Origin of the sequence: Parageobacillus caldoxylosilyticus NBRC 107762, from assembly GCF_000632715.1 — a bacterium.
Taxonomy (GTDB): Bacteria; Bacillota; Bacilli; order Bacillales; family Anoxybacillaceae; genus Saccharococcus; species Saccharococcus caldoxylosilyticus.
On record NZ_BAWO01000010.1, the window covers coordinates 1 to 57,671 of the forward strand.

A 57,671-nucleotide genomic window follows, 5' to 3' on the forward strand; every position below is an offset into this window, starting at 1 on the left:
ATATAGCTGGTCGTCCGGAAAGGACACTTCGGACATCTCGTATGGCTACTCCTCTCGTTGAACGGAGGGGGTTCTTGGGACCTTTGAGCAACAACAGCCAAAGGAAACAAGAATCCCCACTTACCGGCTAAAGCCGGTAAGTGGGGATAGTTCAATGCACCATAATTTGCTCTACTTGATGTTCATGAAGTTGTTCCGTTTCCACATGAATTTTTACAGAATATGTCCCTTTTTCTCGAAGCGACGTTACTGCTTCGTATTGGCCCGCTTGTTTTTCGCTTGCCTCGATAAACTCGTGCTTTCCGTCCCCCTTCCAAATTTCGAAGCAAACCGTCGCTTTCGTTAGCGGCTGGCCGTCATGAGTAATATGCACTGTTAAGTGCGCCTCTTTATTGACGGAAAATTGTTTTTCATGAAGCATCATCATGACGTCGGCATGATGGTGTTCATCGCCGTGATGTTCCTCTGCATGATTTTGCGGCTGATCGCTAGCTGTGCCAACAATGATATCTTTTTTCGGCATATTATGCATATTGCGCGCTGTCACGTGGCTAACGACGGAATACGTCCCAGGCTCGGTAAACGTTTTTTTCACAGAATATTTGCCATTTCCATCATTTTTGGCGGTTAACATCTCATGCTGTTCACTGCCATGTTTCCACACTTCAAACTTCACTTCATCTGCGTCATCGACTTTCTTCCCGCCGTATGTCACAATACAAGAAAGTGTCGTTTCCTTATTTAATTCAATATGATCCGGTGTTTGAAGTTGAACTTCAAGTATTGCCGGTTTGTCCTCTTGCTTTTCTTGGCTGCAGGCGGCAAATAAAAACAACATTAATATCAATGCCAAAAACAGCGAAAGCTTTTTCATTTTCTATTTCCCCTTTTCCCTATTTTTCTAGACTTAACTATACCATAGCTTTACCTTGTCCATCACATTATTCACCATTCCGTGAACCTCCCCGACTAAATCGAAGATTCTAGTCGGGGCATCCGTTGTCTTAAATACAGCTATGCTCACGCTAATGTCACACCTTCAGTGTTCATCGCCTGATGCAAGCTAATCAATGAAGACAACGTTTGCCGAGTTCTAGCTGCAAGGGAAGGAACTTTTGCCTCCCATTGCAACCTTTTCTTTTCAGAAAAGGATTTAAGGAATTCTCGTATAAAATATCGTGCTCCTATATTGTAAGAAGCATTTAAATCCGCGTGATAGACTTTGCCATTCGGAAAAGTGGCCAAGTCTCTTTTATTGTTGCGTTTCACTTCTCCTGATCCGTCAAATGTAAGTGCAGAAGTGTTTTTCGCATTCACACGGCGAATACGCATCCCACGGTAATGAGCCATTTGCTCTACTTTATTTTGAATCCCGATTTTGCACCAATGGTGCAATTTATGCCGTAATTTTTTTGCACCATCATAGTCTTTTGGCATTTTCATTTTCCCTAAGTATTCGAATACGATCACATCTGCATGGTGTTTTTCAGCGAATTTAATGATTTCACTTGCTGTGTTAAAAATAATATGTTTTTGTAAACCATTAATTCTACGCCAATAGTTAGATGCAGAAATCCATCCAGATTGTCGCTGCGCCTTTTTCAGTTTGTTGATTTTGCTTTTCATCCGGTCTTTTTCTATCGGCTGGTTGATAAACTTCCGGCCGATGACAGTTCCATCCGAAAGCATCACCGAACAAACGGCGGAATTCGTTAATCCCAGGTCAACAGCAACAATCACTTGATTCTCTAACTTTGTATTCTTAAGTTTTATTTTTTTCGAGTAAGAAAAGTGAATGAAATATTTTTTCCCCTTCTTTACAATAATGGGATTACTTTCTCTCCAATCTGTAATTCCCCGGTTTTTCAAGTTTTTCGTTTGAAACGTAATCGTCTCCCAAACCCAATCCCCATTTTTGTAAACTTTGATCTGTGCCTGGTTTTCGGACAAACGCTTAAACATATTCCCTTTATAAAAAACAGGGAACGCTTCGTGATCAATTCTTAAAACCGGAGGTTTTTTCTTAAACTTCTTGCCTTCGTCTAGTGCTTGGCCACGCTCTTTTTCCCAATTTTTGAGGTTAGAACGATGGCTTTTTACGATTCCTAAAGCTTTAGAAATAGCTGAACGTCTAAAGTAAGACGGGAATTTATAAAACTTGGAACTAAAATCATACTTCGGATGAGGGTTCGTTTTAGTCCGATGGATCAATCTCTCCACGGCAGGAACTGCTTCTTTTGTAGAAAGATGCTCCAAAGCATCGAACTCTCGATCTACGACATCAACAATAAAAGTTAACGCATCTCGAAAAATAATAAGCGTATCCTCGAATGTCTTTTTTCCGTGAGAGATGATTTTATTTTGAATGGTTTTTACTTTTTCTGCTTTCGAAGCTTTTTCCATCGGACGAACCCTCCCTTCCGAACATATGTTAGCATTCTTCTTTATTTTATATGAATCACTCATTCGAGACAACAGATATAGAGGAAAAATTTCATTTTTTTCGCGACTAACCCTTCCTAAATATTTCGCATTCTAGAAGGGGAATGCGTTGCGTTTTTTTGTTCAAAAACATTTCACGGTTACAACAATTTTTTATAAAAAACACTTGAAAGTCAAAAAAGGTCAAAGTATAATAAAATCAGAAAGTCAAAGTTAGTCAAAGTCAATTGACAAAAAGGAGGTTATGCCTCATGCTTTGTCAAGTATGCCATCAAAACAAAGCGACGGTATTTGTCAACTTGCAATTTAATCATGAGAAAAAACAATTGCATCTTTGCCACGAATGTTATGAAAGACAAAAACAAGAGCTTTCCATCCCAATAAACTTTGGGTTTGGAGGCTTTTCGCCATTCCCATTTGATGATTTCTTTATGGATGGATTTTCGCCAATTTCGGAAATGGACACGCCATCAACAAATATGGCACAACCATCCAAACCATCCAAATGGGATCGGAACGGTAAAAGAGGCGGCGGTTTCTTAGATCAATTCGGCCGCAACTTAACACAGCTTGCCAAAGCCGGTCTCATCGACCCGGTCATCGGCCGTGATAAAGAAATAGAACGCGTCATCGAAATTTTAAACCGCCGCAATAAAAACAACCCGGTATTAATCGGGGAACCTGGTGTCGGGAAAACAGCGATTGTCGAAGGGCTTGCCTTAAAAATTGCGGAAGGGCAAGTTCCAGAAAAACTATTAAATAAAGAAGTATATTTGCTTGATGTCGCCTCGCTTGTCGCCAATACAGGCATTCGCGGTCAATTTGAACAAAGAATGAAACGGCTCATTTCTGAATTGCAGCGCCGGAAAAACATCATTTTGTTTATCGACGAAATTCACTTGCTCGTCGGCGCTGGTGCGGCAGAAGGCTCGATGGACGCCGGCAACATTTTAAAACCAGCGCTTGCGCGTGGGGAATTGCAAGTTGTCGGTGCTACAACATTAAAAGAATATCGTCAAATTGAAAAAGACGCCGCGCTTGAACGCCGTTTCCAACCTGTCATCGTTCATGAACCAACGGTCGAAGAAGCGATTACGATTTTAAAAGGTATTCAACCGAAATATGAACAATTCCATCACGTCCAATATACGGACGAAGCGATTGAAGCGTGCGTTAAATTATCGCATCGTTACATTCAAGACCGCTTCTTGCCGGACAAAGCGATCGACTTGTTAGACGAAGCCGGCTCAAAAGCGAACTTGCGCATCGGTCCGACAGATGAAAAACAAATTCAAGAACGCCTTGCGCAAATCGCCAAAGAAAAAGCAAAAGCAGCGCAAGAAGAAAATTACGAACTGGCGGCAAAATTGCGTGACGAAGAGTTGAAATTGGAAAAACAATTGCAAAACGGAGTGAACCAAGAACGCCCAGTCGTCGATGTTGCTGACATTCAACGCATCATCGAAGAGAAAACAGGCATTCCTGTCGGCAAACTGCAAGCTGATGAAAAAGAGAAAATGAAACATTTAGAAGAAAACCTGGCGAAAAAAGTGATTGGCCAAGAAGAAGCAGTCAAAAAAGTCGCAAAAGCAATCCGCCGCAGCCGCGCAGGCTTAAAAGCAAAACACCGCCCGATCGGTTCGTTCTTATTCGTCGGTCCGACTGGCGTCGGGAAAACGGAGCTGGCGAAAACGTTGGCGGAAGAATTGTTTGGCTCGAAAGACGCAATGATTCGTCTCGACATGAGCGAATACATGGAAAAACATTCGGTATCGAAATTAATCGGTTCGCCTCCTGGCTATGTCGGTCACGAGGAAGCGGGTCAGCTTACAGAAAAAGTGCGCCGCAATCCATACAGCATTATCTTGCTTGACGAGATTGAAAAAGCGCACCCGGATGTCCAACACATTTTCCTGCAAATTTTAGAAGATGGCCGTCTCACTGACAGCCAAGGCCGTACCGTAAGCTTTAAAGATACAGTGATTATCGCAACAAGCAACGCTGGTGTTACAGACAAAAAAATTACGGTCGGATTTGAAAAACAAGGGACAACGCACACAAGCATTCTTGATTCGTTAAACGCCTACTTCAAGCCAGAGTTTTTAAACCGTTTCGATGCGATTATCGAATTCAAATCGCTGAAAAAAGAACATATGCTGCAAATTGTTGACCTCATGCTCAACGACGTAAAAGCAGCAATGCGCGAACAACATATCGACCTTGACGTTTCGCAGGCAGCGAAAGAAAAATTGGCGGAACTCGGCTACCATCCAGCGTTCGGCGCTCGTCCGCTCCGCCGCGTCATCCAAGAGCACGTCGAAGACAAGATCGCCGATGTGTTGCTTGATGAAAACGACCAAGTCAAAGCGATTCGCATCGATGTCGAAAACGATGCGATCGTCGCAAAACCTTTGCACAAACAAACCGCCTAATCCCTTAATGGGAAAGGCGGTTTTTTTTCGGCGCAAAGCGAAAGAAATTTTTCAGATGTTCAGTCCAGTTCCTGCGGCTCAGCCGCTCTCCGCAAACCGGTCGGCGTTATGCAGCGTCCCTTCGCTTACCAGCTTTTTCTTATAAACCATGCCGGACAGTGTTACGCTCACTTCATAAAGCACCAGCAAAGGAATGATCACAAGAATATCCGAAAGCAAATCCGGAGGCGTGATAAGGACGGAGATGACAACCAGAAAAAAATAGGAGAGTTTCCTCGCCTTTGCCAGCCTCTTCGGATTTAGGATTCCGAGTCTCGTTAGAAACATGACCGCAAGCGGCATTTCAAAGAGAAAGCCAAATGGAAGTGTCAGATGGATCATGAACCGAAAATATTTTTCCGCCGTGAATATTGTTTCGAATTGCCCTGCTGACAGGTTTGTTAAAAAACTGAGCACGGCCGGGAAAAGCACAAAGAAACCAAATGAAATCCCCGCCATAAATAATAGAAACAACCATGGGATAAACCGCAAAGAAACTTTCCGTTCTTCGGGATTCAGCGCAGGAGAGACAAACCGCCACGTCTGGAAAGCGGCGACAGGTATCGTTGCTGCGATCGCAAACACGGCTGCGATCATCATGTATACCCAAAGGATGTCACTCGGGCCGAGAATCGCAAGTTTCCCGTCGAAGTCCTTGACAAGCCATTTATAAATATCCTGTACAAAAACGAAACTTCCAACGAAGGACACAATAAACGCCAATAACGTAATAATCACCCGTTTCCGAAGCTCTTCCAAATGATCTATCAGACGCAAATCTTTGTTTTTCATGCTGGCTGCCTCCTTTTTTGGAAACAAATGCTGTTAGTTTGTAGTTACTAAACTCCTAAACTTTTGGGAAATTGGACAGAAGCTATATTTAACAAATCAACTTTTTCACGAAAAAATTTTTCGATATCACATCATTCCAAACGGTCATCTGCTAACCAAGGCGGGACTTTTTCTTTCCGAGCCATGTCGCCCATCAGTGAAGATTTTTTGTCCATGAATGGAAAGTTGAATCTTTTTGCCAAAAAAAAGAATCCAGAAAATCCTTATGCTATGCCAGAACAACTGTTAAAAAGCATAAAAAGAGGTTTCCGACCCACTTGAAGCAAAAAACTTTATGAATTCCCCTCTGAAAAAACTCGTTGATCAGCGGGTCCATAAAGCCGATAAGAAGAAGCAGACAGGCTGCCCCGTCTGCTCTCTTTTTTACTAAACCGCCAATTCAGCTGTCTTTTTTCACAGCCGATAATGCAGGCTTTTTCGTTTCCTCGTTATGATCATCGGACACCAGTTCCTTCGCGGCACTTTTGAATTCAGACAGCGTGCGGCCAAATGCGCGGCCGATTTCCGGCAGCTTGGAAGGCCCAAAGATGACCAGAGCAATGACGAGTATTAAAATTAAACCTGGTATACCGATATTGTTTAACATTGTAGGTTCATCTCCTTTGTGGAAAATTTGGCATCCAGACCGGTAAAGATGCCCGGATGCCAAATGCGGCATTGATATCGTTCAGCAGGCGCGGATGGAATTAATTCGTAATCTTTCCTCTCTTTTTCTCCATTTGTTTTTCACGGGCGCGTCTGTGGGCGCGGTGGCGGTCTTCTTCCACTTCCCTTGACATTTGGACACCCATCGGCACCATAGTGGATGATACTTCTTTCAGTCCTTTCTGATCTTTTTCATAAACCAATGATGCTCTCGTCCAAATATCCGCTCCCGGCTGAGTCACATACGGAACGACACGGTAATCCGCACGCCACTGTTCCGGAGTAACTTGACAGCGGACATAGCCGCGGTAATTGTTAAAAAATTTGATGTGCGGGTTTTGCGCTAAAATTTTCTCCGTGTCTGCACGCCAATCAGAACCATTTCCCCCGGAAGTAATCGAAGTGCCGACAAACTCAGCGCCAAAAATCGGGGCATCAGGATCGTTATAATCAGTCGTCAAGTTAGAGGCCCAGTTTGCATGGACATCCCCGGTTAGAACAATCAAGTTGTTAATATTCTTGGCTGCAACAAAATCCATAATGCGTTGGCGCGCTGCCGGATATCCGTCCCAGGCATCCATGCTGTATTTTGGCGCTTGGCTTGTCCCAAAGTTCCGCTGGGAAAAGAAAATCTGCTGTACAAGCACGTTCCATTGCGTTTTGGAGCTTCCAAGACTGTCAAGAAGCCATTTCTCCTGTTCTGCACCGAGAAGAGTGCGCTTAGGATCCAAAGATGCCGGGGAATGCGGCTTGATTCCATCACCGTTCGCCTGGTCATCGCGGTACTGGCGCGTATCAAGAACAAAGAAAGAGGCTAAATCTCCATAAGCGAAAGCCCGGTATAATTGCATGCCGCCTTCGTGCGGAAGCGACGATCTGCGGAGCGGCATATGCTCGTAGTAAGCCTGGTACGCGGCGGCACGGCGCTTGATAAACGCTTCGACCGATTGGCCGTTTTCTGGAATAGTGCCCGCATAATTGTTTTCCACTTCATGGTCATCCCATGTGACAACCCACGGGAAGGCAGCATGAGCTGCTCTCAGATCTGCGTCAGAGCGGTATTGGGCATAACGGTTTCGGTAATCCTCAAGTGTGACAGTTTCCGGACCGCTATGGGTGCGGACATTACCAGTGAATGAAACATATTCGTTCGGTCCGTATTCATATATGTAATCGCCAAGGTGGAAAACTAGATCAAGATCCTCTTTCGCCATGTGCTTATACGCCGTGTAGTAGCCGTGCTCAAACTGCTGACAGGAGGCGAAAGCGAACGCCATTCCAGATACCTTTGAGCCTGCTGTCGGAATGGTTTTTGTTTTTCCAACAGGGCTTAATTCATTTCCGCATTTAAACCGATAAAAATAAACGGTGTTCGGTTTCAGGCCATTCACTTCCACATGGACCGAATGCGCGAGGTCAGGTGAAGCCATTTCGGTACCGCGCCGAATCACATTGCGGAAATGTTCATCTGTTGCAAGCTCCCAATGGACAGGAACGATATGGGGAGGCATTCCGCCGCCATTTAGCGGATCCGGAGCCAATCTTGTCCATAATACAACACTGTTTGCTAAAGGATCTCCGGAAGCAACGCCGAGTTTAAATGGATAATCGCTGAATTTTGGGGCGGCATCCACTTTAAATCCTCCTAGGGATTGGGCGATGGCTAGACCGAGCGAGAGCCCCGCAATCTTGCCGGCTCCATGAAGAAGGCTACGGCGGTCTATATTCTTTTTCAAGATTTCCTCATTAAAATTCTTGATTAATTCGTCTAAAAGTCTCTCATTTCTCATGATTTTTTCCCTCCCTGAATAAAATCTTTCACTGAGCATGATTATAAATGGAAATTTTTAATCGACTGTAAAGTTATGTAAAGAGGAAAAATAGCATAAACGTAGAGTATAGGCATTTGTTAATAGGTCTAAAGAAATAGTTAAGAGAGAATTTTCGGAATATTCCTGATTATTTTTTAAACACTCGATAAATTACCCGTATGATCATAGTTCTTTTTTCCTTCGTTTTGTTACATTTTCTTCATGCAAATTTTACAAACAAAAACTTGAGGGGAATTTTTTCTATCGTATAAACGCAGCTGTTTTTAGAGAAAAAATGGTATTCGTTTGAAAAAGGCATATAGATTTGCGATAAAAGCCGGCCTTAGGCCTTCTTCCAAATAACTGATCGATGAACTTCACTCGATTTTGGATAGACTGGTCCCGTTTATATTGAAGGTTGGACTTTTTCCATGATAAAATGGTTGCTTCCGTAAGCGCCTAAATTTCGGACCACGGACGGATTACATCGACACATATACTAGGCGTGTGCGTCACAAAAAAACCGCCTAATCCGTCAATGGATAGGCGGTGCTTTTTTATTTTTTTGCTAATCCGTGCATTAAACATTGAACCGTCCGCTCCATTTCCGCTTCATCATCCCATTCATAATCCGGCAGCACGATAAACCGTGCCACCAAAAATCCGGCAATCGCTATAATCGTCATACGGATGACCGAATCAGCGGGAATCGCGGCAAGTTCCCCGTTTTTTTGAAAATACTCCACGATTTGCTTAAATTTTTGATATACGTGTGCTGTGAAAATGCGCTGAAGTTGCTCCTTAATTTCCACATGAAACGCGATCTCCTGCCAGAAAACGCGAATTGCCGGCAGGTATTTTTTCACAAATTCATAACGGTTTTTCAAAAGAGCGCGAATGAAATCTTCATAGCTTTCATATTGGCTTTCGAACACTTCTTTGACAAACTCTTTCGCTAAAAATGGGGCGACGGACTTCAATAGCGTCGGAGTGACAATCGCTAGCAGCAAATCTTTTTTCGTTTTATAATGGCGGAAAATCGTCCCTTCGGCCACGCCAGCCTTCTTGGCGATTTCGCTTGTCGAAGTGGCGGCATATCCTTTTTCCGCAAACATTTCAATCGCCGCTTCTAAAATTTTGATTTGTTTTTCACTAAGCTTCACATCTTCCCCATTTAGTTGTAACAGTTCTTTCAGCCACTGTTCCTCATTCATCATGTGACAACTCCTTACTCACTGCTAAATTTTCCGGTATTTTTTCAAGGCAAACACGTTTAAGGTAATGAAAAGAAGGGCAAATCCGAACAAGACGAACAAATCCATGCGTATGTCGCCAAGCCCCACTCCTTTATACATTACGCTTTTAAGGGCATCTCCACCATAATACATTGGCATCGCTTTGGCAATCATCTGCAGCCAATTGGCCATTCCTTCGACTGGAAGGATGCCTGCAAAAAACACTTGCGGGATGATGACAATCGGAATAAACTGCATCATTTGGAACTCTGAATTTGCAAATGCGGATAACAAAATTCCTAAAGATAACGCAACAAGCGCCAGCAGCAAATTAATGATAATCACGTGCCATAAAGACCCTACCAGCATAATATCTAATACTTTCACGGCAAAAAAGACAACAATCACTGTTTGAATCACGGCAAACAATCCATACCCTAACAAATATCCAAAAACAATGTCGCTTCGGCGTATAGGCGTTGCCATTAACCGTTCGAGCGTGCCTGTGGTGCGTTCGCGCAATAAAGCAATTCCAGAAATAAGAAAGACGAAGAAAAAGACAAAAAATCCGACTAACACAGGGCTCAATACATCAAAAAAGGAAGTGTCTTTATTACCGTATACATAAGCGATGTGCATTTTTGGTGATGATACTTGTTCCATTTTTATTTTCGGAGCATTCAACGTCTTTTGCAAATGTTGAATCCACTCTTTCATGATGGATGCTTGCTTTTTTGCTGATTGTGCTGCGATCACTTGCTGTATTTTAATTTGTAATGCTTTTGTTTTGGATGGATCCGAGTTTTCAAACGTTAATTGGATGCCTTCACCTTTGATTTGCATAAATCCATCCAGTTGATCATCCACAATCGTTTTTTTGGCATTTCCCACTCGTTCATATGTTATAACTGTAATATCTTTGTCTTTTAATTGCTTCACTAAGGCGTCGTCGGCATTGGCAACGCCTAGTTTCGGATTCTCGGCTGTGTTGCTAGTAAATAAAAAATGAAACAACGTTAAGATCAATAACGGAGCAACGAACATCAATGCAAGTGTCCGCTTGTCGCGCAGCATTTGCTGAAAAATTCGTCTGACAACAGCGATCGTTCTCATATATTTTTCCCTCCCGCCTTGACAAATACTTCTTCTAAATGGTTAACAGCATATTGATTTTTCAGTTCAGATGGCGATCCGCCTGTAATTATTTTTCCATCCCTCACCATAGCCAGACGGTCGCATTTTTCCGCTTCATCCATCACATGGGTTGTTACGACAATCGTTTTTCCCTCGTTTTTTAATCGGGATAATTCGTGCCAAATCGATAATCGTAATTCTGGGTCGATCCCTACTGTCGGCTCGTCTAATACGAGTATTTGCGGATTGTGAATGAGAGCGATCGCAAGGGATAAACGGCGCTTCATTCCTCCTGAATAAGCCATCACTTTTTTCGAAAGATGAGGAGTAAGCTTCACTAAGTCTGCCGCATAAGCGATGCGCTGTTTCCGTTCTTCTTTTTTTAACTTATAGAGTGAGGCGAAAAATTGTAAATTTTCTTCTCCCGTTAATTCTGGATATAAAGCATCCGATTGTGCCATATATCCAATTTTTGACAAAACATTCATATTTGGCATCGCAGCGCCCAACACTTCCACTTCTCCTTGAAAATCGCTGTCCATTCCTACTAAGATTTTCACTAACGTTGTTTTTCCCGAACCAGAAGGACCTATTAAACCGTATATTTCTCCTTCCTTCACCGTTAGATTGATGTTGCTCAATACTTCTTTCTTCCCGAACGATTTACTTACTCGCTTAGCGACAATGATGGAACCCATGGGAACCCCCCTCTATCAATGTTGATTTTTATAAAAAATCTAACCCCCAAGGACTAAGTTGCATAAATTTCCCAGAGGGTGTTTCCATTAGCTTCCCTGAACCTTCTATTCTTGCAGGCTGCCTATTTCTTGTTTCGCATTGTTTTTAACACGGAAATCAATCATAGAACCATGAGACGGTTCATGTGGCGACAGGAGAATTTCAACTGATCCCTTTCCCTTTATCAAAATCAAAGAAAAAGAGTTCTCGAAGCCCAGCAACCATGAAACGCCGCGGCAGCCAAGAGTCAATTCAATCGCGGCAAAATGGCGGCATAAGCTCCGGCACCATTGTGAATAATGGTGCTCCAAAGAAAACGAGAAGAACAAAAATCGCCATCTATAAATATGAGTGATTACTCACATCAATTATATATGGAAATAACCTTCCGTTTCAAGTGAGTAATCACTCATTTTACAATTTTTTTAGCCGTCCCCCTTTGCACTGCGGACAGCCGGAATTTCTTTTTCCTATATTTCATCTATACATAGTTGAAAGCCATAGCACCATTCCGTCAGCTTTTTCCCGCCGATGTCAATGATCCCCTCGGCAATTTTCTCGCCCCCTAGCCGCTCGTAAAACAGGCGTGACGGATTATCGGCAAGCACCCAGACGACCATCGAACGAATTCCATCACGTTGAAAATCATCAACCAGCGCTTTGACGAGCTTTGTTCCGTATCCTTTTCCTTGTGCTTCTTTTAATAAATAGATGGCGTATATTTCCCCTTCATACTTCGCTTCTTTTCCATGTGTGGCGCGGTTTTTCCCCCCGGAAATAAACCCGCATACCTTTCCATCTTCTTCAACGACAAAAATCGAATGTTTTGGTTGATTTAATCCGCGTTGCCAGAGCTGTTCTTTTTCGCTTACGCTTAATTGTGCCAAATACTCTGCAGGCACAATGCCTTGATACGTTGTCTTCCAGCTTTCCACATGAACGGTCGCAATGGCTTTTTCATCCTCCATCGTTGCTTTCCGAATATTCATCATTTCACCCCTCATTCGTACGATAATGTATGTTCCTCGATTAAGTTGAATGGGCGGCGATGGTTCGCGTACTCAATAATATGCTGGGTAATATTTGGATACAAAATAATCCGAGAGAGATGAGAAAAGGGAATCCATTTTACCCCTGTTTGATTTTCGTCCGCCGAAGTCGGACAAAGTTGGAAGGAATCGTTAATCCTTTTACATTCAAATATGATGCTTACTTGATGCGGCGATGTTAAAGAAATATTCTTTTGCAAGTGAGGAGCTATCTCGTGTACAAATGCAATCGGACCGACCTCTACTTCTACGCCCGCCTCCTCTAATGCCTCCCGTTTTACCGCTTCAACCAATGACTCCCCTCGTTCTACGCCGCCTGCTGGAAGATTGTAATGCAGTCCATTTTCGTCTTGAAACTCAACAAGAAGCACAGCATCATTTTCAATAATTAAGGCACCAGCACGGACACGAATATGATACATATCATTGTTCTCCCTTCTTTGAAAAACTAAAGCTATTGCATTCAACAAAAAAGGAAGAAATCCTTCGTTGATTTCTTCCTTTTTTTGTTGTTAAAGTTGTTTGTCATCGACGCTATTCAGCCACCGCTCAATCTCGCCGACTACCGATCGGACGCAGCCGTCTTCAAACGGCGAAATAAGGTTGGCGGCACGGACTAATTCGGTAAACGGCTTGCTTCCGCCTTGACGGCATAATGTCAAATAATCGTTCCACGCCTCTTCATAGTTTTCACGCGAACGTTTCCAAAATTGGAAGGCGCAAATTTGTGCTAATGTGTAGTCAATATAATAAAACGCCGTCGTGTAAATATGGCTTTGCCGCTGCCAAAATCCGCCGCGTTCTAAATAAGCGTTGCCATCATAGTCTCTTGTCGGCATATATTTCCGTTCGATTGACCGCCATGCTTGCTTCCGTTCCGCCGGCGTCGCGTTCGGATTTTCGTATACGAAGTGCTGAAATTCATCCACTGCTACGCCATACGGCAAAAATAACAGTGCATCGCTTAAATGATAAAATTTATATTTTTCCGCATCTTCTTGGAAGAATAACTTCATCCACGGCCATGTGAAAAACTCCATGCTCATCGAATGAATTTCGCACGCCTCCAAGGTCGGCCAGTTATATTCCGGAATTTCGTAATGGCGGCTTTCGTAAACTTGAAACGCGTGTCCCGCTTCATGGGTAAGCACATCGATGTCTCCGGATGTGCCGGTAAAGTTCGAGAAAATAAACGGCGCTTTATAATTTTCGATATATGTACAATAGCCCCCGCTTGCTTTTCCTTTTTTCGCGATAAGGTCCATTAGTTCATGCTCGATCATATATCGGAAAAACTCGCCCGTTTCCGGCGACAGTTCTTCATACATCTTTTTCCCGTTTTCAATAATCCAGCTTGCGTCCCCTTTTGGCGTTGGATTCCCTGTTGGAAAAACAAATGCTTCATCATAATATTTCAATTTCTCGACGCCAATGCGCTCCCGTTGCCGCTCGCGGAGCTTGACAGCAATCGGAACGATATGCTTTTCGACTTGCTTGCGGAATTTCGCAACCATCTCGGCGTTATAATCCGTTCTACCTAAACGGGCATAGCCAAGTTCCACGAAGTTTCTAAATCCGAGCTTTTGCGCAATGGCGGTGCGCACTTTCACAAGCTGATCGTAAATCTCGTCAAACTTTTCTTCATGCTCTTGGAAAAACGCAAAGCGCGCTTCGCTTGCCCGCTTGCGCATCTCGCGGTTCGGCGATTCGACAAACGGCTGCAGCTGCGCTAACGTCCGTTCTTCTCCTTCAAAGAAAATTTTCGCCGACGCGACCAATTTCGTATATTCGCTCGTCAGCTTATTTTCCAGCTGCAGATCTTCCACCACGTCCGGAGAATATGTTTTTAATTCCGTCTCGGCGAGCGCAAACAACTGTCTCCCCCATTTTTCCTCGAGCTGCGAGCGGAACGGAGACGAAACAAGCGCCCGGTAATAATCGTTCACAAGCCCTTTGACAATCGGCTCGACTTCATCGAAAAAGTCTTGTTCCTGTTTATAAAATTCATCGTTCGTATCAATCGTATGGCGGATATAACAAATGTTTGCCATCGTGCTGAAATGGTTGCGAAGCCGATTGATTTCCTGCATCGCCTCATTCTGTTCTTCCGCGCTGCTCGCCTTCTGAAACGATTGCAACGCTTGTTGAAACGATGCTTTTAACTTCTCCACATCTGGCCGTTCATAGCGAAACTCGGAAAATTTCAATGAAATCCCTTCCTTTTCTTTCAATTTCCTTATCTTAGTTTGTATTCCATCTTAGCACGGAAAATCCTTTTTTTCTATCGAGAAAGGCTGTTGACGGTTTTTGTCGAAAAACGTATAATAATAACGTCAATTGAATATTTTTTCTTCTCATCTACATCGATGAGATAGAGGTTGCAATGAACAAGAGTAGTAGAAACGAGACACATAGAATCGACGAGTTTCCACGTCAGGGCTCATGGCCAAAGTTTGCGGCGAACTCTGACGCCATAAACCGGGCCTGTATCCGAACAAGGACAGGACTGTCATCGTTGTAACAAACGATGAGAAGTTGGATACGATGTCTCATGCACCCGTTAAAACTTTTGGGTGTATTTTTTTTGAGGAAAAACAAACTAAAGCAAATCAGCATCAGGAAGGAGCTATCAACTGTGCAACAGCAAAAACTCGGACTATGGTTATTAACGGCGCTTGTCGTTGGCAATATGGTTGGTTCAGGCATTTTCATGCTGCCGCGCTCGCTTGCGGAAGCGGCAAGCCCGCTTGGCGTTATTTTCGCATGGCTGTTAACGGGCGCAGGCGTCTTAATGACGGCGCTTGTCTTTGGCAACTTAGCGATCCGCAAGCCGGAATTAAACGGCGGGCCGCAAATTTATGCAAAAGAATTGTTTCCAAAAGGATCGAACATCTCGATTCTATCTGGCTTTATGTCCTCATGGGGATATTGGATCGGCAACTTCGCCGGCAACGTGGCGATTATTACGACATTCGCCAGCTATTTATCGACGTTTTTCCCCATTTTAACAAGCAAACAAACGCTATTTGCCATCGGTTCGCTTGACGTAAAACTAGGAAACTTGCTCACCTTTGCCGTTTGCACGGCGCTGCTTTGGGGCATGCATTTCATCATTTTGCGCGGCATTGAAGATGCAGGAAAACTGAACTTTCTTGCTACGGCGGCAAAAGTGCTTGGATTTTTCCTATTTATCGTCATTGCTTTATTTGCGTTTGAAAAAAGCAACATCGGCTCGCTTGTTGCTCCGCGTTATGATGAAGCTGGCCATTCCATTGGTTTGTTAGGGCAAATTAATAATGCGGCGGTATCGACATTATGGGCGTTTATCGGCGTCGAATCGGCGATTGTTTTTGCATCGCGTGCGCGCAAACAAGCCGATGTCAAACGTGCGACAATCCTTGGCTTGTTGATTGCCCTTGCGATTTATATCGGCATTAGTGTGCTTGTCATGGGAGTATTGCCGCAAAAAGAACTCATTCAGTCGGAAAAACCGCTTGTTGACGCGATTGTTGCGATTTTAGGCCCAAGCGGCGGCTACATTCTTGCGGGGCTCGGTTTAATCAGCTTGCTCGGCTCCACGCTTGGCTGGGTGCTGCTAAGCGCCGAAGTGCCATACCAGGCGGCAAAGCAGGGTTTGTTTATTCCAGCGTTTTTAAAGGAAAATAAAAAGAGAGTGCCAAGCTTTTCTTTAGTTCTTTCGAATGGATTGGCGCAAATCTTTATTTTTTCAACAGTTTCCAACTCGATGTCAGCGGCGTTTGATTTTGTCATTTACATCGCGACATTAGCGTATCTCGTCCCGTATTTTATCGCCTCTGTCTTCCAATTAAAGCTGACGCTGACCGGCGAAACGTACAAGGGTGCGGCACGGGGCCGCATGATCGATGGGATCGTTGCCGTTCTGGCAACCATTTATTCCATCTGGGTCATCATCGCCGGCACCGCCGATATCAAAACGTTTATGCTTGGAGTTGTCCTGCTTTTAAGCGGCATCTTCTTCTACCCGCAAGTGAAAAAAGCGGCGCAGCAAACAGAAGAAAAACAAAAAATGTCGGCATAACAAAAGCGAACGTCCGAAAGCCGCGGGCGTTCGCTTTTATATTTTTCTCTTTTCTTCTCCATCAATCACTATTGCCTCCGAATCTATCAGCCTTGTCACGCGGCATGAAATTTGTGCTTCAAACGTTTGCAGCCGCTCTTCTATGGAGCAATCGCCCAGAAACACATCCTCCCGGCCTAATGCGGAAAGATTATTCGTCCGTTAGGTGGTTACCTTATCATACCGTTATTTTACCATGTTTTAGAAGGAAAAGTAATTCGTTTATCGAAATACTATAGAGAAAATTTTTAAAAAAGGAAGTGTCTTCGATGACTGTACGGGACGCAAAGAAAAAACATCGCGGCATCACCTCAGAAGATTTGTTTCGCATCCGCTTTGTGAGAGACCCACAATTCTCCCCAGATGGCGAGAAAGTCATCTTTGTGCAAAAAACGATTGATGACGAACGGGAATATCGCTCCCACCTTTTTCTCCTGGCATTAGCGGATGGCAAAGTGAGACAATGGACGTTTGGAAAAGTAAAAGACTCTTTTCCGCGTTGGTCCCCAAATGGAAAAATAATCGCGTTTCTTTCCAACCGCTCCGGCAAAACACAAATTTGGATTCTTCCGACAGACGGCGGGGAAGCGCGCCAGTTAACCGCATTAAAAAACGGAGTGCGCCACTACTGCTGGTCGCCGGATGGGCGGTTTCTCGTAGCACTCATTTCGCTTGGCAAGGAAGAAACGCTGGAAGAGCGCGAGGAGCAAAACAAAAAAGAGAAAGAAAAACGCGAGCTGACACCGCTTGTCGTAGAGCGGCTGCAATATAAATCCGATGCAGCAGGATTTCGCGATGATAAACAGGATTTGCTTGTCCGCATCGATGTAGAAGCAGGCAAGATTCAAGCTCTGACAGACGGCGATGACGAAATCAGTTCATTCGCCATCTCTCCTGACGGCAAAACAGTCGCATTTGTCGCCAATCGGAGCGATGAGCCTGATTTTACGTTTGCGCGCGATATATTTCTTCTTGACATCGACAGCGGAAAAACGACAAAAATCACAGATGGAAACGGGTTTTTCACTTCGCTGTCCTGGTCTCCGGACGGAAAAGCGCTCGCGGCGATTGGACATGAACTCGAATATTTAGGCGCTACGCTAAATCGAGTGTGGATTTTCGATCTCGCTGGTGGAAAAAAACGGTCGCTTACCGCCAATTGGGATGTCCATGTCGGTGATGCGATGGTAGGTGACATGCATTCCGACGCGCCAGGTCCTGGACTCATTTGGGATAAAGAAGGAAACGGTATGTATTTTCTTGCTTCCGAACGAGGGCGCGTTAACCTTTATCATGTAGCGTTGGACGGAACCATTACACCATCTGTAGTCGGCGATTTCCATCTGTATGGATTAACGATTCACCCGCATCAACATATAGCGATTGCGGCAATTAGCGATCCAACACATATTGGTGACTTACATACCATTTCTCTTCATGATGGGAAACGAAACAAGCTGACAAATGTGAATAAGGAGTTGGAAGAAGAGATTATCCTTTCCAAACCGGAGACATTCACCTATCCATCCCGTGATGGCTGGACCATTCAGGGCTGGCTGATGAAGCCCCCTCATCTCGAACAAGGGCAAAAAGTGCCGCTCATCGTCGAAATTCACGGCGGTCCGCACGCAATGTACGGTTTTACTTTTTTCCATGAAATGCAGGTGCTTGCGGACAAAGGATATGCGGTGCTGTTTACGAATCCGCGCGGCAGCCATGGCTATGGGCAAACGTTTGTCAACGCGGTGCGCGGCGATTACGGCGGGATGGACTATGCAGACATTATGAGCGGCGTCGATTATGTGCTTGAGCATTTTGATTTTATCGATGAAACGCGCCTTGGCGTCACTGGCGGAAGCTACGGAGGATTTATGACCAACTGGATCGTCGGACATACGGACCGCTTTAAAGCAGCGGTAACGCAGCGCTCGATTTCAAACTGGCTCAGCTTCTATGGTGTGAGCGACATCGGTTATTTCTTCACAGAATGGGAAGTCGGCTGCAATGTGTGGGACGATCCGGAACGGCTTTGGCATCATTCTCCGCTGAAATATGTAAAGAACATTCAAACTCCGTTATTGATTCTCCATAGCGAAAAAGATTACCGCTGCCCGATCGAACAAGCCGAGCAGCTGTTTATCGCGCTGAAACATTTAAAGCGGGAAACGAAGCTCGTCCGCTTCCCGGAAGCAAACCATGATCTTTCCCGCAGCGGCCCTCCGGCGCTTCGCCTTGAGCGGCTCAATCATATTGTCGGGTGGTTTGAACAACATTTGACATAAAACAAGAGTCCCGTAACTGGGACTCTTTATGGCGATGAATATTTATGGAATTAACTCGACATAATCCCCTGTCTTCAGCCCTGCCGCATTCGCTTCATCTGTATCAATATGCATATCGAGCGCGAAGTTTCCACTGACGCGGACGATGACTTCATCAAAAATTAAGGCTCGCTCCCCTTGTGTTTTTACTTTTACGACTTGTTTATCTTTTACTCCGATTTTTGAAAATAAGTGGCTGCTTATGGCAGCCACTTATGTTAAACAATCGCAAATTATTCCCTTTTTGCTCCGTATCCCAACTTTTTCAATAACGAAATCGCCTGTTCCTTTTCTTCCGTAGTTAAGCCGGAAACGGTTTCGTGAATCGTCTGCGCATGCTCCGGAAAAACCTTTTCGATAAACGCTCTTCCCTTTTCCGTGATCGAAGCATACGTGACGCGACGGTCTCTCTCGCATGCTCTTCGTACAATCAACCCTTTGCTTTCGAGCTTATCGACCACATAGGTAATGCTTCCGCTCGCGAGCAAAATTTTCTCCCCGATTTGCTGCAGCGGCTGATCCCCTTTATGGTAAAGCAGCTCTAATACGGCAAACTCGGTTGGATTGACGCCGAACGATTGAATCGATTTATTCACTTGGTCATTAACAGACCGATAGGCTCTTGATAAAACGATAAACAATTTTAATGATTGTTTAATGTCCTTCTCCTTCGCCATTTGCAATCAAACCCTTTTGTCGCTAAATATTTATAAAGGCATGTCCCGTTGCTTTCCGCAAAACACCGTTTTCTTACTTGCATTATACTTTAACTATTTGATACGGCGCAAATGTTTTTTAAAGCAACATGGGCGGCATCATACTCGTAACTTGGTGACTTTTGTTTATTATATTAATGTATGAATATGTTCTGTTTATGGTTTGGGCGGTTATCACATTCGAGCGGAAAACGCATATGGTAAAAATACAGGAGGCACGGAAAGGGGGATTCGATGAAACAAGTATTAATCGGCAGTATATTGTCGGCGTTATCGACTGGGCTGGGAGCGGTGCCGATTTTATTTTTGGCGAAATCGATTACCCACCGCTGGCGCGATATATTGCTGGCGTTTTCGGCAGGCATTATGACAGCGGCTTCGATGATGAGTTTAATCCCCGGAGCATTGCAGGCGGGAGGCTTTGCCGCCTTAACGGTTGGACTTTTTCTTGGCGTTCTTATTTTAACGGTTTTAGAAATGACCGTGCCGCATATCGATTTAGAGCATACGCAAAAAGAAATCCAGTTTGATGAAAAGGCGTTGCTGATTATCGCGGCGATTACGCTACATAACCTTCCCGAAGGATTGTCGGTCGGGGTCAGCTACGCCTCCAATGCAGCGGAGACTGGTAATTTAATTGCGCTGGCGATTGGCTTGCAAAACGCGCCAGAAGGATTTTTAGTCGCTCTTTTTTTGATTAACCAGCAAATCGGAAAATGGAAAGCGTTTATTATCGCCACGTTAACCGGTGCAGTGGAAATTGTCACTTCTTTGCTCGGCTTTTATTTAACCTCCATCTTTCGCGGGCTGGTTCCGTATGGCCTTGCCTTTGCCGCGGGAGCGATGCTGTTTATTATTTATAAAGAATTGATTCCGGAAAGCCACGGGGACGGACATGAGCGGACATCCACCTATTCGTTTATCATCGGCATATTATTTATGATTTTTTTAGTCGAATCGTTTTAGTCAACTACCCCGCCACTTAAAGCCTAGAGGCTTTTGAAGAGGGGGCTTGTAACTACCCAGAAGTGCAATGCTTTACTCAAAAGAAAGGAGGAAGGCGCATTCCTCCCCCACTTACTCATTTCATTCATTAAAGTGGGGTCTCCTGCGCTAAAACGATGAAACAACCCCCCTGTCTAAAGAAGACAGGGGGGTATCGCCATTACTGGCCTACCTCTTCTTTTTCTTCATACGGATGGGCGACCCAGCCGGACGGATCGATAAACAGGCGGACGGCGACGACTTGGCGGTCGTCCATTAAGGTGAAATAATGCGGGTTTCCTTCCGGCACGGAAATGACATCACCCGCTTCAAGTTCGACATCAAAATAACCCGTTTCACTGTCCCCTTTGATGATAAAAATGCCATGGCCAGCAGTAATAGCGCGCACTTCGTCTTCCGTATGAATGTGCACTTGTTCAAACTTTTTCAACAGTTCATCCAAATTCGGCGTCGCATCCGATAAGGTGACGATATCCCACGTTTTGTAGCCTCTTCTCGCCGCCAAATCTTCAATTTCTTCTTTAAACGTCGCCAAAATTTCCTCTTTTTCTTCGTCGGTCAATACATATTTGTCGCGCAAATGTTCCGGCAGTTTGTTAATGTCCCAATGCTCATACAACACGCCTTGTTTATTTAAAAAGCTGCGGACATTTTCATCCCCTTCAATCACTTCTCCCGTTTTTTTCACTTTGATTACTGCCATTGGAATTTCCCCCTCTATCAATTTTATGATTTAATCAACCGGCAGCACAGCGGTCTGCTTCAGCAGCAGCCACTTGACGTGCCAGCTGAACAAAAACTCCCACGCTTCTAAAAACTTCTTTGCCTCAAACGCATCCCGCCCCCAGACGGTAATGCCGTGATTGCGGATCAACACCGCGCCGGCATCCCCGTTGACATGCTTGGCGAATTCCTTAGCCAGCGTCGGAATGTGTGCGTAATTTGGAATAATCGGGATGCGGATCATCGCATCTTCTTCCCACAGCCCGAACGCTTTAATGATTTCTTGGCCGGAAAATGCGGCTTCCCCTTTATTTCCGTACAGCTCGGAAATAATATTATTGTCAACTGTATGGACGTGGAGGATGCAGCCGGCATTGGTCCGATTATAAATTTCCACATGCAGCAGCGTTTCTGCGGACGGCTTTAAATTTGTATTCTCGACCGGCTTTCCAAATGCGTCAACAAGCAAAAAATCTTCGTCGGTCTGCTTGCGCTTGTCTTTGCCGCTTGCGGTGACGAGGAAAGTAAGCGGCTCATCCGTCACCTTGATGGACAAGTTGCCGCTTGTGGCGAAAAACCAATCGCGCTCTGCCAGCTCTGCCTTGACTTCGGCCAGCTCCCTCCATTTTTTTACAACGATGCTCATACGTTTACCTCCATCGTCTGCAAAAAATGAATGACATCGAAAAACGTTGTAAACGGCGTGTGCGGAAGATCGAGCTCCTGACACTTGTCTAGCAGGAAATCGCGGGCAAAGACGTGGTCAGCCCGCTTCGCTACTTCCAAATCCGTAATCGAATCGCCGATCACGATATGAAATGCATCCGGCACCGCCAGTTTTCTCAACAAAGACGGCTTGCAGCAGCCGCAGCCGTTTTGACACTGGTCATCGCACGCATGCGGCCAGGTGATGCGGATCGTCTCGCCGCTGAAATCAGAGCCGTTGCAAAAGATGCGCTCTTTGTCGACCAGCCCTTTTAATAGCGGATAGACAAAGAAGTCGATACCGCCGCTGACGACATAAAGCGGAATATCATGCTCCTTCGTAAATGCGACAAATTCGCGAAACCCGTCGCGAAGACGGGCGGTCTGCAAAATGAAATCCGTAATTTCTTCCTTCCGACTCGATGGGAGCAGGGAAAACATTTTCCCCACCCCTTCCTGCACGGAGATGCGCTGCGCCAATATATCGTCTTTTAACGTTTCCCACTCGGGCGGCGCAAACTGCTTCATAATCGCGATAATGTTATCATTGTCCGTAATCGTTCCGTCAAAATCGCAAAAGATCACTCGTTTAGTCATGATGTCACCTCTACTGCACCCCATAAGTCGATCGCTTTTTGCAGCGCCTCATTTTCGCGGGCTGCCTCGTGCAAAGATTTGCCGGCAAGCGCCGCATCGATGGCAGCTCGGAACGCTTTGCCACCGCCTGCCGCTCCGTCTGGATGGCCGTGGATGCCGCCGCCGGCGTTGACGATGCTATTGACGCCGAAATCGCGGAACAGAAGCGGCACCAGCCCTGGGTAAATGCCCGCTGACGGCACCGGAAACGCCTGTTTCAACGGCTCCTTCTCATCCGTTAATTCTTTGGCGATGCCAAGCGCCTCTTCTTTGTCGAGCGCGACGCTTCCGTACGGCGATGGGAAAAGGACAAAGTCGGCCCCGGCAAGACGAAGCAGCTTGCCAAGCAGCAAGGACGCTTTAACACCGTAAAATTCCGACGGGGTAAGCGCGCCGCTGAACGCCGGATGAGCCATAATCGGAATGGCGATCTCTTCATCCTCGCGCAATCCTTGCAATACGTCCAATCCGTAGGTAAAGACGTTAAACAGCAATACATCGGCGCCTAGCTCCACCGCACGCTTTGCTTTTTCTTTCAATTCGAACGTTTTGCCGGTTAAATTGACGGCATATAACGTCCGTTTCCCCGTCTGTTCGTACACTTCGTTGAGCACCGCTTTGCCTGCTGTAATCCGTTTTTCAAACGGCAGCAAATCGCTGTCAAATACAATTTCATCATCCTTGACAAGATCGACACCGCCAAGAGCCTGCTGCTTCAGCTGTTCGGTTAAATACGCTAAATCGCGGCCGATAATGCCTTTAAAAATGCTCATGAGAAGCGGACGGTCATATACATTGACTTTTCGGCGAATCCCGTCGATGCCAAAGCGCGGTCCCGGAAATTGTTTTTTCCAAGCGTCAGGAAGCGTTACATCTAGCAATTTTACTTCACCGTCTAAAGACAGCTTGCCGAACACCGTTGCCAAAAGCGCCGGAATGTCAGCGCTGAAATTGACTGTCGGATAAGCGATTTGCACGATCGCGCGCTTCAGCCGTTTGCCAAAATACTGATTTGCCCGTTCGCTTTCTTCCAGCTCTTGTATATGGACGACTTCCCCTTTATGTTTGCGCAGCTGCTCTTGTTCCAGCAGAGGCAGGTCGGTCCATGTTCCGACCGTTAAGCCAAGAGCGATTCCTTCTGCTTTTTTCTTTATGTCTTTCTCGTCATGAATAACATAGGTGGCAATGAGTTGGCTCATGTTCATCCCTCTTTCTCTATCAAAAAAGCCTCTTCATAAGAAGAGGCATTGAAAATTGACACTCTTCTTATCTCTCAGCGTTTCCGCTGCAAGAATTAGCACCGTGCTTCGCGATCACCGCCAAGCCGGTTGCCGGGCTTCATCGGGCTTGTCCCTCCACCTACTCTTGATAAGAATGCTTGTAATATTGTATTCACTTTTCGAACAATTCGTGCTTACAAATTTTATAGTAAGAATGCTTACAATATTGTATTCGCTTTTCGAACAATTCGTGCTTGCAAATTTAATTTGAATTATGACAGTATTTTTTGACGTTGTCAATCACTTTTTTCGCTTTCGAAAAGACAAAGCTTGCCAATCCGCTCCGCTGCTTCTTGCAAACGGGCTTCGCTCGTCAATAAGCCAACGCGTACATAGCCTTCCCCATGCTCGCCAAATCCGATTCCCGGCGCGACAGCCACATGCGCTTTTTCAAGCAAATAATCGGAAAAACGTTCCGACGTCCACCCATGTGGCACCGGCAGCCACGCGAAAAACGAGCCTTTTGGAGGCGCAACATCCCAGCCGATTTGCCGCAATGCCGCTATAAACGTATTGCGCCGCGATTCATACAAGGAGACAAGCTCTTCAACGCAGCGTTGCGAGGAAAGAAGGGCGGTTGCTGCCGCTTCCTGAATCGCGCCAAACAGGCTGACGTATAAATGATCCTGAAGCAAATTAATCGCCGCAATCACGCTTTCATTGCCGACGGCAAATGCGACGCGCCAGCCCGCCATATTATACGTTTTCGAAAACGTATAAATTTCCACGCCGGTGTCTTTTGCCCCTTCTGCCTGAAGGAAGCTAACCGGTTTTTTTCCATCAAAGCCAATCGCACCGTAAGCAAAATCATGGACGACGCAAATCCCGTGCTTGGCGGCAAACGACACCGTTTCCTCGAAAAATTCCTGCGAAGCAGTCGCTCCGGTTGGATTATTTGGATAATTTAAAAACATAAGTTTAGCTTTTTCTGCAATATGGCGAGGAATGTCACTATAATCAGGCAAAAATTCGTGTTCGGCACGCAATGGCATCATCACCATTTTTGCACGCGCCAGCGCAATCCCCGACCAATAGTCAGGATACCCCGGGTCAGGAACGAGCACGATATCACCAGGATTCACGAGGCATTGCGGAATCTCGACAAGCCCCGCTTTACCGCCAAACAAAATGGCGACTTCTTTTTCGGGGTCAACGGTCACGCCGTATTCCCGTTCGTAAAACTCGGCAACCGCCTGTTTCAAAAAAGAATACCCTTGAAACGGCGAATATTTGTGATATTTCGGGTTTGCCACCGCCTTTTGCATCGCTTCAACGATATGCGGCGGTGTCGGCTGATCCGGATTTCCTTGCCCTAAATTGATGACATCGTATCCTTCCGCGATTTTTTTGGCTACTTTCGCGACTAATGAGGCGAAAAACTGCTTTGGAAGCCCTTCTAACAGGTCGGATAACGGAAATTGTTTTGTCATGCTTAACACCTTCTCAAAAATTTCTTGAAATTCTAGTGCAACATCATATATCGTAAAAATCAAAATGTAAAGTAAATTTTTTCGAGGTGAACACGAATGACATTAAAAATTGCCTGCCTGCAGCTGGATATTGTCTTCGGCAGTCCGCACGAAAACGAACAGGTTGTAGAAAGAGAAATAGAAAAAATTGCAAAAGAACGTCCGGATGTCATCGTTCTTCCTGAACTATGGACGACTGGCTATGACTTAACTCGTCTCGATGAAATCGCCGATGAAAACGGCGAACGCGCGAAAACGTTCATTACAAAACTAGCAAAATCGTACCGCGTCCATCTTGTTGCCGGTTCAGTCGCCAAAAAAACGGCAAAAGGCGTGACAAACACGATGTATGTCGTCGACCGAAACGGCACGGTCGTTGGCGAATACAGCAAACTGCACCTCTTTCAGTTGATGGATGAGCATCTTTACCTCCAGCCTGGGGAGGATACCGGTTTATTTACGCTCGAAAACACCTTATGCGCCGGTGTCATTTGCTATGACATCCGCTTTCCGGAATGGATCCGCGTCCATGCGGTCCAGGGGGCGGAAGTGCTGTTTGTCGTTGCCCAGTGGCCGCTCCCCCGCCTTGCCCATTGGCGCACGCTGCTTGCGGCGCGCGCCATTGAAAATCAATGCTATGTCGTCGCTTGCAACCGCGCCGGCAGCGACCCGAACAACGTGTTTGCCGGCCATTCCATGATCATCGATCCATGGGGGGAAATCATTGCCGAGGCGAGCGAGGAGCCTTGCGCACTCACGGCGCAAATCGATTTGCAAAAAGTGCAGGAAGTGCGGGCGCGCATCCCGATTTTTGCCGACCGCCGTCCTGAATATTATCAGGCGGCAGAAAAAAATTTTACAAAAAGTATTGACAAATAAATTCGTCAGCGTGTATGATTCGAATCAAACGCACAAATATTTTCTAACATAAGCAAAAATTCGAAAAATGAATATACTGAAAATACTCTTATCAAGAGTTGGCTGAGGGAATTGGCCCAATGAAGCCCAGCAACCGACCGTAATACTATCGTGAGATAGGGCGCACGTTTTTTCGGCGCCGGAAGTTCCACCTTCCGCAGGGCACGGTGCTAAGTCCAACAGAAAGACTCGTTCTTTCTGGAAGATAAGAGGTGCGAAGAATTGGAATCTTCAAGCCTCTTTCTACGCAGAAAGAGGCTTTTTAATTTAGTTATGAAGGGGGATTTTATTCCAATGTCGATCTCACATTCATCCGTTTATGAACCGTTAACAGAACAAGGAGCCATTTCTTTAGCCGTGCGCCTCGGCCTCTTCCGCGAAGGAGCGCCGCTTGTCTGCCGGGAAATCGGGGACGGTAACCTTAATCTCGTTTTCCGCATCGTCGATAAAGAAGCGAAAAAAGGAATTATCATCAAACAAGCCCTTCCATATGCGAAAGTCGTTGGGGAAAGCTGGCCGCTCACCTTAAAACGCGCGGTAATCGAAAGCAATGCGCTGCGCACATTTGCCGGCTATGCGCCGCAATATGTACCAAAAGTTTACTATTCCGATGAATCTTTAGCCATTACCGTGATGGAAGACTTGTCGCGTTTGCAAATTGCCCGCAAAGGCTTGATTGAAGGGAAAACATATCCACTTCTATCTCAGCATATCGGCGAATTTATCGCAAAAACGTTATTTTACACGTCGGATTTCGGCATGAATCAGCAAGAAAAAAAACAGCTGGCGCAAAGCTTTGTCAATCCGGAACTGTGCAAAATCACGGAAGATCTTGTATTTACCGATCCGTTTTTTAATCATGAAACGAACAACTTTGAAGAAGAACTGCGCGACGATGTCGAATCGCTTTGGAACGATGACAAGCTTCACTTAGAGGTTGCCAAATTAAAGCGCAAGTTTTTAACCGAAGGGGATGCACTCATTCACGGTGACTTGCACACAGGCAGCATTTTCGCCAGCGACAAAGAAACGAAAATCATTGATCCAGAGTTTGCGTTTTACGGTCCATTTGGATTTGACATCGGTCAGTTTTTCGCAAACTTGCTGTTAAATGCGTTGTCCCGCCCAGAATCGCAGCAAGAGCCGTTATTTGCTCATATTGACAACACATGGAAAGTATTTACAACCGTCTTTTCTGAACTTTGGCATACGCACAATGTCGAACCGTATGCGAAAACGAAAGGACTATTAGAAGAGGTGCTGCATCATACCTTTGTCGATGCGATCGGCTTTGCCGGCTGCGAAGTGATCCGCCGCACAATTGGCTTGGCACATGTCGCCGACCTGGACGGCATCGAAAATAAAGAGGAACGTTTGCAAGCAAAACGCCACGCGCTTCGCCTTGGCAGAAGCCTTATCTTGCGACGTGAAACATTATCTAGCATCAAAGAAATTCGTTCTCTTTTCGCCCAAACAGTGCTAGCACCAACGAATTAACACAATGAAAGGAAGAACCATATGGCAGAACCATTCGCAATCCCGCGCTCTGTAGAATGGAACGACACGCATATTACGATTTTAAATCAACAAAAGCTGCCGTTAGTGACGGAATATTTGCAATTGGAAAATATTGAAGACGTTTGGGAGGCGATTGCGTCGCTGAAAGTGCGCGGCGCCCCGGCAATCGGCATTGCCGCCGCTTACGGCCTCGCGCTTGCCGCCCGGCAATATGAAACAGAATCACTGGAACATTTTAAAAAACAGTTGCAAAAAGACCGTGACTACTTAGCAAGCGCCCGGCCAACAGCAGTCAATCTGTTTTGGGCGCTGGACCGCCTTGTTGCCAGCATCGCCCATGCTTCCTCTGTCAATGAAGCAAAAACAACGCTCGTCCATGAAGCGATTCGCATTCAAATTGAAGATGAGGACGTTTGCCGGCGAATCGGGGAACATGCGCTTTCCTTGTTTCAAAACGGCGACCGCATTTTAACGATTTGCAACGCCGGATCGATCGCCACCGCCCGTTACGGCACGGCGCTTGCCCCGTTTTATTTGGCGAAAGAAAAAGGAATGAATCTGCACGTGTACGCGTCGGAAACACGCCCTGTCCTGCAAGGGGCAAGATTGACGACGTGGGAATTAATGCAGGCTGGCGTAGATGTGACGCTTATTACCGATAATATGGCGGCACAAACGATCAAGGCGAAAAACATTACCGCCGTCATCGTCGGCGCCGACCGCATTGCCGCCAACGGCGATACAGCCAATAAAATTGGCACGTTTGGCCTTGCCTTGCTGGCTAAAGCATTCGGCATTCCGTTTTATGTAGCCGCGCCGCTGTCAACGATCGATTTAGCGACAAAAACAGGAGAAGAAATTCCAATCGAGGAACGCAAACCAGAGGAAGTGACACATATCGCCGGAACGCCGATCGCCCCGGAAGGAGTAAACGTCTATAATCCGGCCTTTGACGTTACGCCGCACCATCTCATTACGGCTATCATTACCGAACAAGGCATCATTCGCGGCAATTATGAAACGGAACTTCCAGCACTATTTGCAAAGGGGGAACAGCATGAAGCGATTTAGACTTAACTATTTATTGGCACTTCTTTTTTCCGCTATCGTCATCCTTAGCGGCTGCATGAACGAACAAGATGCCGTCAGTCCGAAACCGGCCAAACAAGAAAACGGCACGGCTGAGAAAACGGCCGAAACGACGGCGGCGGCAACCGAACAAGCAGAAATCCCTGATAAATTAAAGAAACCGATTAAAATCGCCGCCATTATGCAAATGTCGATTGGCACCTTTTCTTCGCAATATATCGCCGGGGTAAAAGAACAAGTGCAAAAATTTGGCGGCGAAGTGCAAATTTACAATGCGGACAACGATTTAACGAAAATGGCTTCTTATGTCGAAACAGCGATTACGCAAAACGTTGATGCGATTCTATTAGACCATGGCCGGGCGGATGCGCTCGAAGGACCGGTGAAAAAGGCGGTCGCGAAAGGCATTCCTGTCGTCGCGTTTGACAACGATTTAAACATCCCAGGCGTAACGGTCATTGACCAAGACGACTACAGCCTCGCCTGGAAGACGTTAAAAACGTTGGCCGAAGACTTAAACGGCGAAGGAAACATCGTCACGATTTGGGTCGGCGGATTTACACCGATGGAGCGGCGCCATGTGATTTACGATGCGTTTAAAAAACGCTATCCGAACATCAAAGAAGTGGCGAAATTCGGTACAGCCAGCGCCAATACCGCCTTGGACACGCAAACGCAAATGGAAGCGATTTTGAAAAAATATCCGAATAAAGGCGATATTGATGCGGTGTTTGCGACTTGGGACGAATTTGCCAAAGGCGCAACGCGAGCGATCGAGCAAGCAGGACGCAATGAAATTAAAGTATATGGCATCGATTTAAGCGATGAAGATTTGCAAATAATGCAAAAACCAAACAGCCCGTGGGTCGCTACGACCGCAACAGACCCGGCGGAAGTCGGCCGCGTTCAAGTCCGCTTTGCTTATCAAAAAATCGCCGGGGAAAGAACGCCAAACATTTATTCGCTAGAACCGCATTTAGTCAAACGATCCGATTTGCCTAACCAACAAGTGTCGATGAAAGACCTCCACCAATACATCGCCGGATGGGGACAGTCGAATGTGGCGGTTTCCCCTTGGATGAAAACGCTGGAAGCACAGGTGAAGAACAAATGAGCGGTCTTTATATGAATCATATTTATAAATCGTTTGGAACTATCAACGTATTAAACGGCGTGAGCCTCCATGTTCAACCTGGGGAAGTTCACGCCCTTTTAGGGATGAATGGCGCCGGCAAAAGCACATTAATGAAAATTCTGGCAGGCGATCTTTCCCCTGATCAAGGTACGATTACCATTGATGGGAAAGAGCAGCAGTTTTCCTCGCCTGCTGATGCCAAAAAGGCGGGCATTGGTTTAGTGGTTCAGGAAGTCGATACGGCTCTCTTTCCCGCCTTGACTGTCTATGAAAATATTGCCGCCGATGAGATCGCAAAGACAAAACAAAAGCCACTGCTTTCATGGAAACAACAAAAAGAACGGGCTGCAGAGCTGTTGCGCCGAGTCGGCCTGTCGATTTCGCCGGCCAAACTCATTCGCGAATGTTCCCTGCATGAAAAACAGCTGATTGTTCTGGCAAAAGTCCTGTCTTCTTCAGCACGCTACATCATTTTGGATGAGCCGACCGCCGCGCTGAGCGAGACGGAAACAAAGCGGCTGTTTACGATTATCAATGAACTTAAAGCGCAAGGCGTTTCCTTTATCTATATTTCTCACAAATTAAAGGAAATTAAAGAAATTTGCGACCGCGTCACGATTTTGCGCGATGGGAACGTCGTCCACCATGGCGATGTTGCCTCTCTTTCTCTAGAAGAAATGATCCGCTATATGGTAGGACGCTCTTACACAACGGCGCAAAGGGAAACCCGCACATACGGGGATGATCGTCTTTTTGAAGTGAAACAGCTTCATATCGCTAAAACAAATACAACGGTCGACCTCTACGTTCATAAAGGGGAAATTGTTGGCATCGCCGGACTTGTCGGAGCGGGAAAAACGGAGCTGGCGGAAAGTTTAATTGCCAGCAGCAAAACAACCGGCGAATGGTGGATCGACGGAAAACGTTATGCATTTGCTTCCCCAAAAGAGGCGATTGCGGCCGGCATTTGCTTAATTCCGGAAGAACGGAGAAAACAAGGACTTTTTCTTCAGGAACCAGTTCGCACCAATCTTACCGTCCGGCTACTATCTTCATTAACGAAATGGCTGTGGGTGCGGCAAAAAAAAGAAACATCCGTTGCCAAACAGCTTGTCGATTCCTTGCAAATTCATCCGCCTTTCCTGTCGACGAGCGTGCGGCAATTAAGCGGCGGCAACCAGCAAAAAGTCGTGATCGGGAAATGGTTAAAAACCGATGCGCGCATATTCATTTTTGACGAACCGACAAAAGGAATTGACATCAACGCCAAGCAAGAAGTATTTTCAATCATCCGTTCCCTTGCCGACGAAGGGAAAGCGATTTTGTATTTAACAAGCGAATTTCAAGAACTGCTTGATATTGCCGATACGATTTACATCATGGTGGACGGCAAGCTGATCAAACGCGTGCCCGCCCATGACATCACCTATGAACAACTCATTTATTACTGCAGCGGAGGTGAGATGGATGGCACAGCCAGCCGTTTCGGTCGCCAAGAAAAAGCAAGCGCCATCTCTTCTTGAATTTTTATATAAACATGGCACATTGCTTGCCATTCTCGTTGTCATCGCCTATTTTGGCATCACACAAGACCGCTTTTTTACGTACGAAAATTTCAGCGATATTTTGCGCTCGATTTCCATCGTCACGCTCGTTGCGATTGGCATTACGTTTTCCCTTATTGTCGATGGATTTGATTTATCCGTCGGCTCGACCGTCAGCCTGGCAACCATCGCCAGCGCCGCGGCGCTCGTATTATACCGCCAGGAAATTCTCGTTACTTTGCTTGTTCCGCTTTTACTGGGAATTGCCGTCGGCTTGTTAAACTCGTTATTAATTGTGAAATTAAAATTGCCGGATTTATTGGCTACACTGGCAACGATGTACGCGATTAACGGTGTGCAGCTGACATATACGAAAGGATTTTCCATTTACAACGACATGCCGCTTCCAGACGGAGGAACGGCGCCGGGCAAATTTATTCCTTCTTTTTTATTTATCGGTCAAGGGGAAGTGTTCGGCATTCCGTTTTCCGTTTTGCTTATGTTAATCATTGTCATTGCTTCCCATTTGTTTTTGACGTACACCAAACCGGGAAGATTGTTTTATATGACGGGGGAAAATCTTGAAGCAGCACGGCTTTCGGGTATTCCTGTCAACCGCTATCGCACGTATGCATATGTCATCAGCGGGTTTTTCGCGGCGCTTGGCGGCATTGTTCTCGCCTCCCGCATCGGAACCGGGCAAGTATCGGCCGGAGCTTCCTTTTTAATGGACGGCGTAGCGGCCGCATATATCGGCTTTTCCGTATTTGGCGCCGGAAAGCCGAATGTCATCGGCACGCTGTTTGGCTCGATTTTAATGGGGGTTTTGCTCAACGGATTGACGATGATGAACGTTCCATATTATGCTCAGGATATTATTAAAGGGGTTATTTTAGTAGGAGCGCTCGCTTTATCGCATATACAAAAAAAATAGGAATGTTTCATTCATGCGCATAAAAAACTAGAAGCGGACCGCAGCTTCTAGTTTTTTTCTGTCATACTATACCGTTGCTCGAGCTTGAGCAGCTGCGCCTTGACATCGATGCGGCTGCCAGCGTATCCCGTCAGCGCACGGTTTTTTCCAATCACCCGATGGCAAGGAACGACAATGGCCAGCTCGTTGGCCCGGTTTGCTTGTCCTACCGCCCGCACCGCTTTAGGGCGGCCGATTTTACTCGCAATATCACTGTAGCTAACCGTCGTTCCGTACGGAATTTCACAAAGCGCCTGCCATACTTGTTCTTGAAAATCCGTTCCTTTCCATTTCAAAGGCAGGTTAAACGTTTTCCGTCTGCCCCGAAAATATTCATCGAGCTGTGAGACAGCATTTTCTAATAAGGAAGAACGGCTTTTTATCATTTCATATTGCTGGCAAAGCTCGCGCCAATCTTCCTCAAACAGCTGGACACTGACGATCGCTTCACCGTCGGAAACGACATAGATATTTCCGAGCAAATCAGATGGATAGATGCTGAATTCAAATTTCATCATGATCGTCCTCTTTCTCTACTCTTTTGATCGGGAGGGTAATATGGAATGTTGTACCGACGCCAACTTCGCTTTCTACATCAATTTTTCCTTGGTGTTCCTCTATAATTTTATAGCTCACCATCAATCCTAGTCCAGTGCCGCGCTCTTTTGTGGTATAAAACGGCTCGCCGAGCTTTTTAATTTTATCTTTCGGAATGCCGCATCCTTGGTCAGTAATGGAAATGCGAATGTGGTTGTCGTCGCTCTGCCGGATGCGAACGGTAACATCTCCGCCTTTTGGCATCACTTCAATCGCATTTTTTAATATATTGATAAACACTTGCTTTAGTTGGTTTGGCTCGCAATAAATAGGCGGGAGCTGCGGGGCGAAATCCGCGATAATCTGCACGCTGTGCATCATCGCTTGCACGTTGATTAAATCGATCGTATCCTGCATGATTTTGCATATGTCGTTTTGCTGGTATTGAATCGCCTGTGGCTTGGCAAGAACGAGAAATTCGGTAATAATGGATTCAATCCGCTTTAATTCAGACATAATGACGTTAAAATACATCGAATAATCTTCTTTAATGCTTCCTTGCAGCAACTGAATAAATCCTTTCAGCGCCGTCATTGGATTGCGGATTTCATGAGCAATGCCTGCGGCCAGTTCTCCCACTACATTCAAGGTATCTGATTTTCTTAGCTGCAGCTCCATCTCCTTTCTTTCGGTAATATCGCGGAGCATCATCATTCCAACGCCAGGGATGATTTCCTTTTTGAGTGCAAATTCGATAATTTTCTGCTTGCCATCATTGGAAAAGTCGACCTCGGCATACGCTTCGCCAACGCGTTCGCTTTGTTGGATCAACTTACGGAAATGCTTGCGCGCCTTTTCCGGTATAAATTCTGTAATCGGCCGGTGAAGCAGTTGTTCTTTCCCCGCTTGGAATATTTCACAGGCGATCGGGTTTACGTCCAAAATGCGATACCCTTGGCCCCATAACAATATTCCATCCATCGCATGGTCAAAAATGCTGCGGAATTTCTGCTCGCTTTCGCGAAGTTCCCTTTCTATTTTTCTCCGTTCCGTCACGTTGCGGAAAATCGTCAAATGATATCCATCTATTGCCCCTTTTTTCATCGTAAATTCCAGCTGTTTGTCTTCTCCGTTCGGCATATGAAACGTCAGTTCATCGCGGATTTCCCCTTTTTTGCGAAATTCCGCAAAAATGCGCTTTACTTTCTCATCGTTATGGTCAAGGAAATCAAGCAGATTTTTCCGCACAAGCAAATTCAGCGGCAGTTCGAACGTCCGGCTTGCGGCACGGTTGGCATTTAAAATATACCCATAGTCATCCCATATTAAAATCGCCTCGTGCGCCTGCTCGAAAATGGCGCGAAACCTTTCTTCGCTTTTTTGCAGTTTAATCTCCATGTTTTTCCGATCGGTCACATCGCGCATAATTGCCATATAAAAACCGCTATATACATTGGATGTCGTTGTCAGTTCAAACATTTTGACCGTGCCGTCCAAACGAACGAGAGACAGCTCCCCTTTTGCCGTTCCTTTTTCTTTCAGCTCGGCAAGCAGGCGGACAAAATCATCGACATCTTCTTTGGCGATGAACTGCTGAAATGACAGATTCAACAATTTCGCCTTCTCTAGATTTAAACTCATGCAAAAAGCGGGATTCACATCGATAAACCGGCCGAATTCGTCAAAAATAACAATGCTGTCCACCGCCCGGTTAAACACATCTTTAAACAAAAACTCATGCATAATCCGTTCCCGCTCCAATGCTTTATGTGCGGAAATATCGCGCATAATCACCAAATCATATTCGTTAAACGCATCTTTTTTCATGGAAAACTCAATATGCTTCACTTTTCCGTTCGCCAGCTTGATCAACAGCTCGTCGCTGAATGAACCAAACTTATGTAACATCGACTGCTGAAACATTAAAATATCCGGTGGGACTAACTCGAGAAACATCGACAATTTTTTGCCAATAAGCTCGCATTTATCCATTTCAAACAGTTTGCAAGCCGCTTCATTCACATCAACAAACTCACCGTGTTTATTAAAAATGACAATCGCGTCTAATGAACGTTCAAAAATGATTGAATAGCTGTTTAACCGTTCCTTTAACCGTCTATTTTCTTCTTCTAACAATCTTACGTCCACTACTACGTTTTTTTCTTCACGGGGAGAAAGGTTACGGCTCATATTGATCTCTCCTTCTCCATACCATATCAAATTAATATATATTCTCTATGGAAAATTTTACTCCTCCCCTGTTTTTTAAAAATTCCATACAAATAAATTTTTGCAATATTCGACAAGTTTTTTTCCTTTTTCTTTTGTCTAAAATATGATATATTAAAGTGTTGTTTTTTTATGCATTGGCAAAGGGGTTTGTTCCGATGAAAATTATTTGTACAACACTAAACGCGAAATATATTCATATGAACTTAGCGATTCGTTACTTAAAAGCGTATGCCCAGCCGGAATTTGATATAGAGCTTGTCGAATATACCATTAAAGATCCGGCAATGAACATTGTGACCGACCTTTATCGAAGAAAGCCGGATATTATCGGATTTAGCTGTTATATTTGGAACATTGAAGAAACGATTAAAGTGGTGAAAATACTAAAAAAAGTCGCTCCCGACGTTACGATCGTGGTGGGCGGACCGGAAGTATCCTATGATGTGAGCGAATGGATGAAGACGGTGCCGGAGTTTGATTTTATTGTCATCGGCGAAGGAGAAGAGACATTTAAACAGTTTTTGCTGGAGATGCAAGGAAACCGCGATTTCCGTCATATTCATGGACTCGCGTTCCGCGATAATGGAAACATCGTAATTAACCCGCAGCGAAATAAGATTCGCTTAACGGACATGCCTTCGCCGTTTCGCTTTCCGGAGGATATTCCACATTTGCCGAAACGCATCGTCTATGTCGAAACAAGCCGTGGCTGCCCGTTCAGCTGCCAGTTTTGCCTATCTTCCATCGAGGTCGGCGTGCGCTATTTCGACCGCGAAAAAATTAAAGAAGATATCCGCTATTTAATGAAGCATGGCGCGCGCACGATTAAATTCGTCGACCGCACTTTCAACATCAGCCGCAGCTACGCGATGGATATGTTTCAATTTCTTATTGACGAACATGTTCCTGGGACGGTGTTTCAATTTGAAATTACCGCCGATATTATGCGCCCCGAGGTCATTGAGTTTTTAAATAAAGAAGCGCCGCCGGGGCTGTTCCGCTTTGAGATCGGAGTACAATCGACAAACGATGAAGTCAACCGGTTGATTATGCGCAAGCAAAATTTTGCCAAGCTAACGCGCACGGTCACGATGATTAAAGAAGGCGGAAAGATTGCGCAGCACCTCGATTTAATTGCCGGCCTTCCGGAAGAAGACTATACATCATTCCGCAAAACGTTTAACGACGTTTTCGCGCTCCGTCCCGAAGAATTGCAGCTCGGCTTTTTAAAAATGCTTCGCGGCACCGGCCTTCGCCTTCGCGCGAAAGACTACGGCTACGTATTTATGGACCACGCCCCATACGAAGTCTTGCAAAATAATGTGCTTTCTTTTGATGACATCATCCGCATTAAACAAGTGGAAGATGTGTTAGAGAAATATTGGAACGCGCATCGGATGGATGAGACGATCGAATATTTGGTAACAAGCGTATTCCCATCGCCGTTTGATTTCTTCCAAGAATTCGGCACATACTGGGAGGAACGCGGCTGGGCGAAAATCGGACATCAGCTCGAAGACTTATTCCGCCGTCTATATGAATTTTTGCAGACCAAAAAACTGGATGAACTTCCAATCATTGAAGCGTTAATGAAATATGACTATTTACGCAACCAAAAACATAAACCGCGCAAACCATGGTGGGAAGAAAAAACAGACAAATCGCTACGTTCCTCCCTTTATCGCCAGTTGCTTGAACATCCGGAACAGTTGGGGAACGAATTCGTATCACTGGAACTGAATGAAAAAGAATTATTTAAACATACGGTCATGGAAATGATCGAATTTGACATCGGCCATTATAAAAAAACAAAAGAAATACGTCTTATTCCAACGGTGATGATTGCTTATTTTGATCCCGTTCAATTGCAGACGAAAATTTTTTCCGCACCGCTATCTTCCTTTTCGAATGTGGCAATAAAAAAGTAGGGAGGCGCTTCCCTACTTTTTCTTTTGCTTTTTCTGTTGTTTCATTTCTTCCATTAGCTGAAACGGCTGGTGGGCGTTAAAGTCGCCAAATTCAAACGCCATTTCCTCGCGTGCTTCGTTATATAGACGCTCTCGTTTTTCTTCTCCCGACTTCATTGTCCGTCTCCTTGGCGCCCTTTTTTCGAATTGCGGTTCGCCCCGCGGATCATGTCTTCTTCTCCCGCATACTGGGCGGCAAATTCCGTATCCGGCAAGCTTTCTGTCGGCGTCTTATTATTGTTTTTCGCCGCATCAAATTTCACTTTCCGCTTCATTCTTGATCTCCCTCCTGAGAAGTTTTCTCATGTTTATAAGCGATTAAAACGATTTCTTCCCCTGTTTCTTCACGCAACTGTTTTTCCAGCTCTTGCACTTTTTTTAATGTCCGCTCTTGCAGGCGAGCAACTGGAAATGAACTGCTTTTCATGGGCATCCCCCTTTGCCATTTTTCTTATTTTCCCTTAAACACGGCATGGTTTATTCATAAAAAATATATTTTCGTTCACACTACAATAGAGGTGATCAACATGGATAAAGATAAAAAAGCCGAATCGCCAATTCTTGATGAGACCATGCCTCATCAAATCCATGCTCCATCATTCAAAGGAACTGGTATAAACATGCAGGCTCCATTTGTCAATAAATATGGTGTTGTGATTGGCGACAGCAAATATAACTCGCCAAATTCGCCGCTGAATCACTGGAGCGATGATATCGATCCAAGCATGATGGCAGGCGAGGAATGGGTGCACCCAACCAACGACATCGGCTGGAATGCCGAGGAAAATCGCGAGCTTCTCGAAGCAAAACGTCAGTCACAAGGGGTTCCATTTATGCACCCAAGCCTTGATACAAGCTATGGGCAAGATTAGCCTAAAGTCTCGCTTTCCTTTCCTCGTTTCGCGACAAAATTTATTGACGTTTTTCAAAAAGCAAAAAAGGGATATCCTCACTATTGTGATATCCCTTTTTCTATGCTTGTGCTGCTATATTTAATCCGTTTACGGGTTTACATCGCTCTTTTCATCAAAGAGTTCGTATGCATGTTTCGCGTCATCGAAAGGAAGCCGATGAGTAATCATATCAAGTCATTGCTTTGCTTTTACATCTTTGCCCCCTGGAAATATTACTGCTTTCCTGTTGCTTTCTCTCCTTCATTTTCTGGTTGAATCGCTATAAATGTGATGGCACTGGCAAGAAAACATAATGCAACTAACAGAAACAGCAGCGTGGACATCTCCCTTTTCATCAGCAGTGCAGCAAGCGGTGGTCCCGCAGCGACACCGATAAATCTTAGTGAACTATAAAACGAGGTCACCGTTCCCCGTTCTTTTTTTTCAATTCCTTCCGTAATCAGCGCATCCAAACACGGCAGCATTACGCCAATGCCAATGCCGGCAAGCGAAAAAAAAGCAACCATCCACCAAAGAGACGGAAAAAACTTGACGGCCATGATCGCCGCTCCGGCAAGCACACCGCCAGCGGCAATTACCCATTTCATTAACGTTTTATTTTCACCGATTTTCTTTCCCGTAATAAACGATGCCGCACAAAGCGCGCCAAGCGGAATGGCGAGCACCCATCCTTTTTTTATTCCATCGATGCCACAATTTTCAAGACGGCTTGATAAGAAAAACAGAAACGCAAATAAAACGAGCATTAATAGACCTCCAATAGCAAAAATCGCATATAGCCAACGCCCTTCTCTTTGAAAAACCGTTTTTACATTTCGTAAAAATTGCCGAAATGGAGGGGGATGGTCCTGTTTCGAAGGAGATTTTACAAAAAAAAGCATCATCGCAAGCGAAAGAGCACAAAACAGCGGAAAGGAGAAAAACGGCAAAAACCAAACGATGCTTGCAAACATCGCTCCTAAGATCGGGCTTAATACTTTCCCAAACGTATTTGCTGTTTCAATGGTTCCTAGACAGCTGCTTGCCTCACTATCATTGGGAAATAAATCGCCGACAAGCGGCAGTACAACCGGAAATGCTCCCGCTGCTCCAAGTCCTTGCAACATCCTTCCTGCCACAATCATCCCGTACGGCTCATTCATTCTCCATGATGCCCATCCCGAAATAAGACCTCCAATAGCCGCCAGCAATAAACTTGGAATAATCACTTTCTTTCTCCCAATCCGGTCGCTTATATATCCAGCAATCGGTATAAAAACAATTGCGACAACCGAATACATCGTAATGAGCAGACTCGATTGGAATGAAGTAATATGCAGTTGCTTTTCGATGGTCGGCAACACTGGTATTAACATGGAATTTCCAAGCGTCATCACCAGCGGTATCGATGCAAGCGATGCAATCATCCATCCTTTTCCTAACGATTTTCTTGCCTGTTTCGGCACTTGCTGTATCCACTCCATTGTTCTTTCCTGCCTCTTATTTCATTCATGTTGTATGCTTATCATTTCCGTTTTTTCATGAAGCATACAAATAAAAAAGCCTTGCCCGTTATTGGACAAGGATATGAAAAATAAATAGTGCAAAAATCAGCTTTCCGAGCGCTTTTTTTAATTGGTAAAACCTTTCCCTTGTTAAGAACCCTGAAAAATCCATTAAATGATGGCGGATTCATGATTATAAAGATGACAACTACCAACGCAATACAAAATAGCTTATATAAGCCGGTAAATACGCGCCTCATGCGGCCGCATGTGCAACACACTGCCATTTTCTTGGATATCCGGATAATTACCAAGCACTACTTCCCGCTTGTATGCAGCTAGCGATACAGGAAGCTTATAGTCATTTGCATGGTCACAATGGTTAAGAACGATAAGCCAACGAACGTCATCTAGTTCACGTGTGTACGCATAAATATACGGCTCGTTTTCCGTATAGTCGTGGAATGTGCCATAATTTTCGATAACTCCCTGCAAATCGCCAACGCCATCTCCGTTCGAGTCGTAAAAACTGCGCCAATATACCTGATATACAACCGCTTCTTTCCACCATGTCCGCTTCATCGTTTTCCCCTCCGGCACTAGAAACTTTACATTTCAAATATGCTCCCTTGTCTTTGCCATTGAAACAATGGAAAAAGATAAGGGGCAAGCCTATATGAAAGACACCAAACTAACTATGCAGCTTGTCGACTTGGTAGATAGAGCGAAAGCCTTTTCCATTAACGAACAAGACCATATAGATTATTTTCCACCTGTAAATGAAATACCTTTGATAAAGTAACGATTGAAAAACGCATAAATGACTAACACTGGTAATGTAAATACCATTGAAGCTGCCATAATATAGTTCCAATAACTGATGTATTGGCCTTTAAAGCTGTTTAAACCGAGCGGCAAGGTGAAAAGTTGCGGATCCGACAAAATAATCAGCGGCCGCATAAAATCATTCCACGAGCCCATAAAGACAAAAATCGCTTGTGCCGCCAAGGCAGGACGGGCAAGCGGCAAAACAATGCGGAAAAAAATGCCGAGCCGGCTCAGTCCATCTAATGCTGCCGCTTCTTCTAATTCTTTCGGGAAATTAATAAAGAACTGCCGCATCATGAAAATAAAGGTAGCGTTAATCATCGTTGGTACAATCATTCCTTGATATGAATTCAACCAACCAAGCTGTTTTAAAATCAAATAGTTTGGAATCATCGTTACTTGAGCCGGAATCATTAATACCGCCAAAATAATGATAAACAACGACTTCTTCCCAGGAAATTGCAACCGTGCTAATGCATAACCCGCCATCGAGTTGAACAATAAATTCAATATGGTTACGGTCACCGCAATGATGACACTGTTCAAAAGCCAGCGTGGAAACATTGCTTGTTCGATAAAAATTTGTTTGTAATTATCAAGCGTAAAGTGTTTCGGAATAAAGGAAATCGTTCCACTAACGATTTCCTCCAGCGTTTTAAATGAAGAAGATAACGCCCATAAAAATGGAATTAATGTAATAATGGCATATGCAACAAGAACTACGTACAAAAGCGCTTTTCCAATTCCGATTTTCTTTTTCATTCCCCTTCCCCCTCCTCAATAGAGAGACTCTTCTTTCGAAAATTTTCGCTGCAATAACGTCGCGATTAAAATAATAATCGCTAGAACTACTGCTAATGCTGCCGCATATCCCATCGTTCCTAACGTTTTAAAAGCGTATTGATAAATGAGAAGAACGACGGTAAGGGTAGAGTTGTTTGGCCCCCCCGAACCGGCGGAGAAAATATAAGACTGATCGAATAATTGGAACGTACCAATGAGCCCCATGATGACAACAAATGATGTCACTGGCCGCAAATATGGTACCGTTACGTACCAAAATTTTTGCAACACATTGGCTCCATCCAGCTCTGCGGCTTCATAAAGTGAATCTGGAATATCTTGCAATGCAGCCAAGTAAATCACCATGAAGTATGGAGCAGTAGACCAAATGTTCATGATCATAATTGCGTTCAGTGCTACATCTGGATCACCTATCCAGTTATAAGTTGGCAATCCCAACACTTTCAAGACATGATTAATAAGTCCGTTTTGATTATACATCCACATAAAAATAAGGGTTAATACCGCAGAGGAGGTAAGCGTCGGCAAAAAGTATACGATTCGAAAAAACTTTTGTCCTTTCAATCCTGCGTTTAATGTTGCAGCTAACACAAGCGCCAATATGGTCTGACACGGGACTACAATGACAACATACTTAAGTGTATTCCAAAACGCGATTTTTGCCCGTGTATCATGTACAATGCGCTGAAAATTATCCAGGCCGACAAACTCAAATGTTGTTGTTCCAAGCATTTGCACTTTATGAAACGCAAGGAAAATCGCAAAAACAATAGGGCCAACGATGAATAAAAGCAAAACAAATAACGTTGGTGACATTAATAAATAGCCTGCTCCTGTTTCTCTCCACATTTTCTTTGAAAATGTTCGTTTCATCTCTCACATCTCCTTGCAGAGAATCGATTAAGCTATTCCCCTCTTTCTAGCATGGCAAACTTATCGTTACTAGAAAGAAGGGAACAGCCCAATAGGTATATTGGTTCTGGTAGAAGAAATACCTTCTACCAGAACCTTAACTTTGATTACTTACTTTCGATTTCTTTATTTGCGGTTTTTTCTGCTTCTTTTAGCGCCTTATCCAACGGCCGTTCTCCCAAAAAGGCACTGACAAACTGGTTATTAAAGTTGTTTACGATAATTGGCAAGTTCTTTCCTTTTTGCCATACCGTTGCATAAGAAGCCCCCGCTACCAGTGGGGCACGCAATGGATCTTTATCATATCCCAATTCTGCAGCAACGGATTTGCGTGTCGGCAGCGCATATCCTTTGCTGGTCCACGTTTTCATACCTTCTTTTCCCGTCAAATAGGAGATGAGTTCCCAAGCCGCCTTTTTCTTTTTCGAGTCTTTATTCATGACGTACGCCACCGTATAGGCCATCGTCGTCTTTTTGCCGTTAATCATTGGCACTTCAGCCGTTCCAAATTCTAAGTTCGGGAATGTATCTTGTAAAAACGGAATCGCCCAGTTTCCTTCAATCACCATTGCCGCCTTTCCTTGCCCAAACATCTCTCCGCCCCAATTCGCACCGACTTCACTAGGTTGTGCCGCTGATTTATCTTTTAAATGCATATCGATAATTGGCTGTAAAGCCTCTACTACTTTCGGATCAGCAAAGCTTGCTTTGTCATCTGTAACAACTTTTCCGCCTTTTGATTCAGCGATATAGTAAAGACGCGCTAACTCCGGCGCTACGCCAAAACCGTATACTTTTGTTCCTTTTGTTAATTTTTTGGCTACCTCGCGCAATTCATCCCATGTTTTTGGCACATCTATACCTGCTTCTTTAAACATTTTTTTGTTATAAAATAATGCTAATGTGGAATAATCTTTAGGGAATCCGTAAATATGTCCATCTTTTCCTTTAAACGCATCAAGTAACGGTTTTTCGAAATCATTAATGTCAAAATCATCGGTAACATATTTATCAAGCGGTTCTAACGCTCCTGTTTCAATTAAGGCAGGTGCTTCAAAGGCGTCAAGATAGAAAACGTCTGGACCTTCGCCGCCGATTAAACGGGTTTTAATGACATCCATATACTGCTCCGAAATGACTTCCAACTTCACTTTGATGTTCGGATGTTTCTTTTCAAATTCGTCTAGCGTTTGCTGCAATAGTTTTTGTTCACTCGGATTGCCGCCCCATCCGGCAAGCGTAACCTCTACTTTCTTCCCGCTGTTCCCGCTCGCATCTTGATTTGCGGCTTTCTCATTTCCTCCACCACAGCCAGCCAATACGCTTCCCATCAATACGGACGTAATGCCTAGAGCGGTTAACCACTTTTTCCCTTTCATGCCTTCCTACTCCCTTCCTTAAATTATTGATTTTCTATATAGACAGGAACGGCAATCCCACCCCTGCTATCAAACAATCACATCGTATCCTGTTGTGTTTTCATGAATGTCTACCTTTATTTCTTTTCCTTCCCGGGAAACGGTTAATGACAGCCGTCCATTTCCAATCGCCATATTTTCTACTTTGAGAACATTCATAGAGTCAAGCAAGGTTGGAGAAAGATGAATCTCCTTGCGCAGACCATTTGGAAACAGACCTAGCATCGCCTGAATAAAAACAAGTGGCGTTCCTGCCGCCCATGCTTGCGGTGAACAAGCAACTGGATACGGGATCGGTTTTCCAAACGAACGACTATATCCACAAAATAATTCAGGAAGGCGATCATATTCGAAATGGGACGCCGCTTCGATTAGCCCTTCCATTATCGTCAGCGCTTCCTTTGATTTTCCCAGTTTGCTTAGTCCTAATAAAATAATGCTGTTGTCATGTGGCCAGACGCTGCCGTTGTGATAACTCATCGGATTGTATCCTGCTTCCCCTTCCGCCATCGTCCGAATCCCATATCCGGAAAACATGTTCGGTGAGAGAAGCATTTGAATAACAGCATTTTGTCGCTGCGTATCTAACATACCAGCAAACAATACATGACCTGGGTTCGAAGTGATCGTGCCAACTTGTTGTTTTTTTCCGTCTAATGCAATTGCGTAAAATTGCACCTCTTCCATCCAAAATGCCTCATCAAACTTTTCTTTTAATTCCGCTGCCTGTCGGCGAAGCAGAGACGCACGATCCGGCTCACCAAGCTTCTCAAAAATATCAGCCAATCCTATTTTTGCCTGATACACGTATCCTTGGACTTCTACAAGCGCAATCGGAGGTTTTGCATACTCCCCATTTCGATGCACAATCGAATCCCTGGAATCCTTCCATCCTTGGTTAGCAATTCCTTTGCTTGACTCTTGATGATATTCGACAAATCCGTCTCCGTCGCGGTCTCCGTATTTATCAATCCATTGAAGTGCCGCCTCAATATGGGATTTCAACTGGCGAACCATATGATAATCTCCTGTCCATTTGACATATTCCGTAAGTAGAACTAAAAATAACGGAGTCGCATCAATCGTGCCATAATACGGCGTGAACGGAATTTGATTGGTGTTTGCCAGTTCACCAAAACGCAGCTCATGCATAATTTTTCCCGGCTGTTCATCGCGCCAAGGATCCAATTTTTTTCCTTGATACTGTGCCATCGTTATTAATGTTCCTTTTGCCACTTGCGGATAAAATGGCAGCATTTGCAACGCGGCGATGAGACTATCACGACCAAACGGAACGCCAAACCACGGGAGTCCGGCGACAGGAAACGGTCCATATCCCAAATCGGTTAATAATACCCGCAAATCAGCAATACCACGGTCTATCAAGCGTTGAAGCGGTTTATAATCCGTTGTTACTTTCGTAATTTTTTGGTGCCATTCATGGTAGGAAGCCTTAAGCCGGCGCAGCGCATCGTCTTTATCTATCATGATTTTTTGTGCAGTTTGCCCACCGATTTGCGGTTGAATCATGAAAGTAACCACCTGTTCTTCGCCATGGCGAAGTGAAAAAGAAAAGACTACTTCTCCTCTATCATCAACGGATACGGCGGGACGATCCCATGTAATAACCGTTGCCCGATGAATGTTATCCGCCCCTATGTAATGAAACGTCAATGTATTCCCATCAATGGTTTGGCCTGTACGATTGCCGACTTTTCCCGTTTGGAAGCCACGGACAATAAACATATCCGCGAAGTCGACATCGAATGAAACACTCATTTCAAATGCAATTGGTTTCGGAAAATAATTATTCAATTTGATCGTTTCATATAACACACCGTTATAAATAAAGCGTTTTCGTTCAATCTGTACGGATTCCCGCCATAAAACTGTTTGTCCTTCTTTTTCGATAGGCGGGTTGGTTAGCAAAATGGTTGCCATATAATTTTCAGCAGCATCCGAGGAAAGTAATACTGGCTCTTCTCCATTGATACGCAGCGAAAATTCACTTAAAAATCTTGTGTCTTTTGTATATAGACCTAACCCATAAGGATGGGATTTAGGAATATTCCCTTTTTCGTCTGTCAAAAAAAATACGTCGTTTTCTTTAATCACTCGATAGTCCATAGCAATCCCCCATTTAATCCGAAACGTTTTGGATTTTAGGTAAATCCAAAACGTTTTCATTTTTGGCACTCCTCTGCGAAACGAAACAAAGTGGATATATTCTGAATCCAAAACGTTTCCGATTATGCGCGGTGAAAAACCACAATGAAATTAATCGTAGTTTTTCACCGTCGACTCACGTATTTTTAATTCTGTTTCTAAAATCTTCACATGGGATGTCGCTTTCCCCTCAAGCATATGAATAAGCAGCTTCGCCGCTTCATATCCCATGGCAAATTTATTTTGGGCAATCGTTGACAATGGCGGGGTAGCATACGAAGCAAGAATAATATCATCATATCCGATGATTGCAACATCATCCGGAATCCGCTTTCCAAGCCGTTTTGCCGCTTTTATCACGCCCAGAGCCATTAAGTCACTGGCGCAAAAAAACGCGGTAATATGCGGATAGTTTGTTAACAAACGCAACGCTTCCCGTTCTGCATTATCCTCGCGAAATTCCCCATCTGCAATCCATTCTTCATGAATTGGCAATCCTGCTTCCAACAATGCCTCTTTAAATCCTTTTAGCCGCTGTTCGCTAACAAATGCATAACTGTATCCATTGATCATTGCAATGTTCTTATGTCCTAATGATATTAAATGCTCTACCGCCTTTTTTGCACCAAGCACGTTGTCAGTTGTCACGTATCCAACTGTTTCGGACTCAATTGGAATATCAATTAAAACACACGGAATATCACTTTCTACTACTTCTTGCAAATATGGATCGTCGCTGCGAATTCCTTGCAAAATCGCCCCATCTACTCGCCTTTCCCGGCATAGCTGTGTGTATGTTTTTTCCCGCTGTTTCGTTGAAGTGGTGCTGAATAGTACCATATCATAATCAACTTCGCTGACATATTGGTTAACTCCAGCCAGCACTTCAAATGTAAAATTATCCTTCGCGCTTTCCCTTGTTAATCCTGAAACAAGCAAGCCAATCGTTTTGGACTTGTTCATGACAAGACCGCGGGCAAGCGTATTTGGACTATAGTTTAACTGTTTAGCAATTTCAATGATTTTTTGTCTTGTTTTTTCATTAACGTCCGAATATCCGTTTAGTGCACGCGAAACTGTCGTAATGGAAACTCCGGCAACTTTAGCAATATCTTTAATCGTTGTCACAACTCTTCCTCCAAAACGTTTTGGATTGTTTTGCTGATTAAATTATAATCCACATCAGAAAGCGCTTGCAATATATTTTTTTGCCGACTCATGTCAAAAACTCACAGCAACCACTTCAATTCCCATCTATATAGGATTTGCAATCTACATATACTAAACTTGCCAAACAAATTACATTATGTTAGGAGGCTAAAAACAATGGCAAGATCGAGCAATAAACTTCTTGTTCCAGGAATTGAACAGGCATTAGAACAAATTAAATATGAAATTGCTCAGGAATTTGGTGTACAATTAGGAGCAAATACAGTTTCTCGTGCAAACGGATCTGTTGGCGGCGAAATTACAAAACGCTTGGTTGCTCAAGCACAAAGCCAACTTTCTGGATCTGGCTTCCAAAAAACAGAATAACGTGGCACTCAAAGCCGAGTGGATTCACTCGGCTTTATTACATGGATTTGTTATTTCTCTTTTCGTGGTGATCACGTTCGGATGATTTTTGGAAGTTTTTATCATCCTTTCGTTTTCCATAATGTTCGTTCCGGCTATTGTTCTTTTTTTGATAATGTTTCAAGTGATCATCATAGGATCGATGAAAGTGATGATATTGACTGTTTTTTGTGGGTAAATTGCGATTTTTGCTATTTTTTTCAAATTCCTCATCGTTACTTTTTTTTTGTTCATCTTTTTCTTCAAATGGATAATGATGGTTTTGCGTTACTTTTTTTCCATTACTATTATTTTCTTCCCATTTCTGTTCATCTTTCTTTTGTAATGAATGGTTGATCGCCTGTTGTTCATTTTTTTCATGGCCACTATCTTTATTTTTTTTGTCATTCTGTTCATCTAATGAGTGATCGTTCGTCTGCTGTTCATTCTTTTCACGGCCATTATTTTTGTGATCCTGCACATCTTTTTTGTTTAATGAAGAATGGTTCGTCTGCTGTTCATTTTTTTTATCCCCATCTTTTTGTTTCAGCGGTTTTTCTAATTTTTTCGCTTTTGGCGGCTTTGGTGAAACTGCTTTCATTTTTTGTTCCATTTGCAACAGTTTTCCCGTTGTCATTCCCTTTTCTACCGCTTTATTTCGTACTTCCATCGTGCTTTCTTCTGTCTTTACGATAATGTTTTTCTGCTGATACGAATGTTGAATTTTCATTAACTCTGTAGAAAGTTTCCGTGAAGATGCAGCACGGTGTTTTCTCTCCACCGTTGTAATCAATACTTGTCCACCTTTTTGCAAATATCCTTTTTTCATACTTAATTCGATAATTTCCTTGGTAATGACAACAAACGCTTCATTCTTCCAACGAGAAAGCTGTGAAACAATCTTCTCTCCTTCCTCGTTATATGCCTTTAATTTTAGCACCTTTAGCTGTTCATCCACTCCAATCTCAATGCTTGGATTAATGTCAATGGACATATAAGCGTATACTTCATTGGAAGGAAAACGGAACAATGTGGCAATTAAAAGTACCGCTGCTGCAATGAGACTCACCGCAGCATATCGAAATGAACGGTGACGAACATAGGGTTTTTTCACCATCTTCGCTTCGATTTCTTCTCCTATTTCATACTCATCCTCTTTCTTTACTTGAATAAACTCCCCCTCCGGCGTCAATAATGTTACAAATTCTTCGTCTAGTTCTAATACAATCCCTTTTTTCACGATGGAAGCACCCCTTTTATATAATCCTTTAAATAAACGTAATCTCCCGCTAAAATAATGGCCACCGCAATAATGTATTTTCTGTTTCTCTCTATTGTCTTGCGGCTCACTTCGGCCATATTTTCCAATTGCTTAATGGGCAATTGCTTTTTTTGAAAAAGCTGCTTTAACAGCTCCTCATTATCAACCAACAACTTAGCGACGTTGATCGCGTTAATGCGGGCATCTTTATGCTTCGGCGATTGCTCAACAAGGTCGTGAAAATGAATGCCAAATTCCTTGAGCACTTGCTGGTAATGGATAATTTCCTCGCGGCGTTGCTCCTGCTCGATTTGTTTGTAAAATTCGTCTATCGACAATTTTGTATCTAAATATGTTTGCACAGCATTTTCATCTTCCTCATCCGTATGTAATACAACCTCCCTAACCTTGGCTTCTTTGCGGATGTAATCAATTAAACGTCTTTTAATAAGCAGCTCGGCGAAAGAAATGAAAGAGCCGCCTTTATGCGGCGAATATTTTTCAATCGCTTCATTAAACGCGATCAATCCGATACTCAGCTCATCATCCTCCTCACGAATAAACCGCTTGCACACGCTGGAAACGGTTTTTATAATAAATGGTTTATATTGCTGAATAAGCTGATTATGCAGCGTTTGATTGCCTTTTTGAATTTCACATACCTGCTGTTCGATCGTTCTCTCCTTTTTTAACGAAAATAATATGCTAAACATGGATTTCACCCCATTTATCCAAGAGACGAACTAACGCTCCCTAGAATATCATTCGTAAATGTTAACGAAAATCTGATGGTTATTCAATCGGAAATTTGTTACATTTTTAGTCCCGCGTATAAGAAAAAAGACCTTTGCTGTAGGACAAAGGTCTTTGTCGGCCGATCGATTATCCCGCTTTTTCCTCCGACGATTTCTCTATATAGTTGAGCGTGCTGTGTTTGCGACCGTATACAAAGTAAATGACAAGACCGATTGCAAGCCATGATACGAAGCCAATCCATGTCACTCGCGGAAGCTGAAGAATTAAATACCCGCAAAAGGCAACAGCCAATAATGGAACAACCGGAACGAACGGTACGCGGAACGCACGTTTTAAATGAGGCTGTGTTTTTCGTAAAACAAGAACACCGATAGAAACAGTGATGAAAGCAAATAATGTGCCGATATTAGTAAGTTCTGCAAGTTTATTCAAAGGAATTACTCCTGCAAATACCGCAACAATGACGCCTGTAATCCAAGTATTTACAAATGGCACTTGACGAGTCCGATTCACTTTCGAGAACACCTTCGGCAGCAAGCCATCGCGGCTGATTGCGTAAAACAGACGGGTTTGCCCATACATCATTACAAGCAATACCGTTGTGATCCCAGCAATCGCTCCTAGTGAAATAAAACCCGCAACCCAATCTTGGTGAATATAGTTTAACGCAAACGCAACAGGGTTTTTCACATCCAATTGTTCATATGGAACAATTCCAGTCAACACTAATGAAACCGCGATATATAATAACGTACAAACAAGCAGTGAAACAATGATTCCGATCGGCATATGCCGCTGCGGGTTACGCACTTCTTCCGCCGCAGTCGACACCGCGTCAAAACCGATGTATGCAAAGAAGACAGTCGCCGCACCGGTTGCTACCCCGGAAAACCCAAACGGCATAAATGGCGACCAGTTTTCCGGCTTCACGTACCATATACCAACAGCCAGAAACAGTAATACGACAGCGACTTTAATCACAACAATAATGGCATTAAAACGAGCTGATTTTTTTACACCAAGGTTTAACAAAAAGGCAATAAAAAGAACAATCAAAATTGCCGGTAGATCAATAAACGTTCCCTTCACCGGATCATAGGCATTCGTCAACGCCTTTGGAAGCTCAATGCCAAATCCCGAAAGCAGTCCTTGGAAGTAGCCGGACCAGCCGACCGCAACGGCTGAAGAGGCTATACCATATTCTAAAATTAAATCCCAGCCTAAAATCCAGGCGATTAATTCTCCAAATGTCGCGTAACTATATGTGTAAGCGCTTCCAGATACCGGAACCGTTGAAGCAAACTCCGCATAACAAAGCGCCGCAAACACACAAGCAAGACCAGAGAGAACGAAAGAAAGAACCAATGCCGGACCGGCATGCTCTGCCGCGGCAACTCCAGTTAATACAAAAATTCCCGTACCAATAATCGCCCCAATACCGAGCATCGTTAAATCAAACGCACCCAAATCCTTTTTTAAGGAAGCACCTTTTTGATCAGCCCCACTTAAAAGCATTTGTATCGTCTTTTTTCTAAATAAATTCATATAATGTCTCTCCTTGTCGTTTTTTGCGGAAAATTGTCGAAGAATACAATTAGGATTTTACATGATTCATTAATTTTTGTAAAGTTAGAAAATAATAAAAACAACAAAAAATTTTTGCCATTTTGTACGATGAATCTCTCCCACCTTTATTCCATGAAGGGGCGGGAGTTTCTTACCACCTCCATTGAAGAAGTTTCTGTATAAAAGAAAGCGGGATCATACTCTTTCCATTGGCAAGATCTTTTTACATTGGGATAGACGCCGCTGGATCTTCGCCGGCTTTTTATTCTGCAATCGGTGCAGGAAGCGTATTTTTTTCCCTGTAATGAGAAGGGCTTGGCCGTTTTCGCAAAATGATCCGATCGTATACACTTCCCCACGATCGACTCGCCAGATATCTTCTCCTTCTGTTCATTTCACGGAGGGAGACTTATCCGGAAAAATGTTAAAATCACGGAATTATTTTCTTTAATAATAAATATTTCTAATTTACAAATTTTTCAGATAAATATATAATAAATTTGTGTCAACTTTTTGAACAGCGAAAGGGGGAAGGCTTTGTTTTCTTTGATCATTCCAAATAAATAATAAGGAGGGACTATTTTTCCATGGCAATACGGGAACATTCTCTCATGGAGCACACATCAATCGATTATACGAAAATTACGCAATCTTCTTCTTTCCAGCAACTGATGCGCGCAAAGAAAAAATTCATTTTGCCGTTAACACTATTCTTCCTCATTTTTTATTTTGCTCTCCCGATTTTGACGTCTTATTCTAACGTGTTAAATTCGCCTGCGATCGGTCCGATCAGTTGGGCTTGGTTGTTTGCATTTGCTCAGTTTATTATGACGTGGGCATTATGTACGCTTTACTCTAAACGGGCAGCCAACTTTGACGAAATGGTTGAGCAAATTAAACAAGAAGCGAAGGAAGGAGGAAGCGTATAATGCACGGCTTAGCCTTTTTTTTATTCTTAATTATTGTAGCGTTGACGCTGATCATCACCTACTTCGCTTCCAAACGAACCAGGACAACGAGCGAATTTTACACAGCCGACAGCAGCTTGACCGGCTGGCAAAACGGCCTGGCGATCGCAGGAGATTACATGTCTGCCGCTTCGTTTTTAGGCATTGCGGGGATGATTGCACTCGCTGGTTTTGATGGCTTCTTTTATAGTATAGGATTTCTTGTTGCCTATTTAGTCGTCCTTTATATTGTTGCAGAACCGTTGCGCAACCTTGGAAAATACACAATGGCTGATATGATTGCCGCAAGGTTCGATGATAAAAAAGTACGCGGTATTGCTGCCTTGAATACGATTGCTATCTCCACGTTTTACATGATTGCTCAGCTTGTCGGCGCCGGAGGCCTCATTAAGCTATTATTAGGAATCGATTATGTATACTCCGTCCTCATTGTTGGTGTGCTAATGACGATTTACGTCGTTTTCGGCGGCATGATGGCAACAAGCTGGGTACAAATCGTAAAAGCAGTCCTGTTAATGGTGGGCACGTTTATTATTTCGGTCATGGTCTTAGTAAAGTTTGACTTCAGCGTCATCAAAATGTTTAACGAAGTAAAAACGGCTACGCCGCTCGGCGAAGCGTTTCTGAATCCAGGCAACAAATTTAAAGACCCGCTTGATACCATCTCGCTAAATTTAGCACTCGTTTTAGGAACAGCAGGGCTTCCGCATATTTTAATCCGTTTCTTTACAGTAAAAGACGCACCAACGGCGCGTAAATCGGTCGTCTATGCCACATGGATTATCGGCATTTTCTACATTTTAACAATCTTTTTAGGATTTGGCGCCGCCGCATTTGTTGGTTACAACAAAATTGTCGCCGCCAATCCTGCTGGAAACATGGCTGCTCCATTACTAGCCGAAGCGCTCGGCGGGGATGTCCTATTTGCCTTTATATCCGCCGTTGCATTTGCTACGATTTTGGCGGTGGTTGCCGGTCTGGTCTTATCAGCGGCATCCGCATTTGCCCATGATTTCTATAGCCATATCCTTCGCCGCGGTCAAGCGACAGAAAAAGAACAGATGGTTGCCGCCCGTTGGGCATCGATTGGTGTAGCAATATTATCCATTCTTCTGGCATTATTCGCGCAAAAAATGAACGTTGCCTTCCTTGTTTCGCTGGCATTTGCCGTCGCAGCAAGCGCCAACTTACCGATTATCGTCTTTACTATTTTCTGGCGGCGTTTTAATACAACCGGTGCCATTACAGGAATGATCGTTGGTCTATTCAGTGCATTGTTGCTCGTATTCTTCAGCCCGAACGTCTGGTCACCGCAACCTGGTGCTGCTATTTTGATCGGCGAACCGCTTTTTAAGCTTGCCAATCCTGGCATCGTTTCGATTCCGCTAGGGTTCATCGCCGCGATTATCGGTACACTTCTTTCTTCGCAAAAAGAGGACAATAAAAAATTTGATGAGATTCTTGTGAAAGCAAATACAGGAATCAACCAATGACAAACTAAATGGAAAAATGAAATTCATCATTAGAAGCGCTTCCTTTAGAAGAATGAAGGATTCTCCTTGCGGCGGCACCGAAATGCATAAAAAGGGCTGAACGGTAATGTTCCGATCAGCCCTATTCTTTATTGGGCACGATACGTTTTCGCAAATACCATATAACTGTCCACTTGCCGGCGATCGACCTCATAGCCGATCCCAGGTGCCTCTGGTACCGCAATCGTTCCATCATGCACAACCACTTCCGGAACAATAATGTCTTTTTCCCAGTAGTGGGAAGAAGCGGCTGTATCTCCTGGCATCGTAAAGTTTTCCAACGTCGTCATTGCAATATTATGCGCCCGGCCAACCCCCGCTTCAAGCATTCCGCCGCACCAGACAGGAATGCCGTTTTCTTGACAAAGGTCGTGAATTCGCTTCGCCTCCGTCAAGCCCCCGACCCGTCCAATTTTTATGTTCACAATTTGGCAGCTGCCCAGCTGAATCGCTTTTCTTACGTCTTCCACGGAGTGAATGCTTTCATCTAAACAAATCGGCGTGCAAATCTGCCGTTGAAGTGTCGCATGGTCAACGAGATCATCCGCTGCCAGCGGCTGTTCGATCATCATCAGCTGAAACTCGTCAAGCGCTTTTAAACGGTCAATGTCTTGCAAGGAGTAGGCGGAATTCGCATCTGCCATCAACGGGATGTCCGGAAAACGGCGTCGGACTTCGCGGACGACGTCAACATCCCATCCGGGTTTAATTTTTATTTTAATGCGGCGATATCCATCCTGTACGTACCGGTCGATAACCCGTAACAACTCATCCACATTTTTTTGAATGCCGATGCTTACTCCTACTTCAATGCTGCTCTTCATTCCACCGAGGACTTTATGTAATGGCAGCTGCCGTTTTTTCGCAAATAAATCCCATACCGCTCCTTCAATCGCCGCTTTCGCCATTTGATTTTTCCGAATGGCGGAAAAGCGTTGCTGCAGTTCTTGCGGGTGGGCAACGGGCGCCTGGAACAAAAGCGGTAACAAAAAGTCCTCTAACATATGCCAATTTGTTTTTACCGTTTCCTCATTATACCATGGGAACGAAAAGGCAACCGATTCGCCCCATCCAGACACACCGTCTTCATCGATTGCTTCCACTAAAATAAACTCTTTGTTCCGAAACGTGCCAAAACTTGTAGCAAACGGTGATTTCAGTTCCATTTGCAAATGGCGCAGTATTACTTGTTTTATTTTTATTTCCATAAAAAACTCCCCCTACTCTTATAACGGCAGTTGGTCACGCCTTACACACACATAATATAAGACAGGTTCATGTTCGCGGCGAATGACATGCGCCACCGCCCATCCATCGCGAAAGAGGCGGGTGAAAACAGCACGGGTTTTGTAGCGCCAATCAAGCGCCAATGAAGGATTTCTTTCTTTCAGCGCCTGAAACTGAAGCGGAATCGCTACAAACAAAAAAGAGGCATGATCTGCATCTTGCTTCTGCCACACTGGCTCTAGATCATCATTGTGATGTTGCCGCCAGCCAAGCACGACGCTTTCTGGCGTCCACCGCAGCTCAGAGAAAACGCGGCCTCTTTCCTGTAAATATCGGCTTTCAAGCAGCCACTCAACTACAAAACGGTCGGACGGCAAATGTTTATTGAACGCATCATCCATTTCGCCATAGCAATTTTCAATATACTGCGAACAAATCGCCCCTAGTTTTGCAATATTCACGTAACCATTTCTGCTTTCGAGCGGATCATAGGTCCAGCGGATTTTGCGATATCCTCGTTGGATTGCTTCCTGTGCCTGTTTCATTTTTAGCATGTATCCGATTCCACGGTCGCGAAATGGTTTGGCAATCCCCATCATATGGGAACAAAGATATACTTCCCCATTTTCGTATCCGGGAAAACTATAGACAAATCCAACCATTTTCCCCCCAACAAACGCTCCGATAATAATGCCGCCGTTTTTCGCCGCCGTCACCGTCTGATGGGTTGGAATCGGGGACGTTCCCCATATTTCCGCTTCTAACCGCGCCATCTCCTCCAGTTGCTCCATCGTTTCAATTTTTTGCAGTAAAATACTCACTTTCTGTCTCTCCTTGCAACGCAAAATAGTCAAACGTTTCTATAATGGTTCTTGCCAATATTTCAATGCCTACTAATAAATCTTCGCGCCGGAATGTCATTTGCGGATGATGCAATCCTGGTTTTAAATCGCAGCCAAGCCCTAACATCGTCGTTTTTAGCGTTGGTTTTTTAAAGGAATAAAAATGAAAATCTTCTCCGCCCGATGTTACAACCGGCGGCAAGCATCTGTCTTCCCCAAGCGTGGCGATAATCGCCCGTTCCATGAATTGCTGCGCCTGCGGATGCGGATTGGCGGCGACAATGCGCGCATTGGCACGCAGTTCAATCTCAGCGTCATAAATAGCTGCAATCCCTTTCACAACGTGATTCAATCCTTCCACTAACTCGTCCATCGCTTCATTGGTTTGCGAGCGTAAATCAAGGGTAAACTCGGCGTAATCCGGTATGATATTCGCATTCTTTTCTCCGGCATGAAACCTCGTCATTTTAATCGACGCCGGAACTTGCGGATCGATATGAACTTTGCTTAGCTCTTGTACGATCGCGCTGCCCACTTCAATGACGTTGACGCCAAGATGCGGTCTTGCCGCATGCGCTGCCACTCCTCTAATCCGTCCCTCAATGCATTGCGCTGCCCCGTGCAAAATAGCTGGAGCCGCATAACCGCTTTTCACTTCTTGAATCGGCCGCAAATGAACGCCGTACAGAAAGTCAATGTCATCGACAACGCCTTTTTCTACAAATTTTAATGCTCCTGTCCCTTTTTCCTCGGCCGGTTGAAAAAGAAGTTTCAGCTTCCCTGGCGGCTTATAGCCAATGCGATTAAACAGTTTTGCGACCCCTAGCACCATTGTCATATGGGCATCATGTCCGCACGCATGATTGGCCTGCCAGACGCCGTTTACTTCCTGCCAAAGTGCATCCATATCGCTGCGAAGTCCAACCGTCAACGGTCCATTTCCGATTTCGCCAACCACACCGGGGCAATCGGAAAACGTGTGAACGCGATACCCTTCCTGCTGCAGCTGTTGCTTCATAAATTGTGTTGTTTTCCACTCTTCCCAGCTAATTTCCGGATGACAATGAAGATAGTCAAAAATCTCTAATATCTCTGCCGCCATCTCGTTGATAATATTCCTCATTATGTTCTTCCCCCCCGCTGATATCATAGTCAACTTTTCGAAACATTGGGCGCTTCGAAAAAAGTTATTACACATTATTATAATATTCAAAAAAAATGTTGCAACCTTAGGCATATTGATTAACCTAGGAGAAAACTACTGGCAATTACGATAAAAAAATCCTAAACTTCGTGATTCGAAGTTTAGGACGCATCATGACCGCCGCCGTTTGATCAGCTGATTGACGACTTCGGAAAAAATCAACCCCATCGCAATCGCTCCGGAAATCATAAACGCTTTGGCCGCAAGCGATATCGCCGCATTGTAGTCATTGAGAACGACGTGGCGCATCGCCTCAAACGCCGTTCCCCCCGGCACGAGCGGAATGATCCCAGAAACGCTGAAAATGGTAGCTGGCGTCTTATAAAGGCGCGCAAACAAATTGCTGAGCAGCGCCACGAAAAAAGCGGCAATAAACGTCGCCAGCACGTTGTTTAAATGGTGTTCGGCAAAGAAAAAATAGACCATCCAGCCGACCATCCCGACAAACCCGCTATTGATTAATAATTTTTTTGGAATGTTAAAAATCATCCCAAACAAAGCCGAAGCAATAAAACTGAGCAATAGTTGCTGAACAATCATCGAAGTTTCCCCTTACTTTGTTAACGAATCGATAAAATAAGAGCAATCCCCGAGCCGATCGCAAATGCCGTTAAAAACGCCTCCGCCCCTCGGGACAGCCCAGCAATAAGATGCCCTGCCATTAAATCCCGCACCGCGTTGGTAATCGCTAATCCTGGTACTAACGGCATCACCGACCCGATCATCATTTTCCCTAAATCCTCTCCCAATCCAGCCATCATCATTAACAAGGCCATCCCACCGGCGACAAACGAAGCGAAAAACTCGGCGAAAAAGCGGATTTTTATCATGCGATGAATCATCTCAAAACAGTAAAATCCTGTTCCTCCGGAAAGAAGTGAAGGAAGAAAATTGCTCCACCCACCACCAAGCATTACAGCAAAACAGCCGCTCGCTATCGCTGCCGCAATCACTTGCAGCCAAAGAGGATAGGCAAACTTTTGCGCTTCCA

General features: G+C 44.5%; 52 protein-coding genes, 2 pseudogenes and 3 riboswitches (1 of these 57 running past the window's edge). Of the genes and pseudogenes, 16 read left to right on the forward strand and 38 right to left on the reverse strand.

All coding sequences use genetic code 11. The features are described 5' to 3' along the window. Positions 1-151: 151 nt before the first annotated feature. Positions 152-874 (reverse strand): FixH family protein, encoded by a 723-nt coding sequence (locus GCA01S_RS04015; protein ID WP_042407434.1) that lies wholly within the window; start codon positions 872-874, stop codon positions 152-154. A 146-nt stretch (positions 875-1,020) separates the two neighbouring features. Then, positions 1,021-2,403, reverse strand: coding sequence for an RNA-guided endonuclease TnpB family protein (locus GCA01S_RS04020; RefSeq protein ID WP_042407437.1), 1,383 nt, complete (start codon positions 2,401-2,403; stop codon positions 1,021-1,023). A 290-nt stretch (positions 2,404-2,693) separates the two neighbouring features. On the opposite strand from GCA01S_RS04020, the gene GCA01S_RS04025 reads away from it, so the two are divergent. Further along, positions 2,694-4,874 carry an ATP-dependent Clp protease ATP-binding subunit gene (locus GCA01S_RS04025; RefSeq protein WP_042407438.1) on the forward strand — a complete coding sequence of 727 codons (2,181 nt, stop codon included), beginning with the start codon at positions 2,694-2,696 and terminating at the stop codon, positions 4,872-4,874. A 78-nt stretch (positions 4,875-4,952) separates the two neighbouring features. Here the strand turns inward: GCA01S_RS04025 and tatC are convergent, their stop codons facing one another. The 6 genes from tatC to GCA01S_RS04055 form a co-directional block, all read right to left on the reverse strand. After that, positions 4,953-5,705, reverse strand: coding sequence for a twin-arginine translocase subunit TatC (gene tatC / locus GCA01S_RS04030; protein ID WP_017436198.1), 753 nt, complete (start codon positions 5,703-5,705; stop codon positions 4,953-4,955). 439 nt (positions 5,706-6,144) lie between these two features. After that, the gene (locus GCA01S_RS04035; RefSeq protein WP_017436200.1) at positions 6,145-6,351 is read right to left on the reverse strand and encodes a twin-arginine translocase TatA/TatE family subunit; all 207 of its coding nucleotides are present in this window, start codon (positions 6,349-6,351) and stop codon (positions 6,145-6,147) included. A gap of 100 nt (positions 6,352-6,451) precedes the next feature. Further along, positions 6,452-8,200, reverse strand: a complete 1,749-nt coding sequence (locus tag GCA01S_RS04040) for an alkaline phosphatase D family protein (protein ID WP_017436201.1) — start codon at positions 8,198-8,200, stop codon at positions 6,452-6,454. 578 nt (positions 8,201-8,778) lie between these two features. Further along, positions 8,779-9,435: a TetR/AcrR family transcriptional regulator gene (locus tag GCA01S_RS04045; protein ID WP_042407529.1), complete on the reverse strand. Its 657-nt coding sequence runs from the start codon at positions 9,433-9,435 to the stop codon at positions 8,779-8,781. Between the two features lie 24 nt (positions 9,436-9,459). Then, positions 9,460-10,569: an ABC transporter permease gene (locus GCA01S_RS04050; RefSeq protein ID WP_042407442.1), complete on the reverse strand. Its 1,110-nt coding sequence runs from the start codon at positions 10,567-10,569 to the stop codon at positions 9,460-9,462. Continuing rightward, positions 10,566-11,288, reverse strand: coding sequence for an ABC transporter ATP-binding protein (locus GCA01S_RS04055; RefSeq protein WP_017436204.1), 723 nt, complete (start codon positions 11,286-11,288; stop codon positions 10,566-10,568). The genes GCA01S_RS04050 and GCA01S_RS04055 overlap by 4 nt, the downstream gene beginning before the upstream one ends. A gap of 185 nt (positions 11,289-11,473) precedes the next feature. Here GCA01S_RS04055 and GCA01S_RS21260 point away from each other — a divergent pair, with 185 nt between their 5' ends. Next, positions 11,474-11,683, forward strand: coding sequence for a hypothetical protein (locus GCA01S_RS21260; protein WP_155835550.1), 210 nt, complete (start codon positions 11,474-11,476; stop codon positions 11,681-11,683). A gap of 115 nt (positions 11,684-11,798) precedes the next feature. Here GCA01S_RS21260 and GCA01S_RS04060 read toward each other — a convergent pair whose 3' ends face one another. The 3 genes from GCA01S_RS04060 to GCA01S_RS04070 all read right to left on the reverse strand — a co-directional run bounded on the left by GCA01S_RS04060 (position 11,799) and on the right by GCA01S_RS04070 (position 14,584). Further along, positions 11,799-12,317 carry a GNAT family N-acetyltransferase gene (locus tag GCA01S_RS04060; protein WP_052510015.1) on the reverse strand — a complete coding sequence of 173 codons (519 nt, stop codon included), beginning with the start codon at positions 12,315-12,317 and terminating at the stop codon, positions 11,799-11,801. An 11-nt stretch (positions 12,318-12,328) separates the two neighbouring features. After that, on the reverse strand, positions 12,329-12,799 hold the full coding sequence (locus tag GCA01S_RS04065; RefSeq protein ID WP_042407448.1) for an NUDIX domain-containing protein: 471 nt from the start codon (positions 12,797-12,799) through the stop codon (positions 12,329-12,331). Positions 12,800-12,889: 90 nt separating this feature from the next. Next, on the reverse strand, positions 12,890-14,584 hold the full coding sequence (locus GCA01S_RS04070) for a M3 family oligoendopeptidase (protein WP_042407450.1): 1,695 nt from the start codon (positions 14,582-14,584) through the stop codon (positions 12,890-12,892). A gap of 157 nt (positions 14,585-14,741) precedes the next feature. Next, positions 14,742-14,923: riboswitch (Lysine riboswitch) on the forward strand. Between the two features lie 89 nt (positions 14,924-15,012). Between GCA01S_RS04070 and GCA01S_RS04075 the strand changes: the two genes are divergently transcribed. Then, positions 15,013-16,437 (forward strand): amino acid permease, encoded by a 1,425-nt coding sequence (locus GCA01S_RS04075; RefSeq protein WP_042407452.1) that lies wholly within the window; start codon positions 15,013-15,015, stop codon positions 16,435-16,437. Between the two features lie 308 nt (positions 16,438-16,745). Continuing rightward, positions 16,746-18,758, forward strand: coding sequence for a S9 family peptidase (locus GCA01S_RS04080; RefSeq protein WP_042407454.1), 2,013 nt, complete (start codon positions 16,746-16,748; stop codon positions 18,756-18,758). A 42-nt stretch (positions 18,759-18,800) separates the two neighbouring features. Here GCA01S_RS04080 and GCA01S_RS04085 read toward each other — a convergent pair. After that, positions 18,801-18,974: pseudogene (locus tag GCA01S_RS04085) on the reverse strand (PduL/EutD family phosphate acyltransferase); the annotation flags it as partial. A 56-nt stretch (positions 18,975-19,030) separates the two neighbouring features. After that, positions 19,031-19,474, reverse strand: coding sequence for a MarR family winged helix-turn-helix transcriptional regulator (locus tag GCA01S_RS04090; protein ID WP_017436212.1), 444 nt, complete (start codon positions 19,472-19,474; stop codon positions 19,031-19,033). Between the two features lie 273 nt (positions 19,475-19,747). Here GCA01S_RS04090 and GCA01S_RS04095 point away from each other — a divergent pair, with 273 nt between their 5' ends. After that, entirely contained in the window at positions 19,748-20,479 is a 732-nt protein-coding gene (locus GCA01S_RS04095; RefSeq protein WP_017436213.1) for a ZIP family metal transporter, read from the forward strand. A 199-nt stretch (positions 20,480-20,678) separates the two neighbouring features. Here GCA01S_RS04095 and GCA01S_RS04100 read toward each other — a convergent pair whose 3' ends face one another. From GCA01S_RS04100 to GCA01S_RS04120, 5 genes and pseudogenes are all read right to left on the reverse strand, one after another. After that, positions 20,679-21,221, reverse strand: coding sequence for a 1,2-dihydroxy-3-keto-5-methylthiopentene dioxygenase (locus GCA01S_RS04100; protein WP_042407456.1), 543 nt, complete (start codon positions 21,219-21,221; stop codon positions 20,679-20,681). Positions 21,222-21,251: 30 nt separating this feature from the next. Further along, positions 21,252-21,887 carry a methylthioribulose 1-phosphate dehydratase gene (locus GCA01S_RS04105; protein ID WP_042407457.1) on the reverse strand — a complete coding sequence of 212 codons (636 nt, stop codon included), beginning with the start codon at positions 21,885-21,887 and terminating at the stop codon, positions 21,252-21,254. Beyond that, positions 21,884-22,543: a 2-hydroxy-3-keto-5-methylthiopentenyl-1-phosphate phosphatase gene (gene mtnX / locus GCA01S_RS04110; protein ID WP_042407459.1), complete on the reverse strand. Its 660-nt coding sequence runs from the start codon at positions 22,541-22,543 to the stop codon at positions 21,884-21,886. The genes GCA01S_RS04105 and mtnX overlap by 4 nt, the downstream gene beginning before the upstream one ends. Next, a pseudogene (gene mtnW / locus GCA01S_RS04115) lies at positions 22,540-23,796 on the reverse strand (2,3-diketo-5-methylthiopentyl-1-phosphate enolase); the annotation flags it as partial. The gene mtnX and the pseudogene mtnW, both read right to left, overlap by 4 nt. Before the next feature lie 49 nt (positions 23,797-23,845). Continuing rightward, positions 23,846-23,957: riboswitch (SAM riboswitch) on the reverse strand. Positions 23,958-24,098: 141 nt separating this feature from the next. Beyond that, entirely contained in the window at positions 24,099-25,292 is a 1,194-nt protein-coding gene (locus GCA01S_RS04120) for a pyridoxal phosphate-dependent aminotransferase (RefSeq protein WP_042407463.1), read from the reverse strand. Between the two features lie 96 nt (positions 25,293-25,388). Here GCA01S_RS04120 and GCA01S_RS04125 point away from each other — a divergent pair, with 96 nt between their 5' ends. The 6 genes from GCA01S_RS04125 to GCA01S_RS04150 all read left to right on the forward strand — a co-directional run bounded on the left by GCA01S_RS04125 (position 25,389) and on the right by GCA01S_RS04150 (position 32,469). Continuing rightward, the gene (locus GCA01S_RS04125) at positions 25,389-26,210 is read left to right on the forward strand and encodes a carbon-nitrogen family hydrolase (RefSeq protein ID WP_042407465.1); all 822 of its coding nucleotides are present in this window, start codon (positions 25,389-25,391) and stop codon (positions 26,208-26,210) included. Positions 26,211-26,295: 85 nt separating this feature from the next. Next, positions 26,296-26,461: riboswitch (SAM riboswitch) on the forward strand. Between the two features lie 82 nt (positions 26,462-26,543). Next, on the forward strand, positions 26,544-27,746 hold the full coding sequence (gene mtnK / locus GCA01S_RS04130) for an S-methyl-5-thioribose kinase (RefSeq protein WP_017436220.1): 1,203 nt from the start codon (positions 26,544-26,546) through the stop codon (positions 27,744-27,746). 21 nt (positions 27,747-27,767) lie between these two features. Continuing rightward, positions 27,768-28,838, forward strand: coding sequence for an S-methyl-5-thioribose-1-phosphate isomerase (gene mtnA / locus GCA01S_RS04135; protein ID WP_042407468.1), 1,071 nt, complete (start codon positions 27,768-27,770; stop codon positions 28,836-28,838). Further along, positions 28,825-29,970: a sugar ABC transporter substrate-binding protein gene (locus tag GCA01S_RS04140; RefSeq protein ID WP_042407470.1), complete on the forward strand. Its 1,146-nt coding sequence runs from the start codon at positions 28,825-28,827 to the stop codon at positions 29,968-29,970. Before mtnA ends, GCA01S_RS04140 begins: the two co-directional genes overlap by 14 nt. Then, positions 29,967-31,514: a sugar ABC transporter ATP-binding protein gene (locus GCA01S_RS04145; protein ID WP_042407473.1), complete on the forward strand. Its 1,548-nt coding sequence runs from the start codon at positions 29,967-29,969 to the stop codon at positions 31,512-31,514. The genes GCA01S_RS04140 and GCA01S_RS04145 overlap by 4 nt, the downstream gene beginning before the upstream one ends. After that, positions 31,459-32,469 (forward strand): ABC transporter permease, encoded by a 1,011-nt coding sequence (locus tag GCA01S_RS04150; RefSeq protein ID WP_017436224.1) that lies wholly within the window; start codon positions 31,459-31,461, stop codon positions 32,467-32,469. Before GCA01S_RS04145 ends, GCA01S_RS04150 begins: the two co-directional genes overlap by 56 nt. A gap of 47 nt (positions 32,470-32,516) precedes the next feature. On the opposite strand, the gene GCA01S_RS04155 is transcribed toward GCA01S_RS04150, so the two are convergent. Further along, a complete protein-coding gene (locus GCA01S_RS04155; protein ID WP_042407532.1) occupies positions 32,517-33,023 on the reverse strand; it encodes a methylated-DNA--[protein]-cysteine S-methyltransferase in 507 nt (168 codons plus the stop codon). Next, a complete protein-coding gene (locus tag GCA01S_RS04160; RefSeq protein WP_042407478.1) occupies positions 33,013-35,235 on the reverse strand; it encodes a PAS domain-containing sensor histidine kinase in 2,223 nt (740 codons plus the stop codon). The genes GCA01S_RS04155 and GCA01S_RS04160 overlap by 11 nt, the downstream gene beginning before the upstream one ends. A gap of 197 nt (positions 35,236-35,432) precedes the next feature. Here GCA01S_RS04160 and GCA01S_RS04165 point away from each other — a divergent pair, with 197 nt between their 5' ends. Continuing rightward, positions 35,433-37,205 (forward strand): B12-binding domain-containing radical SAM protein, encoded by a 1,773-nt coding sequence (locus GCA01S_RS04165; RefSeq protein ID WP_017436227.1) that lies wholly within the window; start codon positions 35,433-35,435, stop codon positions 37,203-37,205. Between the two features lie 12 nt (positions 37,206-37,217). Here GCA01S_RS04165 and GCA01S_RS20470 read toward each other — a convergent pair whose 3' ends face one another. From GCA01S_RS20470 to GCA01S_RS20480, 3 genes are read right to left on the reverse strand one after another with little or no spacing between them, the layout of a single operon-like run. Beyond that, complete coding sequence (locus GCA01S_RS20470; protein WP_017436228.1) at positions 37,218-37,361, reverse strand: hypothetical protein; 144 nt, start codon at positions 37,359-37,361, stop codon at positions 37,218-37,220. Next, a complete protein-coding gene (locus tag GCA01S_RS20475; protein WP_017436229.1) occupies positions 37,358-37,519 on the reverse strand; it encodes a hypothetical protein in 162 nt (53 codons plus the stop codon). Before GCA01S_RS20475 ends, GCA01S_RS20470 begins: the two co-directional genes overlap by 4 nt. Then, positions 37,516-37,671, reverse strand: coding sequence for a hypothetical protein (locus tag GCA01S_RS20480; protein ID WP_017436230.1), 156 nt, complete (start codon positions 37,669-37,671; stop codon positions 37,516-37,518). Before GCA01S_RS20480 ends, GCA01S_RS20475 begins: the two co-directional genes overlap by 4 nt. A 100-nt stretch (positions 37,672-37,771) precedes the next feature. On the opposite strand from GCA01S_RS20480, the gene GCA01S_RS04175 reads away from it, so the two are divergent. Next, positions 37,772-38,116 (forward strand): DUF3905 domain-containing protein, encoded by a 345-nt coding sequence (locus tag GCA01S_RS04175; RefSeq protein ID WP_017436231.1) that lies wholly within the window; start codon positions 37,772-37,774, stop codon positions 38,114-38,116. 254 nt (positions 38,117-38,370) lie between these two features. On the opposite strand, the gene GCA01S_RS04180 is transcribed toward GCA01S_RS04175, so the two are convergent. From GCA01S_RS04180 to GCA01S_RS04210, 7 genes are all read right to left on the reverse strand, one after another. Then, positions 38,371-39,621 (reverse strand): MFS transporter, encoded by a 1,251-nt coding sequence (locus GCA01S_RS04180; RefSeq protein WP_042407480.1) that lies wholly within the window; start codon positions 39,619-39,621, stop codon positions 38,371-38,373. Between the two features lie 252 nt (positions 39,622-39,873). Then, a complete protein-coding gene (locus GCA01S_RS04185) occupies positions 39,874-40,224 on the reverse strand; it encodes an alpha-glucosidase C-terminal domain-containing protein (RefSeq protein WP_042407482.1) in 351 nt (116 codons plus the stop codon). A 180-nt stretch (positions 40,225-40,404) separates the two neighbouring features. Continuing rightward, positions 40,405-41,232: a carbohydrate ABC transporter permease gene (locus GCA01S_RS04190; protein ID WP_042407484.1), complete on the reverse strand. Its 828-nt coding sequence runs from the start codon at positions 41,230-41,232 to the stop codon at positions 40,405-40,407. A gap of 15 nt (positions 41,233-41,247) precedes the next feature. Further along, positions 41,248-42,147, reverse strand: a complete 900-nt coding sequence (locus tag GCA01S_RS04195) for a carbohydrate ABC transporter permease (RefSeq protein WP_042407485.1) — start codon at positions 42,145-42,147, stop codon at positions 41,248-41,250. Positions 42,148-42,293: 146 nt separating this feature from the next. Further along, entirely contained in the window at positions 42,294-43,565 is a 1,272-nt protein-coding gene (locus GCA01S_RS04200) for an ABC transporter substrate-binding protein (protein ID WP_042407487.1), read from the reverse strand. A gap of 69 nt (positions 43,566-43,634) precedes the next feature. Further along, positions 43,635-45,731 carry an amylo-alpha-1,6-glucosidase gene (locus GCA01S_RS04205; RefSeq protein WP_042407534.1) on the reverse strand — a complete coding sequence of 699 codons (2,097 nt, stop codon included), beginning with the start codon at positions 45,729-45,731 and terminating at the stop codon, positions 43,635-43,637. A 150-nt stretch (positions 45,732-45,881) separates the two neighbouring features. Beyond that, positions 45,882-46,898, reverse strand: a complete 1,017-nt coding sequence (locus GCA01S_RS04210; protein WP_017436238.1) for a LacI family DNA-binding transcriptional regulator — start codon at positions 46,896-46,898, stop codon at positions 45,882-45,884. Positions 46,899-47,096: 198 nt separating this feature from the next. Here GCA01S_RS04210 and GCA01S_RS04215 point away from each other — a divergent pair, with 198 nt between their 5' ends. Then, positions 47,097-47,306: an alpha/beta-type small acid-soluble spore protein gene (locus tag GCA01S_RS04215; protein ID WP_017436240.1), complete on the forward strand. Its 210-nt coding sequence runs from the start codon at positions 47,097-47,099 to the stop codon at positions 47,304-47,306. 37 nt (positions 47,307-47,343) lie between these two features. Here the strand turns inward: GCA01S_RS04215 and GCA01S_RS04220 are convergent, their stop codons facing one another. The 3 genes from GCA01S_RS04220 to GCA01S_RS04230 form a co-directional block, all read right to left on the reverse strand. Then, positions 47,344-48,564: an anti-sigma factor domain-containing protein gene (locus GCA01S_RS04220; RefSeq protein ID WP_042407488.1), complete on the reverse strand. Its 1,221-nt coding sequence runs from the start codon at positions 48,562-48,564 to the stop codon at positions 47,344-47,346. Further along, positions 48,561-49,307, reverse strand: coding sequence for an RNA polymerase sigma factor SigI (gene sigI, locus GCA01S_RS04225; protein WP_026078553.1), 747 nt, complete (start codon positions 49,305-49,307; stop codon positions 48,561-48,563). The genes GCA01S_RS04220 and sigI overlap by 4 nt, the downstream gene beginning before the upstream one ends. A gap of 160 nt (positions 49,308-49,467) precedes the next feature. Next, complete coding sequence (locus GCA01S_RS04230) at positions 49,468-50,886, reverse strand: amino acid permease (RefSeq protein ID WP_017436243.1); 1,419 nt, start codon at positions 50,884-50,886, stop codon at positions 49,468-49,470. 608 nt (positions 50,887-51,494) lie between these two features. Here GCA01S_RS04230 and GCA01S_RS04235 point away from each other — a divergent pair. Next, a complete protein-coding gene (locus GCA01S_RS04235; protein WP_017436244.1) occupies positions 51,495-51,836 on the forward strand; it encodes a DUF485 domain-containing protein in 342 nt (113 codons plus the stop codon). Beyond that, a complete protein-coding gene (locus GCA01S_RS04240) occupies positions 51,836-53,368 on the forward strand; it encodes a solute symporter family protein (protein ID WP_042407491.1) in 1,533 nt (510 codons plus the stop codon). The genes GCA01S_RS04235 and GCA01S_RS04240 overlap by 1 nt, the downstream gene beginning before the upstream one ends. A 128-nt stretch (positions 53,369-53,496) precedes the next feature. On the opposite strand, the gene menC is transcribed toward GCA01S_RS04240, so the two are convergent. The 5 genes from menC to GCA01S_RS04265 form a co-directional block, all read right to left on the reverse strand. Continuing rightward, on the reverse strand, positions 53,497-54,615 hold the full coding sequence (gene menC / locus GCA01S_RS04245; RefSeq protein ID WP_042407494.1) for an o-succinylbenzoate synthase: 1,119 nt from the start codon (positions 54,613-54,615) through the stop codon (positions 53,497-53,499). An 18-nt stretch (positions 54,616-54,633) separates the two neighbouring features. Further along, positions 54,634-55,455: a GNAT family N-acetyltransferase gene (locus tag GCA01S_RS04250; RefSeq protein ID WP_042407495.1), complete on the reverse strand. Its 822-nt coding sequence runs from the start codon at positions 55,453-55,455 to the stop codon at positions 54,634-54,636. Continuing rightward, positions 55,430-56,599: a M20 peptidase aminoacylase family protein gene (locus GCA01S_RS04255; RefSeq protein ID WP_017436248.1), complete on the reverse strand. Its 1,170-nt coding sequence runs from the start codon at positions 56,597-56,599 to the stop codon at positions 55,430-55,432. The genes GCA01S_RS04250 and GCA01S_RS04255 overlap by 26 nt, the downstream gene beginning before the upstream one ends. A 192-nt stretch (positions 56,600-56,791) precedes the next feature. Further along, complete coding sequence (locus GCA01S_RS04260) at positions 56,792-57,220, reverse strand: threonine/serine exporter family protein (protein ID WP_017436249.1); 429 nt, start codon at positions 57,218-57,220, stop codon at positions 56,792-56,794. Between the two features lie 20 nt (positions 57,221-57,240). After that, positions 57,241-57,671, reverse strand: the 3' portion of a protein-coding gene (locus tag GCA01S_RS04265; RefSeq protein ID WP_042407499.1) for a threonine/serine exporter family protein. Its footprint extends 325 nt past the window's final position; only the last 431 of its 756 coding nucleotides appear in the window; the start codon falls outside the window, past its right edge — the gene reads right to left on this strand; its stop codon occupies positions 57,241-57,243.

Coding starts and splice junctions, on each gene's coding strand:
- GCA01S_RS20480 (WP_017436230.1), bottom strand. CDS start 37,671: ATGAAAAGCAGTTCATTTCCAGTTGCTCGCCTGCAAGAGCGGACATTA.
- GCA01S_RS04140 (WP_042407470.1), top strand. CDS start 28,825: ATGAAGCGATTTAGACTTAACTATTTATTGGCACTTCTTTTTTCCGCT.
- GCA01S_RS04040 (WP_017436201.1), bottom strand. CDS start 8,200: ATGAGAAATGAGAGACTTTTAGACGAATTAATCAAGAATTTTAATGAG.
- GCA01S_RS04080 (WP_042407454.1), top strand. CDS start 16,746: ATGACTGTACGGGACGCAAAGAAAAAACATCGCGGCATCACCTCAGAA.
- GCA01S_RS04180 (WP_042407480.1), bottom strand. CDS start 39,621: ATGGAGTGGATACAGCAAGTGCCGAAACAGGCAAGAAAATCGTTAGGA.
- mtnK (WP_017436220.1), top strand. CDS start 26,544: ATGTCGATCTCACATTCATCCGTTTATGAACCGTTAACAGAACAAGGA.
- GCA01S_RS04165 (WP_017436227.1), top strand. CDS start 35,433: ATGAAAATTATTTGTACAACACTAAACGCGAAATATATTCATATGAAC.
- GCA01S_RS04230 (WP_017436243.1), bottom strand. CDS start 50,886: ATGAATTTATTTAGAAAAAAGACGATACAAATGCTTTTAAGTGGGGCT.
- GCA01S_RS04185 (WP_042407482.1), bottom strand. CDS start 40,224: ATGAAGCGGACATGGTGGAAAGAAGCGGTTGTATATCAGGTATATTGG.
- GCA01S_RS04205 (WP_042407534.1), bottom strand. CDS start 45,731: ATGGACTATCGAGTGATTAAAGAAAACGACGTATTTTTTTTGACAGAC.
- GCA01S_RS04060 (WP_052510015.1), bottom strand. CDS start 12,317: ATGAATATTCGGAAAGCAACGATGGAGGATGAAAAAGCCATTGCGACC.
- GCA01S_RS04025 (WP_042407438.1), top strand. CDS start 2,694: ATGCTTTGTCAAGTATGCCATCAAAACAAAGCGACGGTATTTGTCAAC.
- tatC (WP_017436198.1), bottom strand. CDS start 5,705: ATGAAAAACAAAGATTTGCGTCTGATAGATCATTTGGAAGAGCTTCGG.
- GCA01S_RS04240 (WP_042407491.1), top strand. CDS start 51,836: ATGCACGGCTTAGCCTTTTTTTTATTCTTAATTATTGTAGCGTTGACG.
- GCA01S_RS04260 (WP_017436249.1), bottom strand. CDS start 57,220: ATGATTGTTCAGCAACTATTGCTCAGTTTTATTGCTTCGGCTTTGTTT.
- GCA01S_RS04065 (WP_042407448.1), bottom strand. CDS start 12,799: ATGTATCATATTCGTGTCCGTGCTGGTGCCTTAATTATTGAAAATGAT.
- GCA01S_RS04215 (WP_017436240.1), top strand. CDS start 47,097: ATGGCAAGATCGAGCAATAAACTTCTTGTTCCAGGAATTGAACAGGCA.
- GCA01S_RS04090 (WP_017436212.1), bottom strand. CDS start 19,474: ATGGCGAAGGAGAAGGACATTAAACAATCATTAAAATTGTTTATCGTT.
- GCA01S_RS04175 (WP_017436231.1), top strand. CDS start 37,772: ATGGATAAAGATAAAAAAGCCGAATCGCCAATTCTTGATGAGACCATG.
- GCA01S_RS04195 (WP_042407485.1), bottom strand. CDS start 42,147: ATGAAACGAACATTTTCAAAGAAAATGTGGAGAGAAACAGGAGCAGGC.
- mtnX (WP_042407459.1), bottom strand. CDS start 22,543: ATGACTAAACGAGTGATCTTTTGCGATTTTGACGGAACGATTACGGAC.
- GCA01S_RS04160 (WP_042407478.1), bottom strand. CDS start 35,235: ATGAGCCGTAACCTTTCTCCCCGTGAAGAAAAAAACGTAGTAGTGGAC.
- GCA01S_RS04015 (WP_042407434.1), bottom strand. CDS start 874: ATGAAAAAGCTTTCGCTGTTTTTGGCATTGATATTAATGTTGTTTTTA.
- GCA01S_RS04150 (WP_017436224.1), top strand. CDS start 31,459: ATGGCACAGCCAGCCGTTTCGGTCGCCAAGAAAAAGCAAGCGCCATCT.
- GCA01S_RS04120 (WP_042407463.1), bottom strand. CDS start 25,292: ATGACAAAACAATTTCCGTTATCCGACCTGTTAGAAGGGCTTCCAAAG.
- GCA01S_RS04125 (WP_042407465.1), top strand. CDS start 25,389: ATGACATTAAAAATTGCCTGCCTGCAGCTGGATATTGTCTTCGGCAGT.
- GCA01S_RS04035 (WP_017436200.1), bottom strand. CDS start 6,351: ATGTTAAACAATATCGGTATACCAGGTTTAATTTTAATACTCGTCATT.
- mtnA (WP_042407468.1), top strand. CDS start 27,768: ATGGCAGAACCATTCGCAATCCCGCGCTCTGTAGAATGGAACGACACG.
- GCA01S_RS20475 (WP_017436229.1), bottom strand. CDS start 37,519: ATGAAGCGGAAAGTGAAATTTGATGCGGCGAAAAACAATAATAAGACG.
- GCA01S_RS04095 (WP_017436213.1), top strand. CDS start 19,748: ATGAAACAAGTATTAATCGGCAGTATATTGTCGGCGTTATCGACTGGG.
- GCA01S_RS04145 (WP_042407473.1), top strand. CDS start 29,967: ATGAGCGGTCTTTATATGAATCATATTTATAAATCGTTTGGAACTATC.
- GCA01S_RS04100 (WP_042407456.1), bottom strand. CDS start 21,221: ATGGCAGTAATCAAAGTGAAAAAAACGGGAGAAGTGATTGAAGGGGAT.
- GCA01S_RS04235 (WP_017436244.1), top strand. CDS start 51,495: ATGGCAATACGGGAACATTCTCTCATGGAGCACACATCAATCGATTAT.
- GCA01S_RS04200 (WP_042407487.1), bottom strand. CDS start 43,565: ATGAAAGGGAAAAAGTGGTTAACCGCTCTAGGCATTACGTCCGTATTG.
- GCA01S_RS04045 (WP_042407529.1), bottom strand. CDS start 9,435: ATGAATGAGGAACAGTGGCTGAAAGAACTGTTACAACTAAATGGGGAA.
- GCA01S_RS04155 (WP_042407532.1), bottom strand. CDS start 33,023: ATGAAATTTGAATTCAGCATCTATCCATCTGATTTGCTCGGAAATATC.
- GCA01S_RS04020 (WP_042407437.1), bottom strand. CDS start 2,403: ATGGAAAAAGCTTCGAAAGCAGAAAAAGTAAAAACCATTCAAAATAAA.
- menC (WP_042407494.1), bottom strand. CDS start 54,615: ATGGAAATAAAAATAAAACAAGTAATACTGCGCCATTTGCAAATGGAA.
- GCA01S_RS04190 (WP_042407484.1), bottom strand. CDS start 41,232: ATGAAAAAGAAAATCGGAATTGGAAAAGCGCTTTTGTACGTAGTTCTT.
- GCA01S_RS04255 (WP_017436248.1), bottom strand. CDS start 56,599: ATGAGGAATATTATCAACGAGATGGCGGCAGAGATATTAGAGATTTTT.
- GCA01S_RS04105 (WP_042407457.1), bottom strand. CDS start 21,887: ATGAGCATCGTTGTAAAAAAATGGAGGGAGCTGGCCGAAGTCAAGGCA.
- GCA01S_RS04050 (WP_042407442.1), bottom strand. CDS start 10,569: ATGAGAACGATCGCTGTTGTCAGACGAATTTTTCAGCAAATGCTGCGC.
- GCA01S_RS04055 (WP_017436204.1), bottom strand. CDS start 11,288: ATGGGTTCCATCATTGTCGCTAAGCGAGTAAGTAAATCGTTCGGGAAG.
- GCA01S_RS20470 (WP_017436228.1), bottom strand. CDS start 37,361: ATGAAGTCGGGAGAAGAAAAACGAGAGCGTCTATATAACGAAGCACGC.